Annotated in this window: 49 protein-coding genes and 1 tRNA gene; 17 read left to right on the top strand and 33 right to left on the bottom strand. The window is 56.2% G+C overall.

The window, feature by feature from the left end:
* The first annotated feature begins 231 nt into the window (after positions 1 to 231).
* Complete coding sequence (locus tag B2R17_RS07320) at positions 232 to 1,605, top strand: IS4 family transposase (RefSeq protein ID WP_286763446.1); 1,374 nt, start codon at positions 232 to 234, stop codon at positions 1,603 to 1,605.
* Between the two features lie 319 nt (positions 1,606 to 1,924).
* A complete protein-coding gene (locus tag B2R17_RS07325; RefSeq protein WP_286763447.1) occupies positions 1,925 to 2,617 on the top strand; it encodes a hypothetical protein in 693 nt (230 codons plus the stop codon).
* A 129-nt stretch (positions 2,618 to 2,746) separates the two neighbouring features.
* Here B2R17_RS07325 and B2R17_RS07330 read toward each other — a convergent pair whose 3' ends face one another.
* From B2R17_RS07330 to B2R17_RS07390, 13 genes are all read right to left on the bottom strand, one after another.
* A complete protein-coding gene (locus tag B2R17_RS07330; protein WP_286763448.1) occupies positions 2,747 to 4,066 on the bottom strand; it encodes a DUF1501 domain-containing protein in 1,320 nt (439 codons plus the stop codon).
* A gap of 77 nt (positions 4,067 to 4,143) precedes the next feature.
* The gene (locus B2R17_RS07335; protein WP_286763449.1) at positions 4,144 to 6,792 is read right to left on the bottom strand and encodes a DUF1549 and DUF1553 domain-containing protein; all 2,649 of its coding nucleotides are present in this window, start codon (positions 6,790 to 6,792) and stop codon (positions 4,144 to 4,146) included.
* A 424-nt stretch (positions 6,793 to 7,216) separates the two neighbouring features.
* Complete coding sequence (locus B2R17_RS07340) at positions 7,217 to 9,175, bottom strand: glucuronate isomerase (protein WP_286763450.1); 1,959 nt, start codon at positions 9,173 to 9,175, stop codon at positions 7,217 to 7,219.
* Between the two features lie 113 nt (positions 9,176 to 9,288).
* A complete protein-coding gene (locus B2R17_RS07345; RefSeq protein WP_286763451.1) occupies positions 9,289 to 10,374 on the bottom strand; it encodes a site-2 protease family protein in 1,086 nt (361 codons plus the stop codon).
* Positions 10,375 to 10,377: 3 nt separating this feature from the next.
* Complete coding sequence (gene panD, locus B2R17_RS07350) at positions 10,378 to 10,845, bottom strand: aspartate 1-decarboxylase (protein WP_008666570.1); 468 nt, start codon at positions 10,843 to 10,845, stop codon at positions 10,378 to 10,380.
* Positions 10,846 to 10,849: 4 nt separating this feature from the next.
* The gene (locus tag B2R17_RS07355; protein ID WP_008656289.1) at positions 10,850 to 11,224 is read right to left on the bottom strand and encodes a response regulator; all 375 of its coding nucleotides are present in this window, start codon (positions 11,222 to 11,224) and stop codon (positions 10,850 to 10,852) included.
* Between the two features lie 199 nt (positions 11,225 to 11,423).
* Positions 11,424 to 11,720, bottom strand: a complete 297-nt coding sequence (locus B2R17_RS07360; protein ID WP_236615691.1) for a hypothetical protein — start codon at positions 11,718 to 11,720, stop codon at positions 11,424 to 11,426.
* A gap of 142 nt (positions 11,721 to 11,862) precedes the next feature.
* The gene (locus B2R17_RS07365) at positions 11,863 to 12,369 is read right to left on the bottom strand and encodes a hypothetical protein (protein ID WP_286763452.1); all 507 of its coding nucleotides are present in this window, start codon (positions 12,367 to 12,369) and stop codon (positions 11,863 to 11,865) included.
* A 361-nt stretch (positions 12,370 to 12,730) separates the two neighbouring features.
* Positions 12,731 to 13,294, bottom strand: coding sequence for a tetratricopeptide repeat protein (locus tag B2R17_RS07370; protein WP_286763453.1), 564 nt, complete (start codon positions 13,292 to 13,294; stop codon positions 12,731 to 12,733).
* Positions 13,295 to 13,452: 158 nt separating this feature from the next.
* Positions 13,453 to 14,028, bottom strand: coding sequence for a hypothetical protein (locus B2R17_RS07375; protein ID WP_286763454.1), 576 nt, complete (start codon positions 14,026 to 14,028; stop codon positions 13,453 to 13,455).
* A complete protein-coding gene (locus B2R17_RS07380) occupies positions 14,018 to 16,048 on the bottom strand; it encodes a type II and III secretion system protein family protein (RefSeq protein WP_286763455.1) in 2,031 nt (676 codons plus the stop codon). The genes B2R17_RS07375 and B2R17_RS07380 overlap by 11 nt, the downstream gene beginning before the upstream one ends.
* 240 nt (positions 16,049 to 16,288) lie before the next feature.
* Positions 16,289 to 16,720, bottom strand: coding sequence for a Fur family transcriptional regulator (locus B2R17_RS07385; protein WP_286763456.1), 432 nt, complete (start codon positions 16,718 to 16,720; stop codon positions 16,289 to 16,291).
* Entirely contained in the window at positions 16,717 to 17,169 is a 453-nt protein-coding gene (locus B2R17_RS07390) for a GTP-binding protein (protein ID WP_286763457.1), read from the bottom strand. Before B2R17_RS07390 ends, B2R17_RS07385 begins: the two co-directional genes overlap by 4 nt.
* 173 nt (positions 17,170 to 17,342) lie before the next feature.
* Between B2R17_RS07390 and B2R17_RS07395 the strand changes: the two genes are divergently transcribed.
* Both B2R17_RS07395 and zigA read left to right on the top strand, forming a co-directional pair.
* Positions 17,343 to 17,807 carry a hypothetical protein gene (locus B2R17_RS07395; RefSeq protein ID WP_286763458.1) on the top strand — a complete coding sequence of 155 codons (465 nt, stop codon included), beginning with the start codon at positions 17,343 to 17,345 and terminating at the stop codon, positions 17,805 to 17,807.
* Between the two features lie 115 nt (positions 17,808 to 17,922).
* Positions 17,923 to 19,185, top strand: a complete 1,263-nt coding sequence (gene zigA, locus B2R17_RS07400; protein ID WP_286763459.1) for a zinc metallochaperone GTPase ZigA — start codon at positions 17,923 to 17,925, stop codon at positions 19,183 to 19,185.
* 96 nt (positions 19,186 to 19,281) lie between these two features.
* On the opposite strand, the gene B2R17_RS07405 is transcribed toward zigA, so the two are convergent.
* From B2R17_RS07405 to B2R17_RS07445, 9 genes are all read right to left on the bottom strand, one after another.
* Entirely contained in the window at positions 19,282 to 19,674 is a 393-nt protein-coding gene (locus tag B2R17_RS07405; protein WP_286763460.1) for a GxxExxY protein, read from the bottom strand.
* A gap of 349 nt (positions 19,675 to 20,023) precedes the next feature.
* Positions 20,024 to 20,680, bottom strand: coding sequence for a Uma2 family endonuclease (locus B2R17_RS07410; protein ID WP_286763461.1), 657 nt, complete (start codon positions 20,678 to 20,680; stop codon positions 20,024 to 20,026).
* 61 nt (positions 20,681 to 20,741) lie between these two features.
* Entirely contained in the window at positions 20,742 to 21,449 is a 708-nt protein-coding gene (locus B2R17_RS07415) for a sulfite exporter TauE/SafE family protein (RefSeq protein WP_286763462.1), read from the bottom strand.
* Between the two features lie 11 nt (positions 21,450 to 21,460).
* A complete protein-coding gene (locus B2R17_RS07420) occupies positions 21,461 to 21,826 on the bottom strand; it encodes a DUF192 domain-containing protein (RefSeq protein WP_286763463.1) in 366 nt (121 codons plus the stop codon).
* Positions 21,823 to 22,743, bottom strand: coding sequence for a type II secretion system F family protein (locus B2R17_RS07425; RefSeq protein WP_286763464.1), 921 nt, complete (start codon positions 22,741 to 22,743; stop codon positions 21,823 to 21,825). Before B2R17_RS07425 ends, B2R17_RS07420 begins: the two co-directional genes overlap by 4 nt.
* The gene (locus tag B2R17_RS07430) at positions 22,740 to 23,633 is read right to left on the bottom strand and encodes a type II secretion system F family protein (protein WP_286763465.1); all 894 of its coding nucleotides are present in this window, start codon (positions 23,631 to 23,633) and stop codon (positions 22,740 to 22,742) included. Before B2R17_RS07430 ends, B2R17_RS07425 begins: the two co-directional genes overlap by 4 nt.
* Positions 23,630 to 25,030 (bottom strand): CpaF family protein, encoded by a 1,401-nt coding sequence (locus B2R17_RS07435; RefSeq protein WP_286763466.1) that lies wholly within the window; start codon positions 25,028 to 25,030, stop codon positions 23,630 to 23,632. Before B2R17_RS07435 ends, B2R17_RS07430 begins: the two co-directional genes overlap by 4 nt.
* Positions 25,027 to 26,241: an AAA family ATPase gene (locus tag B2R17_RS07440; RefSeq protein ID WP_286763467.1), complete on the bottom strand. Its 1,215-nt coding sequence runs from the start codon at positions 26,239 to 26,241 to the stop codon at positions 25,027 to 25,029. Before B2R17_RS07440 ends, B2R17_RS07435 begins: the two co-directional genes overlap by 4 nt.
* Entirely contained in the window at positions 26,238 to 27,308 is a 1,071-nt protein-coding gene (locus B2R17_RS07445) for a Tad domain-containing protein (RefSeq protein ID WP_286763468.1), read from the bottom strand. Before B2R17_RS07445 ends, B2R17_RS07440 begins: the two co-directional genes overlap by 4 nt.
* Positions 27,309 to 27,632: 324 nt before the next feature.
* Between B2R17_RS07445 and tnpA the strand changes: the two genes are divergently transcribed.
* Positions 27,633 to 28,076, top strand: coding sequence for an IS200/IS605 family transposase (tnpA, locus tag B2R17_RS07450; protein WP_422662595.1), 444 nt, complete (start codon positions 27,633 to 27,635; stop codon positions 28,074 to 28,076).
* A 326-nt stretch (positions 28,077 to 28,402) separates the two neighbouring features.
* Here tnpA and B2R17_RS07455 read toward each other — a convergent pair whose 3' ends face one another.
* From B2R17_RS07455 to B2R17_RS07485, 7 genes are all read right to left on the bottom strand, one after another.
* Positions 28,403 to 30,181 carry a hypothetical protein gene (locus tag B2R17_RS07455; protein ID WP_286763470.1) on the bottom strand — a complete coding sequence of 593 codons (1,779 nt, stop codon included), beginning with the start codon at positions 30,179 to 30,181 and terminating at the stop codon, positions 28,403 to 28,405.
* Positions 30,182 to 30,259: 78 nt separating this feature from the next.
* Positions 30,260 to 31,315 (bottom strand): TadE/TadG family type IV pilus assembly protein, encoded by a 1,056-nt coding sequence (locus tag B2R17_RS07460; protein WP_286763471.1) that lies wholly within the window; start codon positions 31,313 to 31,315, stop codon positions 30,260 to 30,262.
* A gap of 39 nt (positions 31,316 to 31,354) precedes the next feature.
* On the bottom strand, positions 31,355 to 31,780 hold the full coding sequence (locus B2R17_RS07465) for an A24 family peptidase (RefSeq protein WP_286763472.1): 426 nt from the start codon (positions 31,778 to 31,780) through the stop codon (positions 31,355 to 31,357).
* A 144-nt stretch (positions 31,781 to 31,924) separates the two neighbouring features.
* The gene (locus B2R17_RS07470; protein WP_286763473.1) at positions 31,925 to 32,260 is read right to left on the bottom strand and encodes a Flp family type IVb pilin; all 336 of its coding nucleotides are present in this window, start codon (positions 32,258 to 32,260) and stop codon (positions 31,925 to 31,927) included.
* A 430-nt stretch (positions 32,261 to 32,690) separates the two neighbouring features.
* Positions 32,691 to 33,119, bottom strand: a complete 429-nt coding sequence (locus tag B2R17_RS07475; RefSeq protein ID WP_286763474.1) for a DUF2946 domain-containing protein — start codon at positions 33,117 to 33,119, stop codon at positions 32,691 to 32,693.
* Between the two features lie 237 nt (positions 33,120 to 33,356).
* Entirely contained in the window at positions 33,357 to 34,934 is a 1,578-nt protein-coding gene (locus B2R17_RS07480) for a PQQ-binding-like beta-propeller repeat protein (protein WP_158453544.1), read from the bottom strand.
* A gap of 669 nt (positions 34,935 to 35,603) precedes the next feature.
* Positions 35,604 to 35,948, bottom strand: a complete 345-nt coding sequence (locus B2R17_RS07485; protein WP_286763475.1) for a hypothetical protein — start codon at positions 35,946 to 35,948, stop codon at positions 35,604 to 35,606.
* 135 nt (positions 35,949 to 36,083) lie between these two features.
* Here B2R17_RS07485 and B2R17_RS07490 point away from each other — a divergent pair, with 135 nt between their 5' ends.
* The 7 genes from B2R17_RS07490 to B2R17_RS07520 all read left to right on the top strand — a co-directional run bounded on the left by B2R17_RS07490 (position 36,084) and on the right by B2R17_RS07520 (position 43,995).
* Positions 36,084 to 37,283 (top strand): DUF58 domain-containing protein, encoded by a 1,200-nt coding sequence (locus B2R17_RS07490; RefSeq protein WP_286763491.1) that lies wholly within the window; start codon positions 36,084 to 36,086, stop codon positions 37,281 to 37,283.
* Positions 37,264 to 39,480, top strand: a complete 2,217-nt coding sequence (locus B2R17_RS07495; RefSeq protein ID WP_286763476.1) for a transglutaminase-like domain-containing protein — start codon at positions 37,264 to 37,266, stop codon at positions 39,478 to 39,480. The genes B2R17_RS07490 and B2R17_RS07495 overlap by 20 nt, the downstream gene beginning before the upstream one ends.
* On the top strand, positions 39,477 to 40,424 hold the full coding sequence (locus tag B2R17_RS07500; protein ID WP_286763477.1) for an AAA family ATPase: 948 nt from the start codon (positions 39,477 to 39,479) through the stop codon (positions 40,422 to 40,424). The genes B2R17_RS07495 and B2R17_RS07500 overlap by 4 nt, the downstream gene beginning before the upstream one ends.
* A complete protein-coding gene (locus tag B2R17_RS07505; protein ID WP_286763478.1) occupies positions 40,424 to 40,861 on the top strand; it encodes a hypothetical protein in 438 nt (145 codons plus the stop codon). The genes B2R17_RS07500 and B2R17_RS07505 overlap by 1 nt, the downstream gene beginning before the upstream one ends.
* Complete coding sequence (locus B2R17_RS07510; RefSeq protein WP_286763479.1) at positions 40,858 to 42,489, top strand: permease; 1,632 nt, start codon at positions 40,858 to 40,860, stop codon at positions 42,487 to 42,489. Before B2R17_RS07505 ends, B2R17_RS07510 begins: the two co-directional genes overlap by 4 nt.
* Before the next feature lie 79 nt (positions 42,490 to 42,568).
* Positions 42,569 to 43,594 carry a DUF1559 domain-containing protein gene (locus B2R17_RS07515; protein ID WP_286763480.1) on the top strand — a complete coding sequence of 342 codons (1,026 nt, stop codon included), beginning with the start codon at positions 42,569 to 42,571 and terminating at the stop codon, positions 43,592 to 43,594.
* Positions 43,591 to 43,995, top strand: coding sequence for a carboxypeptidase-like regulatory domain-containing protein (locus B2R17_RS07520; RefSeq protein ID WP_286763481.1), 405 nt, complete (start codon positions 43,591 to 43,593; stop codon positions 43,993 to 43,995). The genes B2R17_RS07515 and B2R17_RS07520 overlap by 4 nt, the downstream gene beginning before the upstream one ends.
* Before the next feature lie 379 nt (positions 43,996 to 44,374).
* Here the strand turns inward: B2R17_RS07520 and B2R17_RS07525 are convergent.
* The 3 genes from B2R17_RS07525 to B2R17_RS07535 form a co-directional block, all read right to left on the bottom strand.
* Positions 44,375 to 44,448 (bottom strand) — tRNA-Pro (locus B2R17_RS07525).
* Between the two features lie 152 nt (positions 44,449 to 44,600).
* Positions 44,601 to 45,065 (bottom strand): hypothetical protein, encoded by a 465-nt coding sequence (locus B2R17_RS07530; protein ID WP_007328560.1) that lies wholly within the window; start codon positions 45,063 to 45,065, stop codon positions 44,601 to 44,603.
* Positions 45,066 to 45,288: 223 nt separating this feature from the next.
* Positions 45,289 to 45,894, bottom strand: a complete 606-nt coding sequence (locus B2R17_RS07535) for an HNH endonuclease (protein ID WP_037249807.1) — start codon at positions 45,892 to 45,894, stop codon at positions 45,289 to 45,291.
* 236 nt (positions 45,895 to 46,130) lie between these two features.
* On the opposite strand from B2R17_RS07535, the gene B2R17_RS07540 reads away from it, so the two are divergent.
* The 4 genes from B2R17_RS07540 to B2R17_RS07555 all read left to right on the top strand — a co-directional run bounded on the left by B2R17_RS07540 (position 46,131) and on the right by B2R17_RS07555 (position 53,847).
* On the top strand, positions 46,131 to 46,937 hold the full coding sequence (locus B2R17_RS07540; protein WP_286763482.1) for a DUF456 domain-containing protein: 807 nt from the start codon (positions 46,131 to 46,133) through the stop codon (positions 46,935 to 46,937).
* Between the two features lie 167 nt (positions 46,938 to 47,104).
* Positions 47,105 to 50,683, top strand: a complete 3,579-nt coding sequence (gene smc / locus B2R17_RS07545) for a chromosome segregation protein SMC (RefSeq protein ID WP_286763483.1) — start codon at positions 47,105 to 47,107, stop codon at positions 50,681 to 50,683.
* Between the two features lie 19 nt (positions 50,684 to 50,702).
* Entirely contained in the window at positions 50,703 to 51,827 is a 1,125-nt protein-coding gene (gene corA, locus B2R17_RS07550) for a magnesium/cobalt transporter CorA (protein ID WP_037249810.1), read from the top strand.
* 169 nt (positions 51,828 to 51,996) lie between these two features.
* Positions 51,997 to 53,847, top strand: a complete 1,851-nt coding sequence (locus B2R17_RS07555; protein WP_286763485.1) for a phospho-sugar mutase — start codon at positions 51,997 to 51,999, stop codon at positions 53,845 to 53,847.
* A gap of 34 nt (positions 53,848 to 53,881) precedes the next feature.
* Here the strand turns inward: B2R17_RS07555 and B2R17_RS07560 are convergent, their stop codons facing one another.
* Complete coding sequence (locus tag B2R17_RS07560) at positions 53,882 to 56,482, bottom strand: DUF4159 domain-containing protein (protein ID WP_414707255.1); 2,601 nt, start codon at positions 56,480 to 56,482, stop codon at positions 53,882 to 53,884.
* On the opposite strand from B2R17_RS07560, the gene B2R17_RS07565 reads away from it, so the two are divergent.
* Positions 56,394 to 57,497: an AAA family ATPase gene (locus tag B2R17_RS07565; protein WP_414707256.1), complete on the top strand. Its 1,104-nt coding sequence runs from the start codon at positions 56,394 to 56,396 to the stop codon at positions 57,495 to 57,497. The genes B2R17_RS07560 and B2R17_RS07565 overlap by 89 nt on opposite strands.
* Positions 57,498 to 57,671: the final 174 nt, after the last annotated feature.

Consider the following 57,671-nt stretch of genomic DNA (forward strand, 5'->3'; position numbering starts at 1 on the left):
AAACTGCACGACCTCCTGCGCGGGCGGGGTTCGCAAGACGTCACGAACACAGCAAATAAAAAATGCACAACCTCTAGCAGCCTGTTGATTTAGTCGTATACCGAGTGACAACAATTAGCCGATGGGCGTTAGCCGAATAACACTTACTTTAGATTGAGTCTTCAGCTGCGATAATCTTGGCACAGTTTTTGCGCATCCAGGCTTCCTTTCTCAAAAAGGAGCCATTTTGGCATGAACGATTCCGAGCGAAGCATGGAAGACGACCAGCAGTTTGACCGTTCCTTCAAGCTGCTGCAGCAGCTTGTCAACTTCGAAGATGCGAACGAGCTTTTTGCCCAGCGAGCTCACACTGTTTACACCGCCTGCGTTGTCCTGTGGATGCTCGTCTACCAGCGTCTCATGCCAGATGCCTCGCTCGAAAACGCGGTGAAACATCTGCTCGACACTCGGCCGAGCTATCTTCCCGAGAACAAACGACTCGACGAAAACACGATCTCGAACGCATCGGGTGCCTACAGCCGAGCGCGATCTCGACTGCCTCTAGAAGTCGTTCGCTGGTTTGCCGAGGAAGTCAGCTCCGGCATCATTTCGGCCACCGAGCCTACATTCAACCAACAACGCGTGTTCCTGATTGACGGAACCACGATGGCTCTTGCACCGGAAAAAGAACTCCAACAAGCGTTTCCACCGGCAAGCAACCAACTCGGCGAAGGTATCTGGCCATGCGCGTTGCTAACCGTCTTTCATGAACTCGCCAGCGGCGCTGCAATGCTACCGCAAGTCGGACCGATGTACGGGCCCGAGGCAGTCTCCGAGACGCAACTTGCTCGCCAAGGTTTTGAGCAGCTTCCCGAGCACTCGATCATAATGTCCGATGCGGGCTTCGGGATCTTTGGAGTCGCGTATGAAGCCATCAATGCAGGGCACGACATTTTGCTGCGAATGAAGAAGGCTAACTTTCATTCGCTGCAGAAGAATGCCGAGCTGATTGAGCAATCCGAACATCACAAAAGTTACCGACACACGTGGATACCCACGAAGAAGAATCGCCAGACCCAGCCGGAGTTGCCCGCGGATTGCCAGTGCGATGTCTTTCTGCACGAGGTCAAGGTTACCGACTCGCTGACGCTTTATCTGGTCAGCACGCTGGCCGACGAAGCTTTCACGTTGGCCGCATTATTTGAGCGTCGCTACGATGTAGAAACTGACATTTGCAACTTCAAGGTGGTGATGGATGCCGAGAATATCCGTGCCAAGAGTGTCGACACATTCATGAAAGAACTCTACACGTCAGTCGTGGCTTACAACCTGACCAGTCAGCTTCGTATCGAAGCGGCCGCCATGGAGGAAGTTCCGCCGCGTCGAATGAGTTTCAAGCGAACGTGGACCACCTTTCAGACCTTTTTGTTGCGACACATGCACACCGAGCCTAGCCAGTGGCGCGAGGCCTACCGAACCGCCCTGGCGATCGCCCGCAAAGACAAGTTGCCAATTCGAGGCAAACGCAGCTACCGACGCGAGGCGTACCGCAAACGGCCCAAAGACGCGCAATTCGAAAAGCGAAAGAAACCACCGTCAAAGCTAAAAGACTCGGATCTAAAGTAAGTGCCATTCGGCGTTAGCCCCGGTTGGCGTCTGACTAACCGCCGCTAACGCGGTGCCGCTCATTAAATCAACAGCCCGCTAGTGTCCGAGGCAGTACCCTCTGAGCTTCTTACTTTGCGTTTGTAAAAACGTGACGATTGTGCGGGTTGGATCGATTGTTGAAATCGGCTCTTTGCAACCGCCGCAGAATTTAGTGCGACGGTGTCGGGCTGTAGCGGTCGAGTTGTGGAGGATGACCTAGGTTTGAAAGTCGTCTCTGTACCGATTTTCTCCAGTCAACTTGGTTATTCCCATGGGCATGAACTCCATCGATCCCGCCATGGACCTCAGTTCATTACCAGTCGTCCCAGTTTTCGTGATGATGGCTGCGCTTTGTTTGGTCATCGTTGTGGTCTATGGCTTTTCGATGAAGTGGAGCCTTTCCTTAGCGGGTTGTGGTGAGCACAGTTTCGCGTGGTCGTTTTTTGTCTCGATCGCTGCGGGCATGGCGAGTGGGGTGGTTTCTGTCGTCTGCGTCTTTGCTGCTGACTCAATCCCGCCGTATTTGCCATTCATACTGATGTTGGTCGCTTCCATTCTGACGGTCTCCGTCATGACGCAAAGTGGCCCCATCTCAGCGAGCGTCGCCTACATCGCCTTCATGGTGATTGGAGGATTTGGAATGGTTCTCAGCGTAGTTGTGCTCGCGGTCGTATCTACATCATTCATTGACATGGACGAGTTCGCGAAAATGGCTCAGTCGATGGATCCTGAAATGCTGCAGAACGCAGAGACGACCAGCGGAGAGGAAGATATGTGGGCCAACATGCCCTCCCAGTTCGACAATGCATTCTTCGAAAGTGAAGAAGCGGTCAGCGAGGTCAGTGCTTCGAGTCAAGCAAGTCGTGATAAAGACGAAAGTGGATCGCCTCAGCCGTACCACAGTGAGCGAATCGATGCCGGATCCCACGATCCACACGCTCCACGGAAATTAAACCCGAACTCCGTCCAGGTCAATCCGTTCGTTCAATAGAAGACGCCAACATAAGTGTTGGCCTTCTTTCAACAAAACGATCCGTGCGCGCTTCGCACAACGGCGTCCACATTGCTTTCCCCGTTGATTGCCAAACCGTCGATTGCCATGTCGCGTGTGGAAGAAGCGTTAGCTGAACAAGGCGTCGATCGGTCGACCGTCGCGAACCAAGGTGATGGGGCGTCCGGTTTCGCTTTCGAATTCCATTGTGGGATCGATTCCCAAGTTGCGATAGAAACTGGCCGCGACATCATCGGGTGTGATCGCTTCGTGTCGGGGACCTGAGGCGGTGTCGTCGCTCTCTCCGATCACCTGGCCACCACGCACATTGCCGCCTGCCATCAGCATGAACATGCAACGTGGGTAGTGGTCTCGACCACCTTCAGCACTTCGGTCGTTGATCTTTGGAGTGCGGCCAAATTCACCGGTGACGAAGACCGCTGTGGAGTCGAGAAGTCCGCGCTGTTCCAATCCAATCAACAGGCCGCTGAGTCCCGAATCCAATTTTGGAAGCTGTTGTTCCTTCAGCTTGGTGAAGTTGTCTTGGTGCGTATCCCATCCACCCAATTGCAGCGACACAAAGCGCACGTCGGATTCGATCAGACGCAATGCAAGCAGGCAGCTTTGGCTGAAGGCATCGTCCGCGAATTGCTTTCGCATGCTTTCCGGTTCGCGTGAGATATCGAAGGCGTCGCGGGCCCGTGACGACGTGATCATCGCATAGGCTTGTTCGCCGAAGCGGTCCAATCCTTGAAGCAACGACTCGTTCTTCTCGATGGACGCGAATCGACGATCCAGTTTCTTGAGAAGGCTCTGACGCCGCGTGACTTCGTCGATTGACACGTTGCCGGGCAGTGCAATTCCGCGTACCGAGAATGGTTTGTTGGGTGCCGGAGTTGACTTCGTTTCCAGAGCCGCATGTTGGATACCCAAGAATCCAGCACCGTGGGACGCTTTCGGGATCGCGACGTGGTTGGGGATGTCATGATCACCAGGGCGTTCTCGCGTCATCACGGCGCCATAGCTGGGGTATTCAAGTGACGGGATGGGGCGTGTGCCGCAGGCGATGTATTCCCGACCCAGTTGGTGGGCGGCGAGTGTGTGGCTGACACCTCGAAGGATTGCAAATTTGTCGGCGACCTGAGCCAGTTTTGGCAAGTGTTCGCAAATTTGAATGCCGGGAACGTTGGTTGGAATGGGTTTGAACGACCCACGAACTTCATCGCTCGCATTGGGTTTGGGATCGAACGTGTCGATGTGCGAAGGGCCGCCATTGAGCTCGATGAAGATGGCTCGTTTAGCACCGCTCGGCAACACACGACCGGCTTCTTCCGCTCGGAGCAACGAGGGCAGCGACATCCCAGGCAAGGCAACCGCACCCAAACCCAATGTTCCCGCACGAAGGAAATCGCGGCGAACGATTCCATCACATGTTCGATGAAGTTTCATTTGGAAGTTCCTGACTAAGAAAACGCTGGGTGCGAGATTGAGGTTGGACGGGGCCGCGGATCACGCGGTGGATGGTGTCAGTGCGTGATGATGAATTCTTTGGTGTTGACCAATGCCCACATCAGTGATTCGATGCCGACTTTGGGGGAATCAGATTCAGCGATGAATTGAAGCGAAGTCTCGCGTTCATCCGCATCAGGGAAACGAGACAACGTTCGCAGATAGGCGTCATCGACGACCTGCTCCATCGAAGTGTCTGTTTTCGATTCCTGTTCCGTTTCGACTCGAGTCAATTCCCATCCGTTTGGATCATCGAGCAAGTCGGATAGCTTTGGCGAATCAAACCCGTATTGGCTTAGTTTGTCTTGAACTCGTTTGTATTCACCGCGGATTCGATCTTGGTTGGCACGCCGTTGCTTCGGAGCCATTTTTTTGTATCGCTTGATCTTCGCAATGGTCTGGTTTCGGAATTGCTCGGTGCGACGTAGGACTTGCGGATCCACTCCCACATCACCGGACTCGAGACCAAGTGATTTCATTGTTTGATTGACCCAGCCATCTTTCGATCCAAGTTGGCGATACATTTCGAAGTCGTTTCGCAAATAGATCGACTGAAGCAAACTGGGCGAATCGCTCCGGTCGCAATCGCAATTGCTTTCCCGTTCCGACTGACCGAACACTTGGAGAGCGAAACTTCGGTTGTTGCGGTTCTGAGTGACTCCGTTGGCAATTGCCATTTTCTCCATTTCGCCTCGCATGCGATCCGCTTCTTTGCTGGAATGGGTCGCGAGCAACACAGCATCGTGGATCACTTCGGCGGGCAGTCGTCGTGGAACGTGGCGGGCAAAGTTGTGATCGTCATGTTCATTGCTGGCGTTGGTGTCCATGCTTCGCTGATACGCATCGCTGGTTGTGATCTCGCGAGAGAGCCACTTCAAGTCATAGCCGCTGTGAATGAAACCTTTGGCAAGTTCGTCAAGCAATTCGGCGTTGCTGGGAGCATTGGCAAGGTTCATGTCATCGGTTGGATTGATGATGCCGATGCCGAAGTAGTTCGCCCAAACGCGATTGACGATTGCCTTGGCGAAGTATGGATTGTCGCCTTGGCGAAGCCAGTCCATCAGGTCGCCTCGAGGATCACGGTCCAGTGAAACCGAGTTCGCCTGACCCAAAATGAAGCCTTCCGGAATGCTGACCTGAGCAGCCTTGGGGTTCTTCTTCGCCCTGGCTTTCGCACGCCGCTTTTGAGCTTGTATCGCCGAGTCGTTGTAGACCAGCTCAGGAAATGGAACGGTTTCACCTTGCGCGGCGGCCTTGAAAATTTTGCGACGTAGATCGCCGTTGCGAAGCTTTTCTTCGCCGGTGATTTTCGAGATCAACTCGTCTCGGTCGGCTCTCGAATCTCGAGCGACGGTGTTGGGGCGTGCTTCAATGCTTTTGAAGAGCATTGCGAACTGGTCAAAGTCATCTTTGGACCATTGATCAAAGGGGTGTTTGTGGCACTGAGCACATTCGATTCGGATCCCAAGGAACGAGTAAGCGAATCCAATCGCTCGTTCTTCCGGTTTTTGAAAGTTGCGACGAGCCCAGTACAGCGGCATACCAGAGCGTTCCGCGAATTGCGATTCGTTGCCCGGGCGGCAAGCTTGCGTCATCGATTCGCAGTATTGAAGGTAGGACTCGTCTTCCTCGCGGTTGTCAGCCATGACGATGCCTTCCACGATTTGGTCGTAGGGCAAGTTGTCTTCCAGTCGGACACGCAACCATTCGTACCAGAGTCGTGAAGCTGAACCGCGAATTGGCAACGCATTGTTCAGTTGCTCATCGCTGTTGCCTGTCCAATCCGCGAATCGGGTCGCCCACCAAGCCGCGTAGCCAGGCGAGTCGAGCAGTTCGTCAATCAAGCGTTCCCGTTTGTCCGATCGAGTGTCAGCCAAGAACGCACGCACGTCCGCGGCGGCGGGAAGCGTGCCAGTGATGTCCAAGCTGGCCCTGCGAATGAAGTCGGAATCATTGCAGAGTCCTGATGGGGTGATGCCCAGCTTGTCGAGTTTGACTTGAATCAGCTGATCGATTCGATGATCGGAAGGAGTCGGGGAAGGAATGGAATCCGTCGCCACGACACGACGAATGACAGGGACCGGAACGACTGCACGGTCGTACGCGATCACGACATGGGTGTCGCCGGGTTCGCCGGAGGAGACCAAGCCGTTTTCATCAATGGCGGCAATCGCGTCATCGTTGGTCGTGAACCGGCACAGGTCGGTGACGTCTTCACTGGTGCCATCCGCCCAATGCGCGATCGCGGTTAGCGTGACCGTCTGCGATTCGTCTTGGAACTGAATCTCGGACGGTTGAATCTCGAGCCGATCGAGCTCATCGACTTTTTGCTTGTCGAATTTGGCTCCCGCGGCGATCCAATTGCGAAGCGTGTTGTATTGCCAGCTGCCCTCGTCCAAACGCTTGCCTCCCTCATGCATATCCGCATCGGTTGGTTTGGCCAGGATCAGACTCTCGGCGACATCTTCGGTATCAACTCGGCCGGTGTTCGGATCGAGCAGTGCAGCGTGGTCGGCTCGAAAGTCATATCCGAACAATGAGAGTTGAAAGTCACCACGACCTTGGAAGGATCCATGACAAGCTCGCCCATTGCATCCCAGGCGGCCAAGCAACGGTGTGACGTGGCGTTGGAAGTTTGGGATTTCCTCGGACGTCCCATCGGACATGCGAATCGAAAGTGGCTCAGCGACGTTTTGATCCGAGCGGCTTGTCGCCGAAGCCGTCGATGGAGCGGGAGATTCAGCCCAGGAGGCATTAGCGATGACCGCGAAAATCAAAACGGATCCGCAAATCGCCTGGAGGCGGAATGCCAAATTCAAGCTTCGTGTAAGTCGCACCACGGTTTCTCCCTCAGGACACCAGCGTTGCCGCTTCATCGCGGACAACATCGCCATTCACAGCATTGAACGCGCGTCGACCACCAAAGTACCGTCCGGAAGAACGCAATTGGGGTAAGAAACCCGAGATTCACGCTTCTTAGCGGGTGCGAATTGAGCGGTCGAGTGGTTTTGCGGTGTCTTGAGGAACCTTGGGCGAACTGCGCGGCCAGCCTGTGTGGCACGCGGCGATCTCACCGAGCTGCGGAGGCGATCAGGATTCCTTGGCGGGTTCGTCGTCGTCGCTCAGGAAGTCGAGGTCGAACTCTTCCAATTCCTCAACGGTCTCAGCCGTTGGATCGGTTCGTTCAGCGGAAGACTCGTCGCCGCTGGCAGCGATGTTTTCGCTTTCCGTGATGATGATATCGTCGTCATCGCTATCGCTGACCGGCAGCGTGAACTCACCGGTGTTCGGGTCAGATTCCAACTGCAACGAATCATCATCAGGACTGAAAGACGATTCGCCGCGAAGCTGGGTGATTGGCTCACTCGGGGATTCGTCATCCAGCAGATTGCCAACATCAAGTGGTTCATCATCGACCAAACTATCCAGCTGTTCGGCCGACGTTTCGCTTGCGGCCGTGTCATCGAGCAGTTCGACATCATCAACGCCGAGTTCTTGGACTTCTTCGTCGGCTGGTAGAGCGTCGACGTCCAGTGATTCCAGTTCGTTGGAATCGGTCTCGGCCTGTTGAGGCTCCTCAACCACTGGGGTGGAACCGAAGTCCAACACTTCAGTGACCCCGGCGACGGCGGTTGCGACACCGAGTGCACCGAGCGATTCGACACCAGTGGATGGAGAGTCAGCGTCCTCACCAGATGCTTCTTCGGATGACGAATTCGTTGCGCCCTTGGGTAGAGGGAAAATCTCTTCGACGTTGTCGCGAAGCACTTTGCGTCCGAGTTCAACGGCCCGCTCGACTGACCATCCTCGGTCGCTGACAAACTGGTCGGCCAAAACTCCGCTGAGCACTTTGCGGTACATGTCGAACTTTGGCCAAATGAATTCCAGCTTGTACGCGTCGCTGTAGTAGCCGATCTGTTTGGTTTGAGGAACCGCTTCGAGTCGTGCGGCAGCATCGCGAGCGATGAACGATGGCGTGTTGCTGTACCACCAGTGGCCGTTGGTGATCACGTTGGGGAAGATCCATGCGTAGCTGACCAATTCTTGATTGGTAACGCTGGCCAAGACGGAAACGGGGAATTTCACGTTCGGGAACGAGTTGAACAGTTCGCGATACTGAATCAGTGAGACTCGCGAGTCATAAAGATCTTGTCCCTGAAAAACACCCTCCGGATAGACTTGGCGATTGACGCCAATCATCAAATCGAACGGCAAACCAAACTCGTCGCAAAGTTCAGCGAGCGTCCAGAATACACGTCGAGCCAATGCGTCTCGGTGCGATGCATCTGCGGAGATACCTTGTTGCAAGACAGCGTTGAGTGCAGTGGATGCTCGACCATCACCAACAGGAGTCGGCGTGAAGGTTGGTGGGATCGAAATGGCACACGCACGGGCGCCGCGAATGACGAAGTGCTCAAAGCGTTGCTTTAGGCTGGAACGAAGGCTTTCGAGGCTGCCGTCCAGTTCGATTCCTGTGCATGCCGCCAATCGGCCGCGAACTTCAGGTTTCGCGAGGTGGAAAACCAAGTCGTCGGTGCGAAGGCATGGGATGTAGGTTTCGGTGTCAAAACCTTCCAAAGCATCGTCAAAGTCGTTGGTCAAAAAGACCGCTTGGACGTTGCTTTGGTCGAGCACCGTTTCGGACCACTGCGCCGACGCCATGATCGATTCGCTGCGATCGTAGAGTGCTTCCCAATTGTTCAGGTGCAGTCGATCTTCTTCGAAGCCAAAGAACGTGCGGCAAATTTCGATCAACCAACTGTACTGGGCCGTGTTCTCGAGCGGTTGCAAACCACCCACTAAACGTTCGACGAGTTCTTTCGGGCCGATCGCCTTGTCTTCGATCTGCGACTTTGGCATTCCCGCCGAGTGTGCCAGTTCGGTGTAGTAGTGGTAACCAAGCACATCGGCCAGCGTGGTGGATGCCGGCGAATGCGGATTGATGTGCGAGTGTGGGTCAATCAACCGAATCGACGTCAACGCTTCGTAAATTTCGGATTTCGGTCCGTTGGCAACGCTGGACGAGTCTGACATGGTGGCGGCATTCATGAGTGGCGAAATTCAATCGCACCAGGATACTCACTGATGCCCCGTGGATCGACCGTGGTATGTAACAACCTCGGATGGTATCCAGCAAAATTCCTCTTCAGAATCGCTGCAACTCAAAACACGAGCGAAGTCGATGCCAGCAGCTCGGTGAACGCGGGCAAGATGATCTGAGATCCTTTGTCGAAACCCGTCTCATTTACGAAGGTCTCGAGTCGATCGAACTCGCCGACAGCGGGGTCATGCCAGCGATGAAGTGACCAAATCCACCATCCAAAAAGCGTGCTCACCATGATGGAGCCAAGATAAACCAGCCCAACAATTCGCGATGCAAGCGGGGTGGGCGGTGGCGCGATCAACGACTCGTAGAGTTGAAGCACCAGCGACGCCTTTTGGGGCGGCGCGAGAGCGCGGAGAGCGGTTTCATCGATGGCGGAGGCGATTGTTTCAATCGCCGCCTCGGGAACCCCGCTCTCGGTAGGCGGTGGAATCTCGTCCTCGCTCAGTCGGCGGCTCAGCCAGCAAGTTCGGTAAGTCAGTGGCATGGTGAACAGCAATGGAAAGATCAATAGCAGCAGCCACGGCTCGCCAATTGAAATACTAAGTCCAGCGATCACCAGCATCGTCAGCACACGACCAAGAACTTCTCGCCAGGGCGATGGCCGGGCAAAGGTGGACTGCACGATTCTGCCACCGTCCAGCGGCAGCAAAGGAAGCAGGTTCATCCAGTTCAGCAACAGGCCCAATCCGCCCAACTCGAGCAGCCAAGGATGACTGCTGTTCATCAACAGAATCGGTACCGCCGAAACGGAGGCGTTTGCGTCGGAATTGCCCGCTGATGCGATCAGCAACAGCACCATGGAAATCGCGATGCCCGGCAAAGGGCCCGCAAAGTACACGATAGCCTTCTTCCAACGCGGGATCCGAATCGGTTGGCCACTGACAGCGGCGCCGAGCATAGGCACGAACACCATTCGAATGTTTCGGTACCCGAACGCTCGCATGGCAACGAAGTGGCCGCCTTCGTGTAGGAGCAAGATGCCGACCAGCATCAATACCAACCGAAGGTCCCACCACAGAAGGCCCACCGCAACAAACAGAGCGAGTGAGACGAGCAAGACGAGAGTTTGGCGTCGCCAATCGTTGGGCTGAGATTCCTTCGCTCGGACCGCAGCGACGAGCGAAACGCCCGAACCGGACATGCTCTAGCAACCTTCAGCGAGCGGTTGTCCGTCAGGCGTCATTTCAGTGGAGCGAACCAGGTGTGTGTCATCGGAATCGGATCGCAGGTTGGGACCGGCGACCTCGGGACCGATGTGGGACAACTGATTGTTGTCGTCAACAAAGATCAATCGCGGCTTGTGCGTCGCCGCATCAGCTTCAGGAACCATCGCGTAGGCCGCCAATATCACATGGTCGCCGGGACGAATCAGGTGAGCGGCGGCGCCGTTGGCACACACGTCGTTGGAATTTGGGAGCCCTTCGATCGCATACGTTTCCAGTCGCGTGCCTCGAGTCACGTTCCAAACATGCAGCGATTCGTAGGGGTGAATCTTCGCAGCGACCAACAGTTCCGGGGGAACGGTCAAGCTGCCTTCGTAGTTCACGTCTGCACCAGTCACCGTCGCGCGGTGAATCTTGGCCGCCAGCATTTTTCGATAAGGTGTGTCCACCAACTCAGTCCACCAGGTAGGGCTTCAGTTGTTCGATTGTTTTGTCCGAACCGATTTCCAATTTTCCAAACCCTCGCTCGGCCCCTTCGCTCATGGCCGCTTCTTGATGTTCGTCGTAATTGGTGACCAGCATCACGGGCACTTTGGCCAGATCAGGATCGGATTTGATTTGTTTGATCACATCCAAACCATCCGTGTAGTCGCGATCGAGTTTTCGATTGACCGTCACGAGGTCCACATTGCGCTTCTTCAACAATTCGATCGTGTCCTCGGCACCGTGGGTCTGCAACACCGCAGCGTCAAAGTGTGAGGTCACCATTTGACGAATGGCATTGAAATCAGGACCACAATTGCCGCAGTCGACTAGGGTTTTCGCCATCGGATGAAACTTCTCCGTCGAGGGGGTTCCAGGAAGTTGCCTGGGAACGATCGAACCGAAACATTCTGGTGTAACCGCGCCAGCATGAATCAACAAGGTGCAAGAGTCGTAACTGCTGAGAGCAACGATCGCGCCAGTTTCGCTGGAAATCGATCTGTTGGACCCGGGACGCGTAAAATCCGGCCCCGCAAAACGGGCTTCACCGAGTCAGTTCGTGATTTTGGATCCAACGTTGCATATCGGCATGAATCTGCGAAGGCGTGCGATTATCGCTCAGCGATGGGGAGGAGGCGATAGAGAGCTCTTTCGCCAGCATTCGCAGTGCCATCGCGTGCAGTTGGCTCAGCAAATGGTCGCGTTCTGCGACAGCTTGTCGCAAATCGGCTTTGGTCGCTCGAGACTCAGGTGGTGCCGGTGCACCTTCGATCAAGAATTTCTCAATCCAGTCTCGGTCGGGATCAATCGGGCGTTTGCAACTTCGGCAGGATTTGACCATGTGCGTTGTTTCAGCCATTGGACAGAAAGTCCGCCTGGCTGGTTTGACGTGGAAGGAGTAGCTCGTACGGAAAACCGCGATCGCCACAGGGTCCACCCTCGTCGCGGCAGTTCAAAACACGATCCATGTGCCTCGACGAAGTCTAGCACGTTCGATCAACGAAGCCGACGTTGTTGCGATGATTCAGGCGTCGAGCTGGTGCGACTCGTTCGAGCGGTTTCTTCGGTAACCTCTGGTTGCCGCGGCGGTCGTGCTCGAAACGACAGCGGTCAATGAGCACCTGTTTGAGTTTGGACCTGCCTCGCTGGACGGAAGCGTGAGCTCGACCATAGCTTTTCATGCCGGCCAAGTAGAACCCACGTTCGGGTTGTTTCAATTCTTCCGCTCCGTGCGATGAAACGGTTCCGCAGCTGTGTTGATTCGGATCGATCAAAGGGCCGAGTGCTTTGGTCGCTTCCGTTGATGCATCCACTTCCAAGCGAAGTTCGCGAAGCATGTTTAGACTGGGACGTGCTCCGGTCGCAACGATGATTGCATCGACGATCACCTGTGACTCGCCACCGACGTTGAGGATCTCCAGCCCAACAGTGTGTTGGCGGATCGAACCAATCGAAATGTTCGTCAATGATGTCGCTTGGCCACCGGGCACGCCCGATCCAGGCCCGCGTCAGCTGTGGTGGCCCGACGACTACGATTGCCCGCTGCGCCGGAAGAGCCAGTCGTGCGTCGCCACCACACGCCTGGCCGCGACTGCCGCCTGACCATTCAGGCGAGTCCTGCCCCCGCATGACCGACTACCCCGTCGTGCATCCTGGCGACTGAGGCGATGACTGACCCAGCTACCCTGGTGTTTTCGATGACTGAACGCCAACCTAATAAGTCGACGACGAGTAGTCTCCATCAACAACTAAAATTACGCCACGGCTGCATTGGACATTCCAGTGCAGCCGCATTTCATTCTTAGCTCGCCTGTTTATGTTCGACCGCTGCCAGTCGGCAGATCCTTCGCGTTAGCGTATTGAGCCCTTTGATTCGAACACCGATGCCAGCGATTGTGTTTTCGTGTCGAGTTTGTTCGATTGTTTTGCAATTTGAAGGTGCGTCTTGGCGGACTCGAAATTGCCATTGTCAATGTCCAAGATCGCAAGATTGTGATGGGCTGCGTCCGATCCGTAAGCTTTTTCGAAGTGCCGCAACGCACCTGCGTGATCGCCCTGTCGATAGTGAATCACTGCAAGCGTTGATCGCAGGCGAACGTTGTCAGGCTCGGCTTGCAGTGCTTGGCCTATTTCAGAAATTGCTTGATCAAAGCGACCAGCTTCCATCAGGGTCCAGGCAAAGTTGTTCGCCAGTTCGATATCGTTGGGGGACCGTAGAAGGCAACGTTTGTAACGCTCGATCGCAGCATCTGAATTCCCGACGTCGGCGTACAATGGCGCGAGCTTGGCATCGACCGGTGCGGCCGTTGGGTCGAGTTGTTCGGCACGTTCATAAAGCTTGATGGCTTCGGCTGTGTGTCCTTGTCTGGCGACCGTCTTGGCGGTTTCTAAGCACAGCAAACGCTCACTGGGCATTTGTTCGCGCGTGGATTGCGCCGATAATGACGACCCAAGCGGTTTCAAAAATTCTGAGTCGTGATTCTTATCGATACTGCTGCAACCGACCGGTAGTGCGAGTGTCGAGAGCATCATCCAGGCACGAAGCCTACTGCACTTGCGAGCTCGTAATCGCATCAAAAGATGCCTCCGGGTAAGGTGCCGCCTTGACCGCCCAGGCCAGCTGGTCTTGAAATCGGTGCTCCTGTGCCCGTCGATGAGTTACGGATGTTTCCGAATCCGCCAGCGACCCGTTCGGCCTGCGGACCACGCAATCCGAGTGCCGCCGGCGTGGCGACTTCGACGATGGGTGCGGTGACTCCGAAGGATGCGAGTTGCCCAATGACGGCGTTCACCCGCTTTGAATCCAAGGAGACGTCTCCGGAAGGCTCGATGACAGCAGGCTGCATCGCTGCCAATCCGCTGTTGGCGTTGCGGGCCATTCGCTCGCTCGCGCCAGGTGAAAGCTCGGCACTGGTACCGATGAAGTCACATTGGTACAGCACCGTTTGATCGGCAACCGCACCGGTGACTTGAGCTGTTTGCCAGTTGCAAACCTTCGAACCGGCAGGCTCAGGAACCGCGCCGGCAGGAATATCAGCGCATCGATCGACGCCCAAGATTCCTCCCCGTGAAGTGCAGCCGAGAGTCGCTGTCAACGCGAACGCCAAACTAGTCACGGCGAGTCCAATCAACATTGTTTTATTGAGCATGACTGCCTCGCTGAATCATTTCGCGTAACGACGAACCTTTCAACACCGCACCTTGCTGAGCTGGCACCGCAACGGGCAGCGATTCCATGGAACCGTTGTCGACGGTGGTGGTCATCGGTTGGTAACTCACCGGTTGGCTTTGAGATCGAATGGCCGTGTGTGGCCCGGGTGACGGTTGAGGACAGCAGCGGTCCGTCGGTCCAACCTCTCCGATCATGAAGAGCTCAGGACAGCAATGCTCCGCCCGTTTCTGCCTTGCATAGTCGGTCCGCACCGATGAACGGTGATCTTTGGACCGTCGGCTCTCCAAACGGTTCGCGATGAAGAACTCGATGTCGGTGGGCTCGTAAACGTCGCTGCCGGGCAGAGCGGGAGTTTCGCAAGCGTCGACCGGTGCAACCAAATGAGGTGTGACAAGAATGACGAGTTCCTGTTCACCACTGCTGCTTCGGTTGACGCCACCGGTTGCTCCGATGACTGGCAAATCCCCCCAGAAAGGCGTGCGATCGGAACTGGCCCCATAGTTCGTCTGCAGCAATCCAGCGACCGCAATCGTTTGGCCGCTTCGAAGCTGCACCGTCGTGGAAAAGTTTCGGCTGTTCAGCCCCGAGACCTGAGTCCCGCCGCCTCCGCCACCGATGCTTGTCCCCAAAGACTCATCACGAGTGCTGACTTCAGCATTCATTTGCAATCGAATCACGTCGCGATCTTGGATGAACGGAGTGAATTGCAATTGCACACCAAAGGGAACGAACGAGACACCTTGCAGATTGTTGCCAACACCACCGCTGCTGATGATCGGGATGGGGAACTGACCGCCGGCTTGGAAATCAGCGGGCTGGCCATTCATCGCGACCAAGTTTGGCTCAGCCAGCGTTCGCGAAAGGTTCAATCGCCGGAGTGCTTCGATGGCCAAGCGGACTTGGCCCATGTCCAACGAAGCGAGAATGTTCGCACCGGATTGGTTTTGAGTGCTGGCGAGGTTGCCAGTCAACGACTGAAACACCGTCAAGCCGTTGTCATTGTCGACGCCAAAATTCAATCCGATGCTGCGAGCGGCACTTCGATTGACTTCCGCGACGGTGACTTTCAACATCACTTGCTGCTCGCCGACGATCTTCATCTGATTGATGATCCCGGCTTGCGACAATGCGATCGGATCCAAGTTGCGTCGTCGCTCCGCGGCAGCCTCCTCGCTCGAAAGCGGATCCACCGCGCCGATGAAGTCATATGCCGCCGCGACGGTAACCGGATTCGCTGGCCGGGTCACACCCGCCCGAACTCCGCGTGCCCCTGTCAGGATCTGCAAGATCTGCGACATTTCAAACGCATCCGGTGCTTGCCCGCGAACGATCAAGCGATCCGCAATCTCATCGAGCTGGACAAAGCTGTTCGGAAACTTCTCGTTCAGTTCCGTTTCCAAATCGCCGACGGGCTTGGCAAGAATTGGATCCTCGTAAACCCGCACCAAGTAGCTGACAACGCTTTGACCGCTCGGCGCGCTGGCATCTTGGAACCACAACATCAAGGTCGTCGTTCCTGGCTGAACGCCCGTCACGGCCAATTCGCGACCACTTTCTTGATCGATGATCTCAGTGCGAATGGTGTCCTCATCGGGGACATAAATTCGCGTTGGCGTATCGGAGAGGCGTAGGACTTTTGGACGACCGAGGACCAGCGAAAGTGGTATCTCAGGATCAATCTCCGACTCGACAAAGCGACTGGCTCGTTGCTTGGCATCGTCACTGGGCGGCGGCAGAATCAAATCCGCGGGCAACCCGGATTGAATGCGAGACGGTCCAACATCCGGAACTGGTTGCCACGGAACAGCGCGTTCGTCGTTTGGAAGTTCCAAGCCCGAGCGGATCGGTCGAGGCTCACCGGGTTGCAGATTGGTTTCCGGCAACCGCACCGGACCGCGTTCTTGTGCGAACCCGGGTATCGCGATCCACCCCATGAGCAGCATCGCCAGAACACGACGCAGCGGTGATATCAGCGGCATTGCCGACTTAGGGGTCATGAAACGTCTTCCGTGAATGGACTGCAAAAAGACCTGCGTAAAACGTCGCCGCAATCGACGCAGCACCAGCAGGACGGGTCCGACCACAGGACAATCCTTCCAATCGGCACAATCGGAAGACAACTTGAGCCGCGTTCGCAGGGTCAGTCATGCGAGGTCGATCACACCCGCGTTTTCGACTGGACGCTCGCCGAAGCGAATGTCGCCTAAAATCCTCGCCGCGATCAGTTTCGAACCAACCTACCGGCAGTCGTTGCAATGCCCGCGAAGAAGGATCTCGGTCACCTTGCCAACCTTGCCACTCTCTCGCTGGCTGCCGGCGGTCAACTTCACGTCATTCAAGCAAGACACGGTGCCGCAATCGATGCACAGAAAGTGCGGATGAGCCGATTGGTCATGCTCTCCCTCGGCGATCGCTTCGAATCGCCAAACGTGATCTCCTAATTCGGTCCGGCGAAGCAAACCGGAGTCCGTCATGTCGTTCAAGTTGCGAAACGCAGTCGCTTTGTCCACGCCGCTGGCGGCGAGCTGCTCGGCGACATCCGCATGAGTCAAAGGAGCCTTCGCTTCCCGAAGCATGACCAGGGTGGCGATTCTCGCAGGAGTTGCTCGCAACCCCGCCTCACGAATCGCCTGCTTGATGGCTTCAATGGACTCAGACGACTTGCTCACAGCGGTGACCTAAAAGAAATGAACCTGACCAGGATTCGACAACCAACGCTCAGCATATCAACCTGCAATTCTTTTGCAAATCCACAGAATTGGCAGGCACCAATCCAGCGAGGCTGGGTTCCCCCGGGAACTGAAACGCACCGAGGATGCCCCGCGTCGCTGGGTTCAAGCAGAAGCCGATCTGGCTTGCTGCGGCGAATGAATTGGCTGAAGACCGCATCAAAAGCGAACGCGACGGTACAGCACAGGCAACCGCCGCCAAGTTCCTGCACGTTGACCTCCGGACACTTCGAGTCGATCAGCAGCTCGTCCACGGTCACCATGCCGTACTCGTTCACAAAAATCGACCATCGTTCGCCATCCGGTCGGTGCTCAAGCAAGCGATTGATCGCGGTCGTCTTCCCTGACCCAAGGAATCCCGTGATCAAATTGGTTGGGATCGACATCATCGAACTCGAACGGGACTGTTTTGCTGGCTGAGGTTTGGCATCCATTTTGGATACTTTAGCTGATCCCCAAGAACACTTTCGTGATGCACACGTATTGCATGTGCCGTACATTGTCATAAGCTAAGCATGTCCTGACGGCACTCATCGCTTCTTTTCCTACGAAGGGTTCTCCTATGTTGCTCAAGTTCCGAACACTCTGCTTGGTCGTTGCCTTGGCTGGTTGCGGGCCCCTCGCCACGGCCGACCAACCCTCTCCGCAGCAGCTCACTGACACCGCTAGCAACATCGCCGCGAACGGCACCGGCGAGTCGGTGCACGAAGATCGCCCGATTCTTGTCGTTGCTCACAAGAGCTTGCTCGACAGAATTGCGACTTGGACCGACGCTCCGGCAGAATGCCTCTTCGATCGAGAAAACCTAGCCGACGACAACGCTCAACGGACCGTGCCGGCTTTGCCCATCGCTCGATTGCTCAACGCGAAGTGCTATCTCTATTGCCCAAGCGAAGAACTGCCCATCGAAGCCATCTATCGAGAGCGTCTGGCAAACCATGGTGTGAAAGTCATCTCCATTGCCTCACCGTCCCAGCGTCGCAATCAAGAACTGCAGAAGAGTGCGCTGTTGGCCAAGTTGCAGTAAGCAGCAATCGAACCGAACGGATAACACCAAGTGGCATAGGCTTCCAGCCTGTGGAAGACCAACACAAGCTGGAAGCCTATGCCACACCCAACCCAACCACCCTCTTGAAACTCCAATGAACCCAACCGATCCAACAACGCCCCAAGCAGAACGTCTTCCTGTCACCCTGCTTTCCGGATTTCTCGGAGCCGGCAAGACGACGCTGCTCAACCATATTCTGACCAACCGCGAAGGCCTACGAGTCGCGGTGATCGTCAACGACATGAGCGAAGTCAACATCGACGCGGCGTTGGTCAAATCCGGTGACGCGAATCTTTCGCGAACGGAAGAACAGCTCGTCGAGATGTCCAACGGTTGCATCTGCTGCACGCTTCGCGAGGACCTACTCATCGAAGTTCGCCGGCTCGCTCGTGACGGTCGCTTCGACTACCTGCTGATCGAATCCACCGGCATCTCCGAACCGATGCCGGTCGCGGAAACGTTCACCTTCGAAGATGAAGAGGGTGACAGCCTGTCGTTGGTTGCCGAACTGGACACGATGGTGACCGTCGTCGACGCAGGCAACTTCATGAAGGATTTCGGTTCTTGGGACGATCTCACCGATCGGCGTTTAGGTCTTAGCGAAGAAGACACTCGCAACATTGTGGATCTGTTGGTCGATCAAGTCGAATTTGCCAATGTCATCGTCGTCAACAAAACCGATTTGATCTCGCCGTATGAACTGGAGCAGCTCAAACAGATTCTACGTCAACTCAACGCCGAGGCCAAAATCCTGACCACGACAGAAAGCCGCATTGAGCTATCCGAAATCATGGGCACCGGGCTCTACTCTCTAAGTGAAGCCGAGGAGCAACCGGGATGGTTGGAGGTACCTCGCGGGGAAGAAGAAACCGAGACCGAAGAATACGGCATCTCGAATTTCGTCTATCAAGCCCATCGTCCATTTCATCCCAAACGTTTGACCAGCGCTCTGGACGCCGACATGGAAGAGGGTTTGTTCACCGGAGTGCTTCGTAGCAAAGGATTGATGTGGATCGCGTCGCGACACGATTGGGCCTACGACTGGTCGCAAGCCGGGTGCTCGATCCGCATGAACCCAGCCGGTTTCTGGTGGGCAGCCGCACCGGAAGAGGAATGGCCCGACGATTCCGAGTCCATTGAAGAAATTCGATCCAAGTTCGTCGGCGAACATGGCGATCGCCATCAAGAACTGGTGTTCATCGGAAACGCGATGAGCCAAGAACGAATCACCCAGATTCTCGATGACTGCTTGCTGACGGACGTTGAATTTGCTCAGGGCCCGGAAGCCTGGACGAACATGGAAGATCCATTGCCGCCCATCGAACTGGAATATGACGAAGAAACCGCAACCACGTGAGTGAGATTCGCCACAGAGGCACAAAGGCCACAAAACGCAACAACACAAACGAGCAAGCTCTTTGTGCCCTCCTTGTCTCAGCCGCAAACCCAAATCCTACATCTTGAATTTCCTGATTTGAAATTTCGCTGATCCGAAGTTGACGAGCAGCCCGTGACTCAGCGTGGTCGCTTTTAGATAGCCGAGGATTTGTGCAACATGTTTGTCATCGATTCCTCGAGCGGCTTTGATCTCAACCACCAGAATTTCTTCGACGACAAGGTCTAACTTGTATTCGCCTAAACAAAATTGGTCGTCATCAAACACCTGCACCGGCACCTGCTTTTCACAGCGAATACCCGCTTTAGCCAGACGATGAAGCAATCCGTTTTCGTAAATCTTTTCGAGGTAGCCGGTGCCCAAATAGACATGCAAATCGTAAGCGATCTGTCGAACTCGATCGCAAAGCTCTTTGACTCGCACGTCACTCCAGTCTCGATTGACACTCATCTCCTAGGCCTATTCAAAAACATGGTGCATAAACAGTTTCGCGACAGAGGTCTTGACCACAAAGTCTATCTTCCTTTGTGACCTCTGTGCTTTTGTGGCCAAAATCATGGCGGTGCAACACAAATGAGCTTCGCCACAGAGACACAAAGAGCACAGAGGTTTTGGCTACAAAGTCGATCTTTCTTTGTGACCTCTGTCCCTTTGTGGCCGAACAAATGCGGTGCAAGACGACAGTTGGCTGAGTTTTGAGGCCCCGCTACGACCGATTGTTCCATCGCGTGTGCGGAAACCAACCACCGGTCCGACCAAGCCAAGTTGGTAACCGCCACGCGGCGGGACAAATTTTCAATTACCGGAACAGCGTTTCAACCGAGAATTTGATCTCGCAGTCGTCGCAGACACGAAAGGCGACCGAATCGTTCAAGTTTTCAGTTTGATAACCACCGTCGTCTTGGCGTCGATCGAGAACAACCGTTTTTTCTTGTGGGTCAACAATGAGGTACGCGGCGATGCCGTGCTGGTGATAGAGCTGTCGCTTGTAGCCGAGATCGTTCCGTCGCGTGGACTCCGAAAGCACTTCCACAGCGACTGCGGGAGCCTTTTCCAAATGCCGTTCGGGTGGATCGCCGCAGACAACCATCACGTCCGGTCGCACAACGGTATCGTCACTGACAATCCAATCCAGCTCCACCAATGCTTCGGCATTGCAATCAATTTCTTCGACCGCGTTGCCCAGCAATCTTGCAATCCGCGAGACCAACGACTGATGCCGACCAAATGGGCTGGGGCTCATCGCAATCGCAATGCCTTCCCACAATTCCCAGTCACCCTCCCAGTGCTGATAGTCGCTTGCCGTGTAATGCGGTGAAAACTCGTATGCACTCGACATTTTTGATCCCTCGTAAATGCGTCCCCTCAACCGGGCGGCCCGCATGAATGCAGCGGAGACGCTGAAATAGCCCGGCTGCCCACTGGACCAGTGCCCGTATTCTAGCAACGATTTCATTTGACCGAGAGTCGAGACTTGGCAATCGCGATTTCAACCGCAATCGAATCCCCAGCAGCGATCAAGCGGTCCAAGCAAGTCGACTGCAGTAGAAAACGCCGACGCAAAGAATCAGCCCTGCACGCAAATACGGCCAGGGTAGCTTTCCGGGTCGGCTGTCTTCGCGAATCAGGCCGCCGCCGAATCGTTGCAGCAAAATACCGACCAGCGTCAGACTGCTGGCAATCCCGGCAGCAAACAAACCGATCACCGCGTACGCCGCGACTGTCGAACCAGTCGACATGCTGGTGAAGTAGGCGGCCAAGGCCGAGGGACATGGAAGCAGCCCAAAGGCGATGCCCAACAACGCACTCATCGAGTAGCTCGACCGCTTGGACACCGGCTCGGCATCGCAACTGGCGTGCGGATGTGACTTGCACCCACACGCCATTGGCTTCGCCCGCCAAGCCGACCACAGCATCCAAATCCCCACGCACATCACCAACGCGGCACTGATCAACTGCAGTGATTGCGTGACCACTTCATCATCATGATGATGGTCGCCGGTCACCAAGTGATGCGTCAGGTGCACCGCCATGGCGATCGCAATCAACGAAACGGAATGAGCCAAACCACTGGAGATTCCCATCACGATCGGGTGCCAGAAACTTCGACGCTCGCCAGACAGATAGACCAGCATCGCGGTCTTGCCATGCCCCGGTTCCAGGGCATGCAAAGCACCAAGGAAGAACGCAAGTCCTAACGTCAGTTCATGGGAATGAGTGTGCATGTTTTTCTCGCCTACTGACTGCGAGGACGTCCTTCGAGACCGCTGACAATTTTGAGCTTCCGACCGACCGCCCAATGCTTCGAAGCCGATGACATTTCAATTACTGACTTGGTACCCGGAGCACAAAGGATGGCTTTCCAAGGGCGAACCTGCTTGCGAAGTCCAACGACGCATAACTCTTGGTCCAACATGACCACGTCGATCGGAAACCGCATGAAACATGTGTGGAGCGACGAACAAGGCGTGATCAACAATCCGGTATCAGCCGGCAGCGACGATCGAAACTGCAAGCCTTTGAATCGTCGCCAAAAGGTGTCGGCGACTTCGACTTGGTTCAACAGAACTTCGTTCGTAGCCGCGTCAATCAAGTGTCTCATCCTCCACCTCCCGTCAACGAATCAACGATTCGCAGCAACTGGGTGAAGAATGGACCGAGAGGCCAAACGAACAAACCAGGCAGGAAACAAACCACCAACGGAATCACACGTTTGGTGGCCAATGACTGTGCGAATGCCATCGACTTTTCACGCCGTTCGGCACGGACATCTTCGGCTTGCAATCGCAATGTTTCCGAGACACTGGCCCCCATTTGTTCGGACTGAATCATCGCGGCGGTGAATCGGGTGAGCGGTGGAACATCCAACCGGCCCGCCAACCTACGAAACGCAACACTCCGTCGCATGCCACCCAGCAAGTCGCGTTGAAACCCGCGGCATGCACTGGCCAACACTCGATCGGGACGCTGAGTCCGCTGCCAACGATCGAGTGCCGCATCAAACCCTAGCCCACCTTCCGAGAGCGTGGCCCAGAGGTCCATGGCAAGCGGCAGATCACGTGACACCTGCAACACCCGAGCACGGCGTGATGCTCGCACCACCAGGATTGGCAGTGACGCAAGGATGATCGCAATCAACCAAGGCGAAACAATCACCACCGGCGCGAGCATGCCCGACAACCCACCGGGAACAGATTCAATCCCTACCAAAAAGACTTGTTGCAGCCCTGACCAGCGAAACAACAACGCACAACAGATCCCGCTGAGCAACATCAAGACGGTCGCGGCAATCAACAACGTCCCCGCGGCCGGTGTGCTGTATCCAGCCAGCATCATCCGCCGACGAAGCCAACTGATTTGGTTTTCCTCGATTTTGGATGAGTCCGTTCGCGTCACGTCCCGTTGCAAACGGTCCAACGCCTCACCACGCCGTTGGTACCTTCGCCAAACGGCATAACAAACGAGGATGATGCCCAGCCAAAGGACGACTACGATCGTGACTCGTAGTTGAACGCTCATGCTTTTGGCCGACTAATAGCGTTCATCCAAACGATTCCGACGGCCTGCAACACGATCGTCGCGGCGATGGCTACGGAACCAAGCGAGCTGCTGGCGAACTCTTTCATCACGTCCGGTCGGTCCAACCACAGCACCAACGCGACAAAGTAGATCAGCAACAAAACGGCAATCGTCGAAAATTGGCTTTGCGCGATATTGCTGCGGATTCGACGAGCCACCTCTTGCCGGTCACGAGCGACTCGTGCGACAGATGCAAGCACCGGAGCGAGCGAACCACCCGTTTCCCAGTGAACGCTCATGGTCGTCGAAAACAGCTCCATGGCGTCAATGGGCATCCGTCGCGCCAACTCACGAAGCACGCTGCTTCCTGAATCGCCTAATTGGATGCGTCGCACGCACCAATGGATCTGGTCTCGCAAGGGTGAAGCGGTCACCTCCGATGCCGCGGCCAGTGCCGCCGAGGCTCCCGCCCCGCTGCGCAACATTGGGATCATCATGTCCAGCAAATCAATCAACTGCCGCTCGATTCGACTGAGTCGCCAAGCGTACCACCCCGATTCAAGCTGAGCCAACAACAAGGCGATGACCACTCCGATTGCTGCCACGATCGAAAAAGGAATGGAGGTCAACAGCCCTAGCGTCAGCGAGATCAACGCCCCGATGACATATGGAACCAATCGAAGTGGCCGCGAAAGCGGTCGAATGATCTGTCGGCGATCCGCTTGTGCCAAACTCGCATCAACTGGCAACGAATCATTTGTCTGCGATAGCAAAGCGATGCTGTCACCGAGTCGATTGCCCGCCGTGGCACCGGCCAACGAACGACGCAATGCCAGCGTCGCACCGGCGAGCACGAACAAGGTGACAGCCAGAATGAGGAGGACCGTCATGACGTCGAACCACCCCCGGTCTCAAACCAAGAGGTCGGCACGTCGATGGCGCGGGCGTGCAATTTTTCAACCAAGCGAGGCACCGTTCCCGTCGCAACATGCGTTCCCTGCAGACGCTTGCCTTTCCGCCCCGAGACATTGAACCGAAAAATTTGCTGCAACTGCGGCGTGCTGCCTTCCAGTCCAACCAATTCATCCACGGATTCAACACGTCGCACGCCGTCTTCGTAGCGACGAACGTGAAAGATCAAATCGATCGCCGAAACAATCTGTTCACGAATCGCTGTTGGTGGCAACTCCATGCCGCTCATCAACACCATCGTCGACAAGCGTGAGATCGCATCACGAGGGCTGTTCGCGTGAACCGTTGTCAGCGAACCATCGTGCCCGGTGTTCATCGCTTGCAGCATATCCAGCGTTTCGCCGGCGCGGACTTCGCCGACGATGATGCGATCCGGCCGCATCCGCAAGGCATTGACAACCAAGTCACGGGCCGCGATCGCCCCTCGTCCTTCCACGTTGGCAGGACGCGTTTCCATTCGGACAACATGCAATTGATCCAAAACCAACTCGGCCGCGTCTTCGATCGTCACCACGCGTTCGTCGTCAGGAATGCTTTCGCAGATCGCACCCAAGAAAGTACTCTTGCCGCTACCGGTTCCTCCACTGATCAGGATGTTCAATCGAGATCGAACCGCGACGGAAAAGAACTCGGCCATCGTTGGATTGAACATCCCCAGCCGTTGCAATTCTTCCGCTCGCAATCGGCGCCGACCAAAGCGGCGAATTGAAAGCGTTGGACCATCCAAGGTCACCGGAGGCAGGGTCGCGTTGACACGGCTGCCATCGGGAAGCCGTGCATCCACCATTGGCTGCGACTCATCGATTCGGCGTCCCACGCGAGTCGCGATCCGCTGAATGATTCGCGTCAGGTGGTCGTCATCACGAAACTCGACCTCGGTCAGCTCAAGTTTGCCGTAGCGTTCGACAAAGACATGATGTGGACCGTTGACCAAAATGTCGGTCACCGATGGATCAGCCATCAACAGTGCCAGCGGTCCCAGCCCGAGCGTTTCCTCCAACAAGTCGTCTGCCAGACGTGAACGCTCCGAATCGTTCAGCGGCAATTGCTCGGTCTCGGCTATCTCAGCGACAAAGGCATCGACTTCCTCTTTGAGTTGTTCGTTGTTGGCCGTCAACAAACCGCGTCGATCCAGGTCATCGAGCAACTGCCCATGCAGACGTCCTTTGACCGTCACCGCTCGACCGCGACGAGCCGGGTCCGCCGCTTGCTTCGCCGTGTCTTCGGTGAGTCGTTCCGGTTGCGGTTTGCTGGTTGTCAACCGAGTCGGTCGTCCAACCTTGCCCAGCCGAGATCGCAGATTCGAGTCGCTCATGAGACGGCCTGCTGTTCAGTCACCTGATCGGACGTCACCCTTTCGGTTGCGGAAGGGCTGGGCACAGCAGTGACTTTGGCGGGATCCGATCCAACTCGGCGTAACAATTCATCGGCCAACTTTCGCATCGCACCGCCAACGCCCCACCAACGACGCGTCGAGATGACGGGGTGTCCCAGGTTCGCAGCTTCCAAAACACGACGGTCGTATTTGATCACCGCAGCGACTGGTTCCCTGAGTTGCTCCGTCACTTCGGCCGCGGACAAACTGCCCGCACAATTCTGGAACCGATTCAGGATCAACGAACGTCGATCTCGGCGAACGTCCAATTGGTCCAACGTCTTCAGCATTGCCGCGGTCCCAGTCAGCGTGGGCACGACGTTCTCCGTCACCACCGCGACATGCTCCGCTCGATCAAAAATCGCGAGCGTGGTGGCATCTAACAAAGGAAACGAATCGACGATGACCAAATCAAATGCCGATTTCGCAACACCTAAGATGATCGACATGCAGGTGTCGTCCACCTCCGATGCATCCGCCGGTGTTGGAGGTGCACTCAAGACATGCAGTCCCGACTCGTGCCGTGTCGTGACTTCACGCAGCATCGTGGCATCCAGTCGATCTCGCATGGCAGCGACATCGGCGATCGTCATTTCCGGCGTCAGGTCCAACAGAGATGCCGCCACTCCCAATTGCAGTGAAGCATCAACCAACAGCACGCGTTGATTCGTCGTGGCAGCCCAGTGAACAGCGGTGTTGATGGCGATCGTTGACTTTCCGACACCACCCTTGGTACTGGCGACCGCCAGCAACCTTCCGCGACGTCCCGATTCTGGGCGAGACCGCGCGACGCGGCGAATTACACCGGCAAGCTCTCCTGCACTGGCTGGACGTCGCAAGAAATCACGGAACCCGACGCGGACAGCTTCCACCAACAGTCCATCGCTGGGGTCGGCATCGTCATCCAAGATGCCGATGATCGGGCAAGTGATCTGGTGCACTTCGATCGCATGCTGCCAGACATCCAGCGACTCTCGCGATCCAGACAACTCGACCAGCAACAAGTCCGGTGCATCATGCCGCATGCTGTGGATCGCGGACGAAAGATCGGTGCAGAAACCGACGGAATGATCCCCTTCGAGAGCCGAGGTGGCGGCTTCCAGTTCAATCTCAAGCGAGTCCGACTGCACGACGGCGAGGAACTTGGTCATGGTGTGCCTCCGTGAATTTGTTGGCTACGGACCAGGACTGGGGCGCGAGCAATGGCTTCCCCAGTGAGCGTTCGGTTCTCATGGATCAATTCATCCGAAAGATCCACAACGTGCAAAAAGCTTGCGGATGCATTGGCCGTTTGGCATCCACTTTCGTCGAGCGAAACGGGCCTCACTTCAGTGCCGGTGACTTCTGCAAACATGAATCCGATCACCTGCCATTGTCCAGAACTCAACTCCTTTGCGATCGGGAGATAGCCGATGCCCTCGGGGTTGGTCGGCTCGTCGTTTTCGACAACCGTTCCAATCTGTTTCGGATCCACTGGATCCATGAGCGACTCACGGTCATAGGATTCCGCAGTCACTTGCGACAGCGGAATCGCTGCATCCAGTGCGGTTGGCAGCAGCCCCTCAGCATCGTCCCCAATAGCAACAACTGGAGCCAGCTTCGCGATCGTCTCGCTACGGACGGCGATGCCATCACCTTTCAAACTCAAGTCGAGGAGCGAACCGCGGCTCCACAGGTACGTCAAACGCTCGGCTGAGGTGCCTCCTGCGATTCCTTCCTCACCCGTTCGACGTAGGCGAACCAAGATCGAATTCGGGTCCTCGTCGTTTGGTTCAAACGCCGGGCTGCGGTCGTACCCAATGGGCAGACCAGGTAAATCGTCTGGCACCTCGCCACGCACATACTCACCGAGCACGATGTCGCCCGCGATGTCGTTGCCAGCATTGGGATCCAGCATCGGACGAACAGGATCACCGAGGGAATCTCGATTGATCGTTTGAGAGCTCTCCGGTTTCTCGTCATCGTTGAGGTCGTAGCCGTCTTCCAGCTCAATGCGATGTGGCCCCCAACTCTCGGACATCTCTGCTGCGCGACGAATGACAGCATCACGTGTCATCGTTTCGTCAGCTCCCATCGCCATCTGCCAACCACCTTCGATCGCAGCGGCATCGGACACCGACTGCATGTGAGCCTGGGTGAGCCGCGCCATTCCGATATCGATCAGCAGCCCCGCGATCGCCAGCAAAGCGAAGAGCAGCATCACCACCAGAATCAACACGGCTCCACGCCGAGCTTCTTTGACCCCTCCGGGGTCACGTTCATTGGCGCGTCTTAGGCCCGGAGGTGCGCTGCGCGACCCCCGGCTACCATCTTCCACCGCTCCGCGGTGGGCTGGGCTCCAGCAATGAACCGCTCTGCGGTATCCCCCACGCAACGATCCCGAAGGGATCAAAGATGGTAGCCGTGGGTCGCGAAGCGCACCCACGGACCGGGCGTCACAACGAGAGTCTCGACCCCGGAGGGGTCGAAGATCTGACAAACCTTCCCAACAACGCCGTAGAATTGATGGCGTCACTTGCCACTCAAGCCCCAAGGCTCCGCCATGTCGACGTTCTACAGCTTGCGCTACCACATCACCTTCTCCACCAAGCACCGCAAGCCCTGGATCAAGATCGATTGGCGAGATCGGATGCACGCTTACCTGGGTGGAATCGTTCGTGAGCTCACCGGCATCCCTCTTTCTGTCGGCGGCGTTGAAGATCACGTCCACTTGCTCGTCGGACTCAAGACCACGCATTGCATTGCTGACTTCATGCGGGAGCTGAAAGGATCGACCAGCCGATGGGTCCATGAGGAGATTGGTTGCGAGCCCTTTCAATGGCAGGACGGGTACGCCGTCTTTTCGCTCAGCCCATCGGCCATCCCCGAGGTTCGGCGATACATCGAAAACCAAGAAGAACATCATCGCAAGCGAATGTTCCGAGAGGAGCTGATCGAAATGCTTGATCGTGCCGGGGTGAAGTACGATCCGAGATACTTGGATTGAAGTGCGCGATGCTTCTTTGACCCCTCCGGGGCCAGGCCGGCACGTTGGACGACGTTCCGGGGGTGCGCTTCGCGACCCCCGGCTACCCTCTTTCACCGCTTCGCGGTGGGCTGGGCTCCAGCAATGAACCGCTTCGCGGTGTCCTCCACTCAACGATCCCGAAGGGATAAAAGACGGTAGCCGTGGGTTGCGAAGCGCACCCACGGATAGCGGGCAACAACGCGATGCGCGACCCCGGAGGGGTCGAAGAAATCCACTCCTAGCACCCGCGGACGAGGACAACCAGCTCGCCCCACAACTCCAGATACTTTTGCCAACTTCCCCTCTCATTCTTCCGCCCCAAACAACTGGGCTTCTCGCGAACCGCCGACGAAAATATCGGTTCGCTTGGCATCCGAAAGCGGATCGAACTTCATCACGGTCACTCGTTGCGGCGTGTCGCTCACCAAATCCAACGCGTCGACCCGCGAACTGCCCGACCGGACCGTCGCTCGCAGACTCGCTCCCACCGCGACGGCGTATTCCAACTGAGCGACCTGGTCGGGACGAACCGCGACGATCAACTTGGGCGACTCGGAATCCTTCGAGTCTTTCGATTTCCTGGCCGTTGGATTGCCTGGTGAGCGCGTTGGCATCACGACGATGACGTCGTCCGCAATGGGGTCGACCCGAGTTCGCTGAGCATCGGTGAGCTTGACGTTGGCAAAGCCACCGCGGCTGCCGCCACGTGGTTCATCGGCCGTCCGGCTCGCCACGAGATCCAGATGCTGCCCGAACTCGAATGCATCCCCACCAATCAGCCCCTCGGTATCCAAGAAGAACAAAACCCTTCCAGGAGGCGTCGCACCGGAAAGCCCAACCATCGTGCCGACGGGCATCAAGTCGCCTTCTTGAATGGGTACGGTCGCGGGAAGATCGTGACGAGGGATCCGCCCCACCAAGTCCGAAAGATCCGTGATCCAGTTCGATTGACTCGCCGTTTCGACGGAGACTTGAATTGTTCGCACGTAAGCCGTCGCGGGATCTTCAAAGCTGGTCGGCCGGATCGTTTGGTAAGCCAACAAGGTCTGCCCGGGAATTGGAACTGCAACCAGGCCGGCGGGAACATTGGTCGACGGTTGATCCGTGTCGGGTCGTCCGCTGCGGACCAAGACGTTGACGGTTGCTCCCAGCTCCAACGCCGATGTGACCGCGGAGACGTCCTCGGCGGCAACAGCCAAGACGACTTCCTCGACCGGCACACTCAACAGTCGCTTGCCCTGCGAAAGCGAAGCCGATGTTTCGGTGCTGACACGTTTGATCACCGGCGTCAGCACCACCGCTTGGCGTGCGACCAACCGGGCCGTTGTCTCTTTGTCTTGATCGCGACTGGCTCGTCCCGCATCCGCCACCAGCTCCGCGCCAGGCAATTGGCTGCCGGTCGAAAACTCAAAGCGGCTGAGTTTTTGAAGCGGGATATTGGCCACCAGATCAATCTGTTCCCCCATGCTGATGCGATGCACGCCAGCGAGCTGAGCAGCTTCCAACGTCATCGCTCGCATGCCCGGTGGAGTCGCACCGGCCAAACCGGCTGGTGTCCCACGCTCGAAGAAGTTGGCTTCGGCGAACGCGAAGCCCGATGACTTGTCGCTCTTGACGACTCGTCCAATGATGTCCGTCGCCTGCGTGTACGCACCACCCAGTTTCACCAATTGGCGACTGGTGATGACCGATCCGTCTTCGAGTTGCATGACAACACCATCGTCGGTGCGCTGTGCCAGTTGGATTCGTTTGTCGATCAACTCGCCATTGCCATCGCCATCCACAATCGTTGCACTCATGCCGCCGAGTGACGTCAGTGGAATCTCGATTCCATGAATGCCGCCCGTACGTGGATCGACCAAGTCGTTGCGTGTGACTTTGCTGTAGGCGGGGATCGTCTGCCAGTTCATTGGCAGCGAGATGGAATCGGGCCGGGTCTCTTCGACCCGCCAAAAAGCGAGCCGTTCCATGGGCACTCCAGATGCCCACAGGGAAGCGATCAGGCCACCGCCGAGAACCAAGACGACCAGCAGCAACGCCAGCAGGATTTTGAATATCCCAAAAGATGATTTTTGTTTTCGCATGATGGACTGTTGTCTTCACAGTGGGATAGGCTTCCAGCCTGCCAATCGCGCACGACAGGCTGGAAGCCTATCCCACATTCATGGAGTCAACGTTTCCTCGGAATCTTCAGTGGAGGGTAAAAACACTTCCCTGCGAAAAATGGCGTGCGACACCAGCACTCGCCGGTATGGACGAATTCCGATCGCATCGCCTGTCAATTCGGGGCTGGTCATCGCTCCATGAATGCCGAGCCCATACTTACCCCCGTAAGTTCCTGCGTAGACCGATTCTCCAAGCGGATTCTCAAACACGAGTGGTTTGCTATCGAACAGCGTGCCCTTCATTGCTTCAGGATTGAGTGGTTCGACGGCATCATCGTTGGCGACATTGGGATCACCGCCGTTCGACACAAACGCACCACGGTCTTGATAGCTGCTCAACCAAGTCGACTGGGCGGGATAGTGGACACGAAGTGCCACGACGCCTCGCATGTCTTGATTTGAATTTTCGAGAGAAAATGGTTCGGGGTTGGTATCGGGGTCATCAACTTCCTCGACCACACAAACCCAACGAATTCTTTCAGCACCACCGCCGTTGTTGTGCCCCTCTTTTCTCTCGACAACGAGAGGGATCTGAACGACGTAATCTTCCGCGACATAGTCGGGATACTCGATCCCCGACTCATCGGGCTCACCTTCAGAGCGATTCAATAATGCCCCCGGATACCGCATCAAACGACGGTAACCGCGATCATCATCGAGCGTTGGTATACGTTTATCGATAACATCGTCGCGGATGTAGAGAACCGCCAACTGCTGATTCAACAGAGGCATGCGTGGAACCACATCTTGGAAAAAGTTGTAGTCAGGATTTTCCTCTTCCAGCTCATCCAAGTCGATCACCAACCAGCGATCGTCATAGACTCGCTGGCGGACAACTTCTTGGTCGAGTGCATCCTCAAACGTTTCGTCAAATGGCAGCGGCGTTTGTGAAAGCTCCCGGGCGCCCACGTTGGCCGCTTGTTGAATTTGCCCCGCCGCATAAATCCAGATGCCGAACGTGATCACGCCACCCACCAGCATGTACAGCACCAACGCGACGAGCCCAAACTCGACGAGTGCTTGACCGGATCGTTTGCGGCAGCAACTTCGCATCACTTCGCGCTCTTCAACATGGAAACGATCCTCTTCGAATCAGACGAGGAAGTGAACGAAACCGACGTAGCCAACAAACCCCGCCGCGATGGCGGGAACATAGGCGTAGTCTCGCTCGCCGCGAAGCATCGCGATGAGAGAGAGCACGCCACCGGCGATGGCCATTCCAAACAACACAATCAAAATCCCAACAGGTCCGACCAACATGGCGATCGCGATGATGAGTTTGCCATCGCCACCACCGAGCCTCGCGAATCGAAACAAGGCGTACGCGATCGCAAGTCCAACGACTCCACCGGCCAACACCCAAACGATCGAAATCCCAAGCCAGCCGAGCAGGGAACTGACAACCGCAACGACACCAATCAAAACCGAAATCCAATCGGGAATCTCTCGAGTTTGCAAATCATGCAAGCAGGCCCAAACCAACAAGCAAGCGACAATCGATGCGACCAACAGAAACATCCGGAACCACCAAGTGGCATAGGCTTCTAGCCTGTGAGATAGGACACACAGGCTGGAAGCCTACGCCACATCAAAACAGATAAACCACTCGCGGCGAGCGTGACTCGCCGCGAGTGGATGGCATCGTAGACGTTTATGCTTTGATCACTCAGCCTCGAGGACCAAACCACCAAAGTCCGTTGGGGTGTCAAGACCAACGTTTTGCCCCAAGCGTTCACCCCCAGTTGCAATCGTTGCGGCGTCGACTTCGATCGCACCGGTAGTGCCATCCGTTGTCGTTTCAATCAGCTTGCCGCTTGTAATCGGTCCGTTGTCATCATCGTGTGCACCCGGCAAGATCGCTGCGGTTGCACCGATCAAATCGCTGGTCTTGTGACCAAACACTGAGATCGCAGCGGCACAAATCAAAGCCACACCGGCGATGATCAAACCGTACTCAACCAGGCCTTGGCCCTTCTTGTTGTTCAAAAACTTACGCATTGTGTTTTCCTTTGAGAAAACGGGTTTCAGAAAAATGTTTTGCCGCCTGACCAAAGGTTCCGCATGACCAATGCAGGCATGTGCGGCGGCGACGAACAAACCGCACACGTTGTTTTGTTAGCGGAACGGCGCGAGCCGTCCGGTGCAGTGACTCTTTCACGGATGGCTTTTGCGCTTCCGCTGCTGAATCGATCTGTCTTGTATAAGGAGCCCCACCGCGCGAAGCACAACCGATCAGGTTTGGTCGGACCGATTGACCGATCGCACCGCCGCGCGGCGGGACGTATTGGGTCGTGAGTCCAGTTGAGTCAGCGCGCACCGATCAACAGCGAGCACCAAGACAAACGAGGTGGAGAGCGTGAGATTGGCTTTCAAACCGTCATGTGTGGACGACAGGCTGGAAGCCTTTCCCACGGACAGAATGCAAAACCTAAGCGAAGATCGCCGGTGGCCCGCGAGGCTGCGGGATCGAAAGAAGAGTCGCCAACGAAGGGCGAACAGCGGGGACGCTGGTGAGTTCCGATGCATACTCGGTCGGAAGAACAACCACCAAGTCCCAAGTCACACCGACGGGGCTCGCCAATGATTGGCAAATCCCGCAGGTATCGTGGTCGTGAGGTGCGTTTGAATCTTGCGAGTGAGGAACCGTTTCCGAAGCATCCGTGGTCGATGCCTCTGATTCCGTCACGTGATGATGACACCCGTGCGGACAAACAGAAACTGCGTCGCTGGCGTTGTCATCCGCATGCGAATGGGACTCGCTATCACAGGTGGCCACATGCAACCAAGCCGGAGCGTGACCGAAAACGATCAAGCTGCAGAGCAGGCTAGCGACGAGGGGCCGGAACAGCGAAGTCATGAAAGCGACGTTCGATTCAGAGAGTTTTAGATTGTTGCAAAGTGGTCCGACCAAAGACGATTGCTGCCTAGTACGATGACTACAACCCATCCGTTCGTCAAGTTCATCGTCGAAAACTTCAAAATTTCGACGTTTTTACGCCGCACGTTCCTTGGTCATCATGTTGGGCCGTCAGCTCGAACCGGACGTTGGCCAATCGTCTTTGCCTACCACTTGCTGCCTCGTTGAATTCGGTGATCAATCGCCGATGACAAACAACCGAGTGCCGGTTCGAACAACGATTTGCTCACCCGATGCCGCGACTCCGTACACAATCGGATCACGGGAGGAGGCCGCGGAGTTCTTCCGCCGTTCAGCGAAACTCTTGGCCATCGCATCTACCTCTTGCTCATCGAGCTTGCCATCGGCGTTGGTGTCTATTCGCCCAATCCTGCCTCGAAACATCTCGGGAATTTCGTCGCCTTCCAAGACACCGTCCCCGTTCTGATCGCCAGCCTTGATCCGGGCGGCCATGCCTCCACCTGGACCTCCGGAAACTGGCGAAGCCTTTTCGCCACCACCATGTTGCCCACCATGCCCGTGCGAGCCACCGGGCTCACCCGAAAACTCCTGGTACGTTTCGGGCGTTGGCGGAGTGTCTTGATTCCACAACCAATTGCTGGCCAGCTTTTTGAACTCGGGCCCCGCAGCGATCACATGACACTGACCGTTCTTGCAAAAGAAGTAGAGCCTTCCATCGGAGACAATCGGAGTCGCCCAACAATCTCCATCGATCCGTTGGCGGTAAACGATCTCTCCGCTTTTCACGTCCAAGCAATGCAGAACATTGGCCTTGTTCAAGAAGTAGGCGTGCCCTCTGGCGACGACCGGGCTGGCGTATTCGCAGATCGCTTTGTCCGCACGCCAGGCAATATGAGGCTGTCCATTTTCGATTCTAGAAAGATCCAAACAGCAGTTGGACCGCACGTCCCCATCACCGGCAAACTCTGGCAGTCGGGCGCCAATCAGCAACAAATTGCCAGCCAAAGTGGGCGAGGGCACCGAGTTGCCCTCCAGGCCATCGAGCGACCACGACACGTCGCCGTTGGACGCGTCATAGCCGGTCACGCTTCCTCCGCTGCTGACGATCAGTTGCTCCACGCCATTCACTTCAGCGACAATCGGTGACGACCAGGACTTCGACGATTCGCGATCGACGGTCCACGACGACTTGCCCGTCCGTTTCTCGATGGCGGTCAAAAAAGATGGTCCACCATGCTCCAAATTGAGAAACAAATGAGTGGCGTTCTGGGCCAACGAAGCTCCCACGCCGTGCGAATTGTCGAACTTGCCAGTCGACTTGGATACGTCGCGAGCCCAAAGCAATTTGCCTTGCAGATCAACGGCAACCAAATCTCCCGTTTCGAAGAAGGCATACACTCCTTCGTCGTCCACCACCGGCGTGGGTGCCGCACGAGCGTTCATGTAATTGGATGGATGCCCGTGCGTGGATTCTTTGACATAGGTCCAACGAAGAGCCCCCGTCGCGAGATCGTGACATTGCACCAAGCAGGATTCGGACATCGAGCCTTTGACGCTGGTCGTGTAGACAGCGTCCTTGTGAACGACAGGAGCCGACTGCCCATATCCATCAAGCTCCCGCTGCCAAGCGATCCCTGAATCTCCGGCCCACTTTGTGGGAAGCGAGGCGGTTCCATGCGAGGAACCGCCGCCCCGAAAAGAGGTCCACTCGGCATGCGAGTTGGTTGTCAAAACCAAGGCGAATGGCACCACGCAAAGCGTCACCATCGCGAAACAGATGTTGTTCCGTTCCATTGAAGTTCTTCCTGCATCGTTGAAGCTGAGCGGGCAAATCGCACCGCCTGAAAATGGGTTCGACTGGCAGTACTGAGCTGCCGGAGTGTTCAAATTCGCAACGCCATTGCCTGGCAGCACGAACGCCAATCCCAACATCGCGAGGCGTGATTCGCGTTCAGGCGGAAACCTGGGTACGAGTCGCTTCGCAGCAAAAATGCGAAAGAAGTGGGGCGGAACATGACAGCCGCAAGGAGCGAAAACGTCGACGAAGTCGCGTCAGGTGGTCCGACCAAGGACAATTGAAGAGTTTCGGTACGATTGCGACCGGAGCGAAATTCGTCAACCGTTTGAGATGAAATATGTGTGTGGTTTTCAAGCATGCTCCCATTTCTTGCACGGATCAAAATCAATCTGACGGACGCTGCGAACCTTTTCGATTGACAAGCCGTAACGTCGCGAGAACAATCATTGCATCCTTGGTCGGACCGTTGATTCATGCCTGAATCAATCTGCAGTGCATTCAGGCTTCTTTCACATTTCAACGTTGGCAACCGACCCTTGGCGTCGTTCCGGATCCTCACCGTCTACCTCACACTGGCTGCATTGCTGTTTGGCAATGTTGCAGGTTGGGTTCACGTTGGATGCTCGTCACACCAATCAGGTTGTTGCGCCGCTCATTGCGATTCATCAGCACTCCCGCATGTCGAATCGCATTGTCATGCCCACGCCAACCACACACACGATCACAGTGAGCAGGGATACAGTGACCACGGGGGTTGCGACCACGCTCACACCAGCGCGGACGAACACCAAACAACTTGCCAGAGCGACATAAATGTCATCTTGGCCGAGTCGGAATCGGATCAACCGTCTGAGCCACATGACTCGGATCGCTGCTCGATTTGCCAGAGTTTCTTTGCGTCGCGTCATGCCATCTTTCTTTGGGACACCACGGTTCAACTGGAGCCGCTGACTGCCAGCCGCGACGTGGCGATTGCGGAAAACGCTTTCGTCCCACAAGCGATTTGCCATCTTCATCGGGTACGGGGTCCGCCCAGCGTCTGACGCTGTGTGATTGTTTCCCCTGTTTCGCTTCCGTACCCGAGGTGCGTTTCCATGGCAGTTGTCCATGAAATGCCTAGGTCCGTGAGTTGGTTGTCTCGTGTGATGACAACCGACTATTGTCCCTGGGCGAACCGTTTTGTTTATTGGCTGAAAGAGCCCATCGGTTGGTTCGTTCTCGCAACCGCAATCAGCGTGATTGTTGGTCTGTACCTCAGTCCGATCGGCTGGGTCCTGGCCGCCTCGTTGACCGCGATCATCGTTGTCGGCATGGCGTGGCCCCTGGTTGCTGTGTACGTCACCACATGTGAGTTGCGTCCCGAAGCGGACTCCGTTCACGAAGGCGATGCCTGCCGAATGCTCGTCGCCGTCCGCAACCGACTTCCCATTCCCGTTTGGGGATTGGCCGTCGAAGGCTACCTGGATTGCGAAGGCGATGAAGCGGTTCCCACCGTTGGGCTCGCGTGCGTCGCGCCCTTGTGCGTCAGTGAATACGGGATCACCGTCCATCCTTCACTGCGAGGTCACTACCCCATTCAATTGCCACAAGTGGCTTGTTCGTTTCCGTTTGGAATTTGGACGGCGCGTCGCAACCTGACGACGATGAAGTCGCTCACCGTTTGGCCCAAGGTTTACCTGGTTCACGGCGTCTGCCCAATCATCGGACTGACCAGCACCGATCAAGGCGACGGCAATCGCGGCGGGCGGAGCGGTGACTTCATCGGAGTACGCGACTATCGCCGTGGCGACTCCGCCAAACACATCAACTGGGTCGCATCGGCCAAGGTGGACTCATTGGTCGTGACGGAACGTGGCGGTCCGCAGTCGGTTGAACTCGATGTCTTCATCGACACCGTGATGCATCCTTCCACCGTGATGTCACTCTCGGGTGCAGAACACGCCGGACCAACCGGACGCGAATTGTTGGCCAATCGAATTCGCATGGCCGCGAGCGTCTTGATCAACCTGCAGCAATCCGGTGTGCCGATGCGAGTCACGATTGGTTCGCAAAGTCTGCGGCTCGCACGCGGCAGTCAAGGCAGGCAGCAAATACTCAACGCCCTCACCGAGATTCCCGCCGATGGAACGACCGCTGTCATCCAGCGGAAACGAACCGGCAAGAACGCACGGATCGAGTTTTCATCCGATCGCCACGGCAGCGAAATCGTGCAAGTGATCGATCCTCGCGGCGGACGCCGAGCCGGCGGGCGATCGGTGATGAAGCAAATCGAATCGTGCAGTGCACTGGTTGACCAGGTCTTGAGTTTTTGGACGGAGGTGCGAGATGCAGACGCCGCCGCGTAGACGAAGAGAAACCATCCTGCTAGCGATCCTTGCGATCGCATCGGTGCTGCCATTGCGATTTTATGTTGAGTCACGAGTTTGGTTCCTGGCTGAATTCGGAACGCTGCTGGCACTCTTTGCTGCCGTGGAACTCGCCAAGACTTTCGGTGCGGAATCAGGCAGATCGAAACTCTTGACGAGCTCCGCTACGACGCTGCTCGCGATTGCTCCCGTTCTTTTTGCAATCTTGGCCCGTACTTTCGGATCAGCAATCGCGTTCGAGATGTCCACTCTATCGGCCTTTGGTTCGGTCTCGCTGGCCGTTGCCGTTGCGGCGAAAACGGATCGCACTCGAGCCATGTCATTGGTCGCCAGTGGCTTTCTGGTGTTGTTTGCCACCTCGATCTCTGAACACTCGCAAGCGGTTTGGATCGCGGTTGCTTGGATGAGCGTTTGTGTTTGGCACTTGGTCGCCAATCACTGGGAGAAACTCGATGTCTGCTTGCCCGACTCCGTTCGCCCCACCGTGGGAGTTCGCCCAGCGAGCGTGCTCGTAGCGGTCGTCTTATGCATCGCCGGTGGACTGGCGGTTCGAAACCACGTCGGGCCCGCCAACCGAATGACCAACGGTGTGATGCCCACCAGCGGCGGATCCAAATGGTCGGACCCGGCGGCACGTTCAGGAATTGGATCCGGCGACGCAGCCATCGCGGCAAAAGATCATGCCGAGTCCTTCGGCGCAGTCGAGTCCGAGATCTTCTTGGAATCCACCGAGTCGTCACTCTTCGACATGGTCAACGAGATGATCGGTGAACCCAAACAGAAAATGAAGTGGGATCGTCGCCAAGCGATGGGAAACGAAAACCTCATTCCGATGCACGATCAAGCCGCCAAGAGCGAAAAAGGTGGCTCTTCATTCAGCACCGATCGCATGCCACCGAAGAAACATCGCCACTTTGAAGACGCGAAAGAAAATGCGGTGATTCAGTGGGCCGGTCCGACTGGCATGCGACTGGCGATGGAACGCTTTGACACATTCGATGGCGTTGACTGGACCAACACCGTCGATCGTTCCAACGACAAACTGAGCCAGCGAGAGATCGACAAAAAGGTTTGGTTCTTCGACCCCAAGTTGGAATCCAGAGCACTCAGCGACAGCGATTTGGTGACGGTCAACTTGTTGAAAGTGCTGCGTCTCGATTCGACGCGGTTCCCAACGCCCATGATGACGGCAGGACTCCATATCAAGGACGTGAACCGGCAAGACTTTTTCGGAATCGAACACGATGGATCGCTGTTCATGCCAGAACGAGACAAGATCCCGCCGTTGACGGTGGTGAACTTGGCATCAATCCAAGTGATGGAAGACGAACTGTGGGATCGGTTAGCGGGCAACCAAACCAAAGTGGACGCAAGCCAACAGGCAACATCCGATTCCGCCTCGCACCCTTATCAACAACTGCAGGATATCGTCGATGAATTGCGAGCGGAGTTCACGTTCGATCGCAACACGCCAACCCTGACCGACAATCCAGTCGAAGAGTTCCTGCAGACACGTCGCGGTGGCGATCATCTCTTTGCAACCGTCGCGGCATTGAAAGCACGTGAGATCGGACTGCAATCGCGATTGGTGACGGGGTTCTATGTTCCTCCGGACGCCTACGACATCTCGGCGGGGCATGCAAACATCACCCCCGAAGACATCCACTTCTGGGTCGAAATCAAACTTGATGATGGGCGTTGGTTTGAGCTGGAACCGACACCGGGATACGAACCACCTGTTTACAAACCCTCGCTTTGGCTGAGTACCAAACGCTTCGCGGCTGCCCATTGGATGCACGGTCTTCTGATCGCTGCACTGGGTGTGGTGACCTATCTCACACGCCTGGTCTGGATTGATTGGCTGCTGACAGCAGCCTGGTCACTGTCGTTGTTGCTGCCATCTCGAAAACAGCTCGGAATCGCCATGCGAATTGTGGAAACGCGTGCGAGTTTGATCGGCAAGGCTCGACCGACCGGGAAACCACAACGCGATTGGCTGGAAACTCTCGTCGTTCGCGATCTCCACATGCGTGATCACGTCCAGCAATTTTGTGATGTGGCCGACCAAGCCACCTTTGGAACCCCCGCACCGATCGATCGTCGCCGACTCAACTCGCTCGTCCGTGCCTTGAATACAAAACAACTGAATTCGATGACAAACGAGACAATGGCATGAGTGTGGCAACCGAACACGAAAATCGAACACAAACCGCATTGCAATCGATACGCGATCAACTGGGAAGCGTCCTGCTGGGCAAGACCGAGCAAATCGAAATGGTCATTGCATGCTTGCTCGCGCAAGGGCACCTGCTGCTGGATGATTTGCCAGGAACGGGCAAGACCACACTGGCAAAAGCACTCGCGGATTGCCTTGGTGGACGACTGGCCCGAATTCAATGCACGCCGGACTTGTTGCCGACCGATGTGACGGGATTCAACTTGTTCAACCAAAAGACTCGTGAGTTCGAGTTCCATCCCGGACCGGTCTTCGCCGATGTGCTTCTGGCCGACGAACTGAACCGCACCACGCCTCGGACTCAAAGCGCTTTGCTGGAGGCGATGGCAGAACGGCAAGTCACAATCGATTCGGTGCCGCATTCGTTGTCCGAGACGTTTCTCGTCATCGCAACGCAAAACCCAATCGACTCGCACGGTGCCTATCCGTTACCCGAAGCCCAACTGGATCGGTTCACCATCAAACTGCAAATCGGATACCCCGACCGCGAAGCACAACTTGGTATTCTTGAAAACGCAGCCCGAGCCGACAGCGTCAACGAGCGAGCATCCAGCACGTTGTCATTGGCGGAACTGAGGCAGATTCAACAGCAAGTGCAAACGACATCGGTTCATCCGAAGGTCCAGGGGTATTTGGTTGACTTGGTCGAGGCGACTCGCAACGACGCGGCCATCCAGCTCGGAGTCAGCCCGCGAGGCATGTTGCTGTGGCAACGGATTGCGCAAGCCTGGGCGGTGCTTCAAGGACGCGACTTTGTGACCCCCAGCGACGTTGCCAAAGTGGCTCACCCGGTGCTGTCCGTGCGACTGCTGACGATGGCCGACGACTCCGATTCGGTGATCGATCGAATCATGACCCAAGTTCCCGCGCCGGAGTACAAGTGATGACTCGAAATCTTCCTTGGGCATTCCTGCTGCTTGCAGTGCTCGCCGGCTGCAGCACGGACGACGCTCCCAAAACATCGAACTTTGAACACGATCACGTCGTGTCTGCGCACTGGCCCGAAGACCTCGCCGATTTGTCGAGCAAACTCCGCTCTCGCATCTCCGCGAACAACGATTTTTCAGACGAACCATTGCGTCATGAAATCGAAGACCTCGTGGACTGGGTGGGCGAAGTTGCCGCCGACACGAATTTGTCGGAAGCCGATTGGATTCCGCTGTACGAAAGCAGCCAAGCCGTCTCGGCAAACCTGAATGCAACGAAGGAACCGTTCTCCAATGACGACCTGAAACAAATCGAATCGCTTTGCCAACTGATCGACGCGTCGATCGCAAAAACCCCTGACCAACTCGCCAGTTTGAAGGCAACCGGATCATGAGCCAACCGATTTCAATCATGTTGATGGGCGGACTCGTTCGCGTCCTTCAAGGCTTCGCTGCCGCGGCGCCGACGTTTCTGGTGGGCATGCTGATCGCTTCGATCATTCGGTACTACCTGGGCGAAAAAGGCACGCGAAGACTGTTCGGCGGTGACTCCCTTCGGTCACTACCACAATCGTGGTTGGTCGGGATGCTGTTGCCCGTTTGCTCGATTGGCGTGCTGCCGATTTTGCGTGAGATGCGTCGGGCGGGTGTGAAGCCTGGAGCGATGTCGGCGTTCGCTCTTTCCGCTCCGTTGTTCAATCCGCTCTCGCTGCTTTACGGGCTCACGCTCAGCCGCCCAATGGTGATCCTGCTGTTCGCATTTGGCTCGCTGATCATCGTCACGGCACTGGGGTTGTTCTGGGACTCGATCGAAAGATGGTCCAACCGCAAAGAGCCAGAAGATGAGCTTGCAAACCAGCATGACTCGGAAACGGACGGCACCGATGACGCCCCCCAAGATCACCTGATTGGCTTGCGACGACTCGCGGCAACGTTCGTTCACTTCTCCCGAGAACTCACCGGCGTCAATCTTGGTTTGACCATGTTGGCATTGTCTGGTCTCGCGATCCTGGCGACGGTCCTGCCATATGGAGCGATGCAGCACTCGGTGGAACGCGATGATTGGTTCGCCCCTCTCACAATGCTCGGGGTCGCGATTCCTGTTTATGCGACACCGATGTTGGCGATGAGCCAACTCGGCATGATGTTCCAACATGCCAATTCCCCTGGCGCCGCGTTCACGTTGTTGATCTTGGGCACGGGCATGAACTTGGCAACACCGTTCTGGTTTGGCAAGAACTATGGAATCAAAGCCACCGCGTGCTGGACCGCTTCTTTGATAGTGATCGTGCTGGGCATTTCATACGCGATCAATCGACCACTCGTTCCGCCGGGCGTCGAACCTGCCGGGCACACACATGCCTTCGACGTCTACGCCAACCCGATGTCGATTCACCACAGCCTCGGCGCAAACGCTTTGTACGATTTGGTTGTCAAGGAACTGGACTTCAGCGTCATCGCAGCGCTCTCCGCACTAGGCGTTTTCAGCCTGATTGGCATCGGCTTGCGTTTGATGAAAATCGATGAGGCTTGGTTAGTGAGCACCGCCAAAGCTGACTCGTTCGCTTCCTCTCTCTCGTCGCAAGACGCACAAGCTCGAAAGGGACTCGACATCGTTGTCCCGCCGGGCGTCATCGGAGCGACCATGTTGGCGGGACTGGTCGCGATGAGCGTCGTCGCCTGCTTCGCCTACTACCCATCAGCCGAGGAATGCCTGGACGAAATCAGCATGGCTCGGGCCGAATGTCTGGCAGCCGCCAATAGCGGCCAAGCCGAACACGCGTTGTACTGGTTGCCGGTTTGGGAAGACTGGAGCCGCCGGATGGAAGTCGGCACATTCATTCGCACAGGCCAGATTCGCCCCTACCAGCGGATGCAGGGCTATCTGATTCGCAAAAAGCTTGAACTGCTCGAGCATGAATTGGAACACGACCCTTTTGAATTGGAAGAAACGCAACAGGTCGTGAGGAATATTCTGGCGACCAACTCCCGCTGGGTGCGGTCATTTCGGCCCGATCAGTGACAATCGCGATTGAGCGAGACTACAATCGAGGGCGGTCGGACCGGACTGACGCACCCTCTTTCTGCGGATGATCCGTTTCATGTTGGTAGTCGAAAAAAGCAAACCCCATGCCTTCACGCTGGTCGAATTGCTGGTGGTCATCTCGATCATTGGCGTTCTGGTGGCGATGTTGCTGCCTGCCGTTCAATCGGCACGCGAAGCCGCTCGCAGCACTGATTGCAAGAACCGCATTCGACAGTTGGCACTCGCCACGCACATGCACCACGACGTGCTCGGCTACTTCCCGCCAGCACGATATGAATCGCGTCCGGACGCGGACCCAGCCGACCAATGCGGCCTGGAAACTCCCACGTGGCTGGCCCGTGTGATGCCTTATATCGAGCAAGCCTCGCTCGGTAGCCAATGGGATTTTTCCAAACCCTGGCATCAACACCCCGAGAACGTTCGAACGGTTGTTCCTGACATTTTTCTCTGTCCGTCACGACGATCGGGAACACAACCAACCGGCACTCGGGAACTCCGTTCAACAGAAACCGGCGGTGGCGGTCGGCTCCCTTGCGGTTGCCCACTTCCACCACGTCCTAGTGATGTATCAGTGAATGTCGAAGGAGCCCTTTGCGACTACGCCGGCAACCATGGCGACTTGTCGCCGGGCGCGACCGGAGCTCCCACCGACTTTTACTATGGCGGAAATGGAACGGGCGTCATCATCAGTGTGCGACCGGAGTGCAAACAAGGCAAAGCAATCGCACCGTCCGATCGCATTCGCATGGCTTCTGTCACCGATGGAACGTCGAGCACGTTTTTGTTTGGCGAAAAGTATGTCCCGCTTGATCGCCTCGCGCAATTCCCCGAAGACTCACCCGCCTACGATGGCGATCACCTGCCGGCATCCAGTCGACTGGTAGGTCCTGGCTTGAGACTAGCCAACGGGCCAAGCGATGTTCTCGCCGACATGTTTTCGTTTGGAAGTTGGCATCCCGCCGGCGTTCATTTCGCTTTGGTCGATGGCAGCGTGCGAATGTACACCCCGTTCACAGACACCAAGGTCCTGGGCTCGCTTGCCAACCGCCGTGACGCCCGAGTGGTGGAATTGGAACAATGATTCATTTCAGATTGGCGTTGCTGTTGTTGGTGGCGACATTATCGGGTTGCTCAAGCCAACAACATGCCACGGGAATCGTGGAGTACACCGACGGTGATCCGGTGCAGTCCGGAAGCATTGAATTTCGCTCACTCGAAACAGGTGATCGTTACGCCGGAAAAATCGCGAGCAATGGAGCATTCACGCTACGCGACCAAGACGGGAACGAACATCTTCCTCCTGGCGAATATGAAGTTGTCGTCGTGCAAATCGTAATGACGGAAGACGTCGCCGCCGCGGACCATGAACACGGTCAAACCGTGCCGCGACGCTACGCCGACTACTACACGAGTGACTTGCGGTTCACGAATCAAGCCGACCGCACTTCACCGATCCAGATCGAGCTCGATCCAACTCAATAGTCTGAACGACAAACGACGCCGAACGGTGAAACTTGTCGCGGACGCTGCATCCGATGCAAGCCAGCAAAGTTTGCGTCCAAAATGGTTGCTCTTTTTGCGTTACATAGAGGTGAAGGTGGTAGCGTTACCACCAGCACTTTGTCACGCAGGGAGATTGATGCATGATGCACATAGGGTTACACCTGCGGTTCGCTGGCCAGACCGGCTTCTCAAGAACAGCTTCTGGAGACTCCCGTTTAGCATCCCGAATCTGTAGGGCGTTCTGTACACCCGATCTTTGCAGAAGCTGGCCGTCTGGCACGTCATTAAAAAAGCCGCAAGTTGTTTGTTAGAAACAACCTGCGGCTTCCGTTTTTTTTTGAGAATTCCACAAATTCAATCGGGGCGACACGATTCGAACGTGCGACCTTCTGGTCCCAAACCAGACGCTCTGCCAGGCTGAGCTACGCCCCGATAAGGCAGTTTTCGGACGATCTTGGAACGCCTGTGGAAGACGTTCGCGTCCGAGAAGGCGAGAGATTAGCGAACGTTTCCGTTTCTCGAAAGTCCACTTGGGAGTTCCTGGCCACAGAATTTTTTCAGTGACCGAAATCCCTCGCTCGCATTCAGTGTTGTTGTTGCTGCGCGATAGGTTCGCCGGTCCCGAGTTGAGCGAGAACCTGCAAAATTCCGTTCAGATGGGCCATTCGGGGGCCAAACCGATCGATGAATTCGTTCAGCATGTATTCACCTTCGACCAAGTGATCGCCCGAATCGTCGATCTCTTCGGTCAACGTTTGCAAAAATTCGGTTTGCACTTCGCTGAGCGTTTCCGCGGCGCGTCGGCAGGCCCGAGACAGTTGCGGGTTGGCGTCTTTCCATTGCTGCAATTCACCCGCACGTTGCTTGTGCATTGCGGCATTTTGTTGAACCAATTCGGTCAACAATTTGGTCTGTTGCTGCTGGCTGACGACCAATTGACGCAGCAACCCAACCGTCAGTTCCTCGTTCGAAACTGGCACGCCAGCGTCTGATTCCGCTGAGACATCGATGCGGAAAACGGGCGATGTGGGGTTGTCGTCGTAGGACATAAGCAATGATTCCGATTCGGGTCCGATGGGGTCGTGTCCGATGATGTCCCGAGTATAACCACGCCGAAAATTGTTTGTCGAGCAAATCCTTATTTTCGGATCCGGAGGCACCGGAAGGCAACGTTTGAACACGATCACGCCGGTCCCGGTGAGTCTGACGACCCTCCGGGATAGCGAGCGAAATACGTTTTCAAATCGCTGGATTCGGTCTTGCCCAAACTGCCTATTTGGCCGTGTGCAGGAAGGTCTTCCAGGACGCGTAGCGTGGGTCATCCATCGAATGAGTCATCAATGGATTGAACCGAGGCTTGATCGGACGAGACAGCAGCTTCATGTGTGCTTGTTGCGGCGTGCGTCCACCTTTGCGGCTGTTGCAACGCAAGCAGCAACACACGATGTTTTCCCACGTCGTTCCACCGCCATGAGAGCGGGGGACGACGTGATCCAGGCTGAGCTTGTGCGTCGGTTCCGCTTTGCCGCAATACTGGCAAGTGTGATCGTCGCGGGCGAACAGGTTCTTTCGATTGAATCGAACCGTTTGGGCCGGCATGCGATCGAACCGCGTCAACCGAGTGATCCGTGGGACCTTCATTTCAAACCCGACGGCTTGAATGTATTCGTCCTCCGGTTGCTTTTGAGCTGATGCCAATTGGCTCAGTTCACACCAGCTATCGAAGTCGTATCCGATGAATTGTCCATCGTCGTTGTCAATGACTTCCGCACAATCGCGATACAAAAGCGTCAACGCTCGACGAACATTGACCACGCGAATCGCCATGTAAAAGCGATTCAGCACCAACACGTTGGTTTCTAAAACCCGTCCGCTCATTGTTGCGTCAGTCCTTTCCTCGATCAGAAAGTTGGCTTCGAAGTTGCTCCATCGTAGCGTTTGGGAAAAGAAGAAACCACAGTTTTCGTCGTCTCTTCCACCTTCGCTCCGTCGTTCCTGCAACGTGACGGGGCTGGTTCCCAAGGCGCCAATGAGACGGGAAATTACAGGGTCTGGTTCACCCTCGTGTGTCCATTTTGCCTTTCCACTTCAATTCTTCTGACAGAATTCACAGCATGATCGAACTGCAAATTGCATGGTTGCTTCTCGCGGTCCTGTCGCCAACAGCGTTTGGAATAGTCGCGGAGACCGACGCTGGATCGCTCGCCGAAAATCGCGTGGTAGCGGTTGTCGATGCGAAAACGATGGAGCTTGCGAGCCTTCCAGCCGGACATTGGTTGGCACAAGCGGATCCGGTCGCGACGGAAGAAGCCGGCGGCTTTTGGGCGAGAGTCAGTGATGGGTTGATTTGGACGCGGGATACCGTTCGAGACGTGATGATGCCGATCGGTGTGGTTGCGTTGGGAATCGGGCTGATTCTCGCCTGCACGTTGGCGTGGTTGCTGAATTTGGTCGCTCTGCCGGGCAATTGGCTGGCGATCGCCCTGATGGCGTTGTACGCGTGGTTGGGACCGGAAACCGGGCGTTGGCAGCTCGGGTTGGTTTCGTTGGCGATCGCGTTTGTGCTGGGTTTGGTCGGCGAATTGGTTGAGTTTTTGGCGGGGGCGATGGGGGCCAGCCGAGCGGGGGCGAGTCGCCGAGCCACGATGATGGCGATTGTGGGTTCGATCATCGGGGCCATTGTGGGAGGAATTGTGGGGCTACCGATTCCCGTCGTTGGTCCGGTTTTGGCGGCGATTTTGTTCGGAGGATTGGGGGCGACCGCGGGAGCCATGTTCGCGGAATGGAACGACGGGAAGAATTGGCGAGACAGTTGGCGGATTGGCCAGGCCGCGTTTTGGGGCCGAACGACCGGAACGGTTGGGAAAATGGTCGCTGGGCTGTTGGTTTTGGTTGTCTGCGTGTTTGGGGTGCTTTTCTGATCACCAGGCGATTTCGATAGTCAGTTTTTGGATCGCCAGGATTGTGGGCCGTTTCACGTGATCGAACTAGGATTTTGCCAGCGTTTTGGCTAGTCTTGATCCATCGAAACCACGTTTCACCCGTCCGTCGTTTACTTCTTCTTTCGCTCCCGGCAACACAATCATTCATGCTCAAAGCACTCGAGCTGGCCGGTTTCAAGAGCTTCGCTGATCGCACGCGGTTTGATTTTCCCGACGGCATCACGGTCGTCGTGGGACCAAACGGTTCCGGAAAGTCGAACATTGTCGATGCGATGAAATGGGTCTTGGGCAGTCAAAGTGCCAAGAGTCTGCGCGGGAAGGACATGTCCGATGTGATCTTCAAAGGGTCACAAACTCGCGGGCCCGCCGGTGCCGCCGAAGCGACGATCATTTTCGACAACAGTGGCGGCCAGATGCCGGTCGACGCTCCCGAGGTCCACGTGACTCGGCGAGTCTATCGCAGCGGCGAAGGCGAATACCTGATCAACCAACAGGCGGTCCGGCTGAAGGACGTCAAGGCTCTGATTCGCGGAACCGGTATCGGGATCGATGCCTACAGTTTGATCGAACAGGGCAAAGTCGATCGGATGCTGCAAGCCAACGCGAAAGATCGGCGAGCGATCTTCGAAGAGGCCGCCGGGATCAGTCGTTTCAAAGCCAAGAAGGTGGAAGCCGAGCGGCGACTGGAACGCGTGCAGACGAACCTGACGCGTTTGGGTGACATCGTTGACGAAGTCGCCACGCGATTGAAAACGCTGAAGAGCCAAGCCGGGAAAGCAGAACGCTATCGCCAAGCCAGTGACCGATTGAAGGAACTTCGAACGGTTGTCGCTTGGAACGATTGGTTGACGTTGTCAACGGACCTGAACGAAGCAACCACGCAATTGGAAGCGGCTCAACGACAGCATCGTGAAGCCGACGCATTGCGGGAGTCGTTGGAAGAGCAACGGCAAGCTGCCGAGATGCAATTGCAGACAATTGCCGAAGCGGCTCGCGAAGCGGAGCAAAGCCGCAGCGAGTTGTCAGGCGAAATTGCCCGCATTGGTGGTCGCCGCGAATCGGATCAGACGACGTTGGTCGAGCAACGACGCACGTTGATCGGACACTACCGTCGTTTGCGTGCGATGCGAACCGAAGCGGGATCGGCGATCGCAGATTTGCGAAAGACAATCGCGGCGTTGGAAGTCGCTGAGGCTGAGCTGGCCGACGTCCAACAGAAGAAGGAATCAATCGCCGCCAAGCGTGATGCGGAACAAGCGACCGTTCACCGCATCGAGACCACGCGCGATGATTTGCAACGCGATCATTTGGCTGCGGTCCGTCGCGTCGCCGAGCACGAGGCGAATCGAGGCCGGGTGGCTCAGCAAATGCGTGAAGCCGCGCGGGCTCTCGAAGAGATCGCTCGAAATTCGGTGACAGCCGAAGACGGGCTGAAGACCGCTCAACGAGATCACGACGAAGTTGCTCGTAACGTTTCGGAGCTTGAGAAACGAATCACCGACGCACAACGCGAAGTCGAAATCGCCGACGCGAAAGTGTGTGAGACGCGACGAGTCTTGGAACGACGCCGCGAAGAAATTGGATCGCTGAAGATTCGGCTGCAAGGGATCACCGAGCGTGCTCGCGTGCTCGAAGAGCTGCAGCAGAAACAGGAAGGCGTCAGCGGCGGCGTTCGCGAAGTGCTGCGGATGAGCAATGCTGAGCTGAAGAAAGATCTGGTCGGTATCGTCGCGGATTGTTTTTCCGTCGATCGGCAAGTCGCTCCATTGATTGATGCCGCTCTCGGACCACGCAGCCAGTACGTCATCGTTCGCGGTGGCTCGGTGAGCGATGCGATTAGCCGTGGCGATATCAAGATTGGCACTCGCGTCGGGATCATCCGTTTAGATGAACTTCCCAACCGGCGTCCCGGCGACAAAATTCGCTTGGACGGGTTGGCTGGTGTGATCGGTCGCGCCGACAAAATGATCGATTGCGAAGTCGAATTGGAACCATTGGTTCGCCATCTCCTCGGCAACACATGGTTGGTCGACACGTTGGCCACGGCAATTGGTTTGCGAAAACTTTCGTCGGCGGGTTTGCGATTCGTGACCGCATCGGGCGACTTGTTGGACAATGATGGATCGAGTGTCGTGGGGCCTCCCGGCGGCGAGACCGGATTGGTCAGCCGGCGCAGCGAGTTGGCGGCGGCGAAGTCCGAGATGCAGCATTACAGCTATCAGATTGCCGAAGCTGAAAAAGAAGTCGGTCGCTTGACCGGGGTTGTCGATAGCGAAGCGGCCGAGCTTGGTCGTCACGAGCAGGCGATGCGGAAATGGATCACTGAACACGCGGCGGCAGAAGCCAAACTGCATCACGTGGCCGAGCGATTGTCGGCTCGTCAGGCGACCGTGGACGAACTCAAACGATCGTCGGCGTCACACAACGAATTGCTCGCAACGGCCAAACAACAAGACGGCGAGCTGGCTGTTTCGATTCAACAGGGAAAGCAAGAGATCGAGACGCTGGAAGCTCAGCGGACCGAAGTCGACGTTCAACTGACCGCGGCGTCGGAGCAACTTCGCGAAGTGCAATCCGAGGCGATGAGCATTTCGGTCGAGGCCGCACGTAGCGAACAGCGCGTCGAATCGTTGACGATCGCTGCCGATGTGGCTCGTCGCGATCAAAGCCAACGCGAAGCGGCGAACCAAGAAGTTCGCGACGCGATGAATCGAACGCGAGAGCGGATCACTGAGATCGAAACGCGAATCTTGGAAGCCGACAATCGCTTGGCGGAATTGATGATCGCAATGGAAGCGGCGGATTCAAAACTCCAGATTTTGGCAGCCGAAGCCAACCAGGAACGCGAAGCAACACGCCGCGTCCAAACCGAATCGCAAGCGGCGATCAAGGCCGTCGCGAAAGCAACCGAATCCGTCGCGACAATCAGTTCCGCTCGCGATGCTGCGGCGCTGAAACAAACGACGTTGGCCGATCGAATCGCCGAGGATTATCAGATCGACCTGCGGAATGATGAGCCGCCAGAAGAACTCGCTGAAATCGAGGATCGATCATCGGTCGATGAAGAGATCAGTCGTCTTCGAGGCCAGGTGCAAAACGTTGGCTCGGTCAACATGGAAGCCTTGGAAGAACTCAATGAGTTGCAGGTTCGCTACGACGAGCTGCATGGCCAGTACCAGGATTTGACCGCTGCGAAAGATTCGCTTCAACGCGTGATCGCTCGGATCAACGCTGATTCTCGGCGGTTGTTCTTGGATACGCTCGAAGCCATCCGAATCAACTTCCAGAAGCTGTATCGCAAATCATTTGGTGGTGGTCATGCCGATTTGATTTTGGAAGAGTCGGACGACCCCTTGGAAGCCGGTGTCGAGATCGTTGCCACGCCTCCTGGGAAACCGAGTTTCAGCAACTCGTTGTTGTCCGGTGGTGAAAAGGCATTGACGGCCGTGGCTTTGTTGATGTCAATCTTCCAGTATCGGCCCAGCCCGTTCTGCGTGCTGGACGAAGTGGACGCGCCGTTCGATGAAGCCAATATCGGCCGATTCGTGACCGTGTTGACGGAGTTTTTGGATCAGTCCAAGTTCATCGTTGTGACGCACAGTAAGAAAACGATGACCGCGGCGACAACGTTGTACGGTGTCACGATGCAAGAGTCCGGGGTCAGCAAACAAGTCTCGATTCGGTTCGAAGATGTCAGCGAAGACGGACAAATCAACGCCGCGTAAACGCGATTTCTTACTCGCGATGGGATCGATTCCGGGGAAGTTGCCACTGCGTCTACGTGTGCATCGTCCACGCTGGGCTCGTTCGCGTTCCAAGATTGGAAACGTTCCTGGTGATTTGTCGAGTGATGTCTCGTCGAAGAAGAAGGACACCGTCCCCAGTCACATTCGTGTCATCCAGTACGACGGACGGACGCATACCAACGAAGTCGTTGAATCCATCGAGTTTGATGACTCGGCCAATCCGGACGTTGTGACCTGGATCGATTTGCATGGCATCCGTGACATGGACGCACTGCGTTCGCTCGGGCGACGATTTGGTTTGCACCCGCTGGCCCTGGAAGACGTGGTGCAGATGGATCAACACGCAAAGATGGAACGCTACGGCGAGACGTTGTTTTTTATCGCCCGGATGCCGGTTGGCGACAACGGCTTTCACACCGAACAAGTCAGCATTTTCTTGGTCGGCAACACCGTCATCACGATTCAAGAGAAGGTCGGGGATTGTCTGGATCCCGTTCGCGATCGGATCTCTCACGCGCGGGGACGCATTCGAGATCGCGGCGCCGATTACCTGGTTTACGCCGTCATTGATGCGATCATCGATGGCTACTTTCCAATCATTGATCGCTACGAAAGTCACTTGTCCGAGATGGCCGAATTGCTGCAGGATGCGGACAACGACAATCTGCCGATGCACCTGCACCACATCCGAGCGGACTTGTTGGCGATTCGGAAAACGGTCCAGCAACATCGCGACGCGTTGCGGTTGTTGTTGCGGGAAGGCGATGGCATTTTGGCCAATGACACACGCTTGTATCTCCGAGATTGCCAGGACCACATTGGGCAATTGATGGAAGCCGCGGACACCGACCGCGAGACCTGCGGCGAATTGCGAGAGCTGTATTTCGCGTTGCTGGGGCAAAAAAATAATGACGTGATGAAAGTGCTCACGATCATCGCAACGATTTTCATCCCGATGAGTTTTGTCGCTGGGATCTACGGGATGAACTTCGACCAGAAGGCGTCACCGCTGAACATGCCCGAACTGGAATGGAGTTTTGGTTACCCGTTCGCTCTTTCAGTGATGATGGTTTTGGCATTGAGCCTGCTGTACTTCTTGTACCGCAAGGGATGGTTGGGGTAGCAGGTCTGGTCTGAATCGGCCGGTTTTTGAGGCCAATTGCAGGCGATTTCGCCCGATGAATGGACCACCGGATCGCGCGGACGTTAGGTGGTGAGACAGTCCGTCGGGGCGTAGAATCTGGGCCCACTGATTCGACCTGTCTCCCCGTTATCCCCGGTGCGATCTCATCATGACTTCTGGTTCCAACCCCGTTTCGTCTCCTTCCATGACCGTCGACGAAGCCTTGGCCGCGATCGATCAAGCTTGCCAAGAAAAGAAGCTGACCGCTGGAGCCGTTGAAAACATTCGATCTTGGTTGACCGAAGATCGATATCGCGAATATCGCGGCCAAACGATTCAGCACATCGCCGATGGCATGTGGCAAAAACTGGATGACGTTTTTTGGACAATCATTCCATTCGGTACCGGCGGCCGTCGCGGACGGATGTACGAGATCGGATCCAACGCGATCAATGATCGAACGATCGGTGAGAGCGCCCAAGGGTTGGCGGATTACGTGGTTCAGTATCACGGCGGTGCCAAGCAATTGTCGTGTGCGATTGCCTACGACACGCGTCACAAATCTCGTCACTTCACCGAGTTGTGTGCAGGCATCATGGTCGCGGCCGGGTTCAAGGTTTATTTGCTGGACGATTACCGGGCGACGCCACAGTTGTCGTTCGCCGTGCGTCACTTGAACTGCGATTGCGGCATCATGGTGACGGCCAGTCACAACCCACCGAGCGACAATGCGGTGAAGGTTTATTGGTCCACGGGCGGTCAAGTTTTGCCTCCGCACGACAAAGCGATCATCGATGGAGTGATGAGCTGCCAAGAAATTCGCGTCACTCCATTCGCGGAAGCGATGGCCGACGGGCGCATCGAAGTGGTTACCGAGCAAATTGATACGGCTTTCATTGACGCCGCGTCGCAGTGTGCATTCGAAGGTTCGCGTGATGTCAAAGTTCTTTACTCGCCACTGCACGGTGTCGGCGAAGAAGCCGTTGTTCCGTTGATGAAGCGAGACGGTTTCACACAACTTGACGTCTACGAAGGGCACCGCGAAAAAAGTGGGGACTTCCCGAATGTTCCCGGGCACGTTTCCAACCCCGAGAACGCGGCTGTTTTCGAAGCTCCCATCGAAACGGCGCGTGCGGGCGGATATGACCTGGTTTTGGCAACCGATCCCGACTGCGATCGGTTGGGCGTGGCCGCTCCATTGACGACCGATCCCAGTGGCGAATGGGGAACATTCACCGGCAACCAGATCGCTGCTTTGCTGGCGGACTATGTGCTGGAGCAAACAGTGAAGTCAGGCAAACTGACTGAGCGTTCCTACGTCATCAAGACCTTGGTCACCACCGAATTGGTTCGACGGATCGCCGAGTCGCACGGTGCACGCTGCGTTGGCGATTTGTTGGTCGGATACAAATACATTGCTGAGGCGATGGATCGCGAAGGTCCCGAAGACTTTGTCTACGGATGCGAGGAATCGCACGGTTACCTTGTCGGCACTTACGCTCGGGACAAAGACGGCGCGGTCGCTTGCATGTTGATGGGCGAGTTGGCGGCGAAGTTGAAGGCCGAAGGCAAGTCCATGCATGAGTACATGGCTGGCTTGTATAGCAAACACGGTTTGCATCGTGAGAATTTGATCAACGTGTTCATGGAAGGCAGCGAAGGGATGGCTGCGATGCAAGGCTTGATGAAAGCTTTCCGCGCCGAGCCACCAAAATCGCTGGGCGGAATCGCGGTCGCTCAAGTGCGAGACTACGGTAGTGCGACGATTTTGAACGTCGCCGATGGTTCCACTTCGCCGCTGGAAGGACCAAGTGGCAACTTGGTCATCATGGATTTGGAGATGGACGGCAACTATGTCGCGGTTCGTCCAAGCGGCACCGAGCCCAAAGTGAAGTTCTACGTGTTCACTCGTTTGGAAGCCGCCGAGTCGCAAGACGCGAGTGCAGCGGACATCAAGCTGTCCGATCGCTTGCGTGCGATCGAAGAAGACGTCCGTGACTTCGCTCGCCTGCACTCCTGAGATGCTTTGAACTCTTGAGACTCGTTGAGTCGTCTCAGCGGTTGAGCGAATAGAGAATCAAGCCGGCCAGAATTCGGGCGGCGTCGGTGGTGTTGTAGCCGGGGCACTGCACCGAGTTTTGTGACTCCAATGCACAACTGAGATCGAGCGGCGAGTAGTACACCGCCGCTTGGTCGTCGACCTGCAGTAGATCGACGATTGGTGTGGATCTTACGCGACTGATCTTGAGCGTTTGGTTTTTCTGACGTTCGCCAGATTGGTTTGTTCGCCGGATGGTGACGTCACTTAAATCGTAGCCGCCGTATCGAGTTGTCCAGGCGGGATGTTCTTTTTCCATCGGCTCGAATGACTCGCCGGAGAACAGGTCGGCAAGTTGCGACCGGATGGATGTCCCGAATGCTTCGCTGCCGCAGATGGGGCTGGCGATGATGATGCCACCTCGGGATGCAAATGCTCGCAACGCATCTTTCTCAGGTGGTTTGAGATTCACTGCGGTTTGTCCGTGCAGATACAGCACCCCCACGCGGGCCAGTGATTCCTCGGTCAGCTCAATCGGATCGTTCACCGCGATGACTTCGATCGCCAGCTTTTCGCGAATCAGCGTGGCGGCATTTGGGAGAGCCCGCAGGACTTGTTTTTCGCCCGCACCAAGTGCACCGACGGCGATTGGGATGGCTCCGCGTGTGGGTGGAGGTGCGGTTGATCCATCGACGATTGATGTTGCATCGAGCTTGTTCTTGAGTTCTCGTCCGGTCGCATAAGCGATGATGTTTTCGCCGATCGAAATGCCCGCTTCGATTTGAGGTCGCAGGGCGGCTGGCATGTCGCCGTTGCGAAGAAGTGGTCCGCTGTGTTGCCATCGACACGACAAACTTCGCGGCGAATAGAACACCGGTGTTCGGCAGCAGGCACCGATGCCGTAGACCCAGTAGTCCGTGCCGATGGCTGTTGGATCAACGGGACGCTCGGCGAACCAAACCGGATGGGACGGTGGTAAGCGTTCGAGTTGGTTGCCGGGAAACCATCGTTGACTGAGGTCGATCACGCTTGCTTGGAAGCCAGACGCTTCGCCGCATCCGTCTCCACCGATCGCATCGAACAAAATCGATCCACCTTGATCGATGTATTGCTTCAGTGTGTCGACCAGTTCGTTGCTGAATTGAATTCTTTGCGAACCACGAATCACGATCACCGGAACTCGCAAGAGATCAGCGACCGAGGCACCTTCGGCTTGGATCGTTTGCCAAGTCAGTTCCTGCGACCAGTCGCGTTCAACGTGTCGCACCAGTTGTTTGAGCGAAGTTGAAAACGGAATCGAAGCGGTGTTGTTTGCATCGAGTGTTCGAAGCGATGGATGGTCGAGTTGCCCCACGACCACTTGCCGTTTGCCTTTGGAAAGGAACAGCAACGCAAACGAAGTGGCGACTTCCCGTTTGCTTTCCGCGGGCCCCGAACCGATCCAGAATCCGCGAAAAGCGTCTTGGAGGCCGACTAAGTGTTCGGCGCCTTCGCGGTACCAATCGTGTCCACCGATCAAGCGACGACCCGACAATCGTCCGACCCGTTCGATGGCGTACAGGTAATAGAAGTCGCTCGATAAAGTGCTGCCGGGGTTGGTATCGACCGTGAAGATTTTGCTCAGAAACTGAAATCCATTTTCAATTGCGGGATCACCGGTTTGTTCGTTGCAGCACTGAAGCGTTTTTTGGTCGCTGTCGAGCGTGCTCAAAGCGTCTTGCGCGATCAGCAACGAACCGATTCCTGCACAGGTCATGCTGCCGGTTGGATCGTTGGATCGGTACGGCCAGCCTCCTCGCTGCAATTGCAAGTTCCGCCAATAGGCTTGGGCTCGTTGGAACACGGCGGGGTCGACTTCCACGCCTCGGTTGACGGCTTCTCCCAGAGCCAGCAAAGCGAATTGACTGTTCGATGGATCGCCGTCGCCTCTGCGGTCGCCGTAGTCCCATGCTCCCGGGTTTCGCGAATTGGCCGCTTTTTGATTTTCGGTCAACCAAGCGACGTTGCGACGAATTCGCGGCAGGTCGCCGAGAGCACCGACATGGCAGAAGACCAGCGTTTGCAGACTGACGGCGTAGGTTTGCGTGGGCTCGTAGCGGCGAAGGTAGCTCAGCGCGCGGACCATGTCAGGATCGTTGCGGGACACTCCCGCGTTGAGCCACGCGAGGGTGCAAAGTGCCGACAAGCCGCAGGATTGGCCGGTAAACTCATCCCATCCTCCCCGGTCGGTTTGCGACTTGCGAAGGTATTCGACTCCTCGATCAATCGCTCGCTGTACCGTGGGAGCATCAATGCGACCGCGATTGTTTTGGGCGGCGCAGTGTGGAGCGGTGGTCGTGAGCGTGGTGACGATGCAAAGCACAACGATGATTGCACACCGATATCGCTTGGTTGCCGCAAGGCGTAAACTGCGAAGACTCCCGCATGCGAGCGTTTGGCCGGATTGGTTTGGATCCATGACGCCATCGATTTGAGCCGTGCGGTGACAACCCGTGTGACTCGATACATTGTGATTTGGACTGTGATTCATGGCTGATCCTTCGGTTCCGACCCCTCCACCAATGAACCCCGCCGCAGGAAATGCAGCGTCAAATGCGAGTTCGGGTGATGCGTCCAAGCCCCGCAATTTGGCAGACGTGTTGCGAGAGTTCTCGGAACATCAAAAGAAGATGCGGGATGAGTTGGCAAAGGTCATTGTGGGCCAAACAGACACGATCGAACAGTTGCTAGCGGCCATCTTTACTCGAGGCCACTGTTTACTCGAGGGTGTACCGGGGCTGGCCAAGACTTTGATGGTCAGCACGCTCGCGAATATTTTGGATGTGTCGTTTAAACGGGTGCAGTTCACGCCCGACTTGATGCCGTCGGACATCACCGGGACTCAGGTGATGGAAGAAGATGAGTCGGGACGGCGAAGTTTCCGGTTTGTTGAGGGGCCGATCTTTGCCAACATTCTACTGGCCGACGAGATCAACCGGACGCCACCGAAAACCCAGGCGGCTCTGTTGGAGGCGATGCAGGAACGTCAGGTCTCGGTGGGACGGGAGACGCACGCTCTTCCTGAGCCGTTTTTTACAATCGCGACGCAGAACCCGGTCGAGCAGGAAGGCACGTACCCGTTGCCGGAAGCCCAACTCGACCGATTCATGTTCAACATCAAAATCGATTATCCCTCGGCTGAGGAAGAAGAAAAGATTCTGATGGCGACGACGCGAGGTGAGTCGGCGACTGTGAACAAAATTCTCTCCGCACGAGCGATTTTGAATTGTCAGAAATTGGTCAGCAGCATTGCGGCCGGACCGCTTGTGATCCGATACGCGGCCCAGCTCGTCCGGGCGACGCGACCTTCGGATGAGTCTGCACCGAAGTATGTTCAAGAACTCGTCGATTGGGGGGCGGGACCTCGCGCCGGGCAAAACTTAATCGCCGGTGGCAAGGCCATCGCGGCGATGAATGGCCGGTTCAGCGTGGAGCCTGGCGACATTCAGAAAATTGCTTTGCCCGTGTTGCGGCACCGGATCGCGACCAACTTCCAAGCCCAAGCCGAGGGGATGAACACGGATTCTGTGATTCAGCGGCTATTAAGTGACATCCCAATTCCGGAACCAGCTAAAATGGAACGCTCCAAATGACGAGGGTTTTTGGGTGCCAGGATTCGTTGCGGCGTGAGCGTTGACGCGGCAATCGAGTTGTGCACCCAATCCGAGTCACTCCCGCCTGATGCCCACCCGACAAATTTCTGCCATGTCGTATCGCTCGCAATACCAATCGAAATGCCGCCGTGCGCGATCGTTCCAAGCAAGCGC

The sequence above is a fragment of the Rhodopirellula sp. UBA1907 genome, assembly GCF_002337565.1.
GTDB lineage: Bacteria > Planctomycetota > Planctomycetia > Pirellulales > Pirellulaceae > Rhodopirellula > Rhodopirellula europaea.

What these genes read in the sequence shown, in the direction of transcription:
- B2R17_RS07320 (WP_286763446.1), top strand. Translation starts at nt 232, where the DNA reads ATGAACGATTCCGAGCGAAGCATGGAAGACGACCAGCAGTTTGACCGT.
- B2R17_RS07325 (WP_286763447.1), top strand. Translation starts at nt 1,925, where the DNA reads ATGGACCTCAGTTCATTACCAGTCGTCCCAGTTTTCGTGATGATGGCT.
- B2R17_RS07330 (WP_286763448.1), bottom strand. Translation starts at nt 4,066, where the DNA reads ATGAAACTTCATCGAACATGTGATGGAATCGTTCGCCGCGATTTCCTT.
- B2R17_RS07335 (WP_286763449.1), bottom strand. Translation starts at nt 6,792, where the DNA reads ATGTCCGATGGGACGTCCGAGGAAATCCCAAACTTCCAACGCCACGTC.
- B2R17_RS07340 (WP_286763450.1), bottom strand. Translation starts at nt 9,175, where the DNA reads ATGAATGCCGCCACCATGTCAGACTCGTCCAGCGTTGCCAACGGACCG.
- B2R17_RS07345 (WP_286763451.1), bottom strand. Translation starts at nt 10,374, where the DNA reads ATGTCCGGTTCGGGCGTTTCGCTCGTCGCTGCGGTCCGAGCGAAGGAA.
- B2R17_RS07355 (WP_008656289.1), bottom strand. Translation starts at nt 11,224, where the DNA reads ATGGCGAAAACCCTAGTCGACTGCGGCAATTGTGGTCCTGATTTCAAT.
- B2R17_RS07360 (WP_236615691.1), bottom strand. Translation starts at nt 11,720, where the DNA reads ATGGTCAAATCCTGCCGAAGTTGCAAACGCCCGATTGATCCCGACCGA.
- B2R17_RS07370 (WP_286763453.1), bottom strand. Translation starts at nt 13,294, where the DNA reads ATGCCCAGTGAGCGTTTGCTGTGCTTAGAAACCGCCAAGACGGTCGCC.
- B2R17_RS07375 (WP_286763454.1), bottom strand. Translation starts at nt 14,028, where the DNA reads ATGCTCAATAAAACAATGTTGATTGGACTCGCCGTGACTAGTTTGGCG.
- B2R17_RS07380 (WP_286763455.1), bottom strand. Translation starts at nt 16,048, where the DNA reads ATGACCCCTAAGTCGGCAATGCCGCTGATATCACCGCTGCGTCGTGTT.
- B2R17_RS07390 (WP_286763457.1), bottom strand. Translation starts at nt 17,169, where the DNA reads ATGATGTCGATCCCAACCAATTTGATCACGGGATTCCTTGGGTCAGGG.
- B2R17_RS07395 (WP_286763458.1), top strand. Translation starts at nt 17,343, where the DNA reads ATGTTGCTCAAGTTCCGAACACTCTGCTTGGTCGTTGCCTTGGCTGGT.
- zigA (WP_286763459.1), top strand. Translation starts at nt 17,923, where the DNA reads ATGAACCCAACCGATCCAACAACGCCCCAAGCAGAACGTCTTCCTGTC.
- B2R17_RS07405 (WP_286763460.1), bottom strand. Translation starts at nt 19,674, where the DNA reads ATGAGTGTCAATCGAGACTGGAGTGACGTGCGAGTCAAAGAGCTTTGC.
- B2R17_RS07410 (WP_286763461.1), bottom strand. Translation starts at nt 20,680, where the DNA reads ATGAAATCGTTGCTAGAATACGGGCACTGGTCCAGTGGGCAGCCGGGC.
- B2R17_RS07415 (WP_286763462.1), bottom strand. Translation starts at nt 21,449, where the DNA reads ATGCACACTCATTCCCATGAACTGACGTTAGGACTTGCGTTCTTCCTT.
- B2R17_RS07420 (WP_286763463.1), bottom strand. Translation starts at nt 21,826, where the DNA reads ATGAGACACTTGATTGACGCGGCTACGAACGAAGTTCTGTTGAACCAA.
- B2R17_RS07425 (WP_286763464.1), bottom strand. Translation starts at nt 22,743, where the DNA reads ATGAGCGTTCAACTACGAGTCACGATCGTAGTCGTCCTTTGGCTGGGC.
- B2R17_RS07430 (WP_286763465.1), bottom strand. Translation starts at nt 23,633, where the DNA reads ATGACGGTCCTCCTCATTCTGGCTGTCACCTTGTTCGTGCTCGCCGGT.
- B2R17_RS07435 (WP_286763466.1), bottom strand. Translation starts at nt 25,030, where the DNA reads ATGAGCGACTCGAATCTGCGATCTCGGCTGGGCAAGGTTGGACGACCG.
- B2R17_RS07440 (WP_286763467.1), bottom strand. Translation starts at nt 26,241, where the DNA reads ATGACCAAGTTCCTCGCCGTCGTGCAGTCGGACTCGCTTGAGATTGAA.
- tnpA (WP_422662595.1), top strand. Translation starts at nt 27,633, where the DNA reads ATGTCGACGTTCTACAGCTTGCGCTACCACATCACCTTCTCCACCAAG.
- B2R17_RS07455 (WP_286763470.1), bottom strand. Translation starts at nt 30,181, where the DNA reads ATGCGAAAACAAAAATCATCTTTTGGGATATTCAAAATCCTGCTGGCG.
- B2R17_RS07460 (WP_286763471.1), bottom strand. Translation starts at nt 31,315, where the DNA reads ATGCGAAGTTGCTGCCGCAAACGATCCGGTCAAGCACTCGTCGAGTTT.
- B2R17_RS07465 (WP_286763472.1), bottom strand. Translation starts at nt 31,780, where the DNA reads ATGTTTCTGTTGGTCGCATCGATTGTCGCTTGCTTGTTGGTTTGGGCC.
- B2R17_RS07470 (WP_286763473.1), bottom strand. Translation starts at nt 32,260, where the DNA reads ATGCGTAAGTTTTTGAACAACAAGAAGGGCCAAGGCCTGGTTGAGTAC.
- B2R17_RS07475 (WP_286763474.1), bottom strand. Translation starts at nt 33,119, where the DNA reads ATGACTTCGCTGTTCCGGCCCCTCGTCGCTAGCCTGCTCTGCAGCTTG.
- B2R17_RS07480 (WP_158453544.1), bottom strand. Translation starts at nt 34,934, where the DNA reads ATGGAACGGAACAACATCTGTTTCGCGATGGTGACGCTTTGCGTGGTG.
- B2R17_RS07485 (WP_286763475.1), bottom strand. Translation starts at nt 35,948, where the DNA reads ATGGCAAATCGCTTGTGGGACGAAAGCGTTTTCCGCAATCGCCACGTC.
- B2R17_RS07490 (WP_286763491.1), top strand. Translation starts at nt 36,084, where the DNA reads ATGACAACCGACTATTGTCCCTGGGCGAACCGTTTTGTTTATTGGCTG.
- B2R17_RS07495 (WP_286763476.1), top strand. Translation starts at nt 37,264, where the DNA reads ATGCAGACGCCGCCGCGTAGACGAAGAGAAACCATCCTGCTAGCGATC.
- B2R17_RS07500 (WP_286763477.1), top strand. Translation starts at nt 39,477, where the DNA reads ATGAGTGTGGCAACCGAACACGAAAATCGAACACAAACCGCATTGCAA.
- B2R17_RS07505 (WP_286763478.1), top strand. Translation starts at nt 40,424, where the DNA reads ATGACTCGAAATCTTCCTTGGGCATTCCTGCTGCTTGCAGTGCTCGCC.
- B2R17_RS07510 (WP_286763479.1), top strand. Translation starts at nt 40,858, where the DNA reads ATGAGCCAACCGATTTCAATCATGTTGATGGGCGGACTCGTTCGCGTC.
- B2R17_RS07515 (WP_286763480.1), top strand. Translation starts at nt 42,569, where the DNA reads ATGTTGGTAGTCGAAAAAAGCAAACCCCATGCCTTCACGCTGGTCGAA.
- B2R17_RS07520 (WP_286763481.1), top strand. Translation starts at nt 43,591, where the DNA reads ATGATTCATTTCAGATTGGCGTTGCTGTTGTTGGTGGCGACATTATCG.
- B2R17_RS07530 (WP_007328560.1), bottom strand. Translation starts at nt 45,065, where the DNA reads ATGTCCTACGACGACAACCCCACATCGCCCGTTTTCCGCATCGATGTC.
- B2R17_RS07535 (WP_037249807.1), bottom strand. Translation starts at nt 45,894, where the DNA reads ATGAGCGGACGGGTTTTAGAAACCAACGTGTTGGTGCTGAATCGCTTT.
- B2R17_RS07540 (WP_286763482.1), top strand. Translation starts at nt 46,131, where the DNA reads ATGATCGAACTGCAAATTGCATGGTTGCTTCTCGCGGTCCTGTCGCCA.
- smc (WP_286763483.1), top strand. Translation starts at nt 47,105, where the DNA reads ATGCTCAAAGCACTCGAGCTGGCCGGTTTCAAGAGCTTCGCTGATCGC.
- corA (WP_037249810.1), top strand. Translation starts at nt 50,703, where the DNA reads ATGGGATCGATTCCGGGGAAGTTGCCACTGCGTCTACGTGTGCATCGT.
- B2R17_RS07555 (WP_286763485.1), top strand. Translation starts at nt 51,997, where the DNA reads ATGACTTCTGGTTCCAACCCCGTTTCGTCTCCTTCCATGACCGTCGAC.
- B2R17_RS07565 (WP_414707256.1), top strand. Translation starts at nt 56,394, where the DNA reads ATGGCTGATCCTTCGGTTCCGACCCCTCCACCAATGAACCCCGCCGCA.